Origin of the sequence: Mycobacterium sp. PSTR-4-N, from assembly GCF_022348085.1 — a bacterium.
Taxonomy (GTDB): domain Bacteria; phylum Actinomycetota; class Actinomycetes; order Mycobacteriales; family Mycobacteriaceae; genus Mycobacterium.
On record NZ_JAKRFN010000023.1, the window covers coordinates 1 to 56,010 of the forward strand.

Genomic DNA, 56,010 nt, shown 5'->3' on the forward strand with positions numbered 1-56,010 from the left:
TCGACAACGTCGCCGCCGAACTCAACGGCCGACCCCGCAAAACCCTCGACTGGAAAACCCCAGCCGAAGCCCTTAACCAACTACTGTCCAAACCGCCAACTGTTGCATCGACCCCTTGAACTCAAGCCGGGTCAGGCGTATCGGGTCGCACACTCGACGAGTTTCTCGGCAGGACCCGTCGCGGACTAGGCTCGACGGCATGACTGCCACCTCCGCCACGGGTCAGGGCATCGAATACGCCGACACCGCCAGCGAGGCCTACCGCGCCGCGCTGCGGGTGATCGAGAGTGTGGAGCCGCGCATCGCCGAGGCCACCCGCAAAGAGCTCGACGATCAACGGCATTCGCTGAAGCTGATCGCCAGCGAGAACTACGCCTCGCCGGCGGTGCTGCTGACGATGGGGACGTGGTTCTCCGACAAGTACGCCGAGGGCACCGTCGGGCACCGGTTCTACGCGGCATGCCAGAACGTCGACACCGTCGAGGCGCTGGCCGCCGAGCACGCCCGGGAGTTGTTCGGGGCGTCCTACGCCTACGCCCAGCCGCACTCGGGCATCGACGCGAACCTGGTGGCCTACTGGGCGATCCTGGCCACCCGCGTCGAGACGCCGGGCCTGGCGGAGTTCGGCGCCAAGCACATCAACGACCTGTCCGAGGCCGACTGGGAGGCGCTGCGCGCCAAGCTGGGCAACCAGAAGCTGATGGGGATGTCGCTGGACACCGGCGGGCACCTCACCCACGGATTCCGGCCCAACATCTCGGGCAAGATGTTCCACCAGCGCCAGTACGGCACCAACCCCGAGACGGGGTTCATCGACTACGACGCCGTCGCCGCCGCGGTGCGCGAGTTCAAGCCGCTGATCCTGGTCGCCGGCTACTCGGCCTACCCCCGCCGGGTGAACTTCGCAAAGATGCGCGAGATCGCCGACGAGGTGGGCGCGACGTTCATGGTGGACATGGCCCACTTCGCCGGTCTGGTGGCGGGCAAGGTGTTCACCGGTGACGAGGATCCCGTGCCGCACGCGCACGTGGTGACGACGACGACGCACAAGTCGCTGCGCGGGCCGCGTGGCGGCCTGGTGCTGGCCACCGAGGAGTACGCGCCGGCGGTCGACAAGGGCTGCCCGATGGTCCTCGGCGGCCCGCTCTCGCACGTGATGGCCGCCAAGGCCGTGGCGCTCGCCGAGGCCCGCCAGCCCGAGTTCCGCACCTACGCCCAGGCCGTCGCGGACAACGCGCAGTCACTCGCCGACGGCTTCGTCAAGCGCGACGCCTCGCTGGTCACCGGCGGCACCGACAACCACCTGGTGCTGCTCGACGTGACGTCGTTCGGGCTGACCGGCCGGCAGGCCGAGTCGGCGCTGCTGGACTCCGGCATCGTCACCAACCGCAACGCGATCCCGGCCGACCCCAACGGCGCCTGGTACACCAGCGGCATCCGGTTCGGCACGCCCGCATTGACGACGCGCGGGTTCGGCGCCGACGACTTCGACCGGGTGGCCGAGCTGGTCGTCGAGGTGCTGTCCAACACCACGCCCGCCGCGGGGCCGAATGGCCCCTCCAAGGCCAAGTACACGCTGGCCGACGGCACCGCGGACCGGGTGCGCGCGGCCGCCGCGGAGCTGCTCGAGGCCAATCCGCTCTACCCGGGTCTGACCCTCTAGACACAGGCCCGCGACACGGCCGGGGAATTTTACGATTCCCACAGAATTGGGTTACTGTAACCGCATGGCACAGAAACCTGTCGCTAACGCGCTGACCCTCGAGCTCGAGCCCGTCGTCGAGGAGCAGCTGAGGCGTCATCTCGACACCGAGGACGCCTGGTTCGCTCATGACTATGTGCCCTTCGACCAGGGCGAGAACTTCGCGTTCCTCGGCGGCCGCGATTGGGAGCCTTCGGACGTCACGCTGCCCAAAAAGGTCACCGACGCCGTCGAGATCCTGCTCATCACCAAGGACAACCTCGCCGGCTACCACCGCGAGCTGGTCGAGCACTTCATCCTCGAGGACAAGTGGGGCCGCTGGCTCGGCCGCTGGACCGCCGAGGAGCACCTGCACGCCGTCGCGCTGCGCAACTACCTCGTCGTCACCCGCGAGGTCGACCCGTCGGCCAACGAGGACGTGCGTGTCGAGCACGTGATGAAGGGCTATCGCGCCGACAGCTACAGCCAGATCGAGACGCTGGCCTTCATGGCGATGTGGGAGCGCGCCCACGCGGTGTTCTGCCGCAACCTGGCCGCTCAGACCGAGGAGCCGGTGCTGCGGGGCCTGACCGAGAAGATCGCCCGCGACGAGGAACGGCATGCCGAGTTCTTCTCCAACCTGGCGGCCCACTGCCTGACCTCCATGCGTGACGAGACCGTCGACGCGATCGCGACGCGGGCCGCGGCTCTCGACGTGGTCGGCGGTGACATCGACGCCTACGCCGACAAGGTGGCCACGGTCGCCGACGCCGGCATCTTCGACCGGGCCGCGCTGCGGCAGGTCGTCGCCGACTTGATCACGGCGTGGGGTCTGGCCGACGAGCCGCGTCTCGCGGAGTTCATCAGCTCGTAACGGGGCAGCCGTTTCGGCACGGCGCGCCTGCGCGGCGCGGATGCCCGGGCGGGAGTAGCGTCGTTTCCGATGGCTAGCGACATGCTCTGCTATCCGGGCGGTCCGAATCGTTTCGACGAGAGGACCGGCCCCGGTCCTTTCGGCCGCGCCCGCGTCCACCGAGATGTTCGCGTCGGGGCTCCGCGAACTCGCGCAGCCTCGAGGAGCGCTACGTGATCGATTCTCCCGTCCGGACCTACGTTCTCGACACCTCCGTCCTGCTGTCCGACCCCTGGGCCATCACGAGGTTCGCCGAGCACGAGGTCGTGGTTCCGCTGGTGGTGATCAGCGAACTCGAGGCCAAACGCCATCACCACGAACTGGGTTGGTTCGCCCGCCAGGCGCTGCGGATGTTCGACGATCTGCGCCTGGAACACGGACGGCTCGATCAGCCGATTCCCGTTGGTACACAAGGCGGTACGCTGCACGTCGAGCTCAACCACAGCGATCCCACCGTGCTGCCGTCGGGCTTTCGCACCGAGAGCAACGACACCAGGATCCTGACCGTCGCCGCCAATCTGGCCGCCGAGGGCAAGCAGGTCACCCTGGTCAGCAAGGACATCCCGCTGCGGGTCAAGGCCGGCGCGGTGGGCCTGCTGGCCGACGAGTACCACGCCCAGGACGTCGTGACATCCGGCTGGACCGGGATGACCGAGCTCGACGTTGCCTCCGAGGATGTCGACGCGTTGTTCGCCGACGGGGAGATCGACCTCGAGGCGGCCCGAGATCTGCCGTGTCACACCGGAGTTCGCCTGCTGGGCAGCAACTCTCACGCGCTGGGCCGGGTGAACGCGGACAAGCGGGTTCAGCTGGTTCGCGGGGATCGCGAAGTGTTCGGCCTCCGGGGAAGGTCGGCCGAACAACGCGTGGCCCTTGATCTGCTGCTCGACGAGTCCGTCGGCATCGTGTCGCTCGGCGGCAAGGCAGGCACCGGCAAGTCCGCGCTGGCGTTGTGCGCCGGTCTGGAAGCGGTGCTCGAACGGCGCACCCAGCGCAAGGTCGTGGTGTTCCGTCCGCTGTACGCCGTCGGTGGCCAGGATCTGGGCTACCTGCCCGGCAGCGAGAGCGACAAGATGGGGCCCTGGGCGCAGGCCGTCTTCGACACCCTCGAGGGGTTGGCGTCCCCGGCGGTGCTCGACGAGGTGCTCTCCCGAGGCATGCTCGAGGTGTTGCCCCTGACCCACATCCGTGGGCGGTCGCTGCACGACTCGTTCGTGATCGTCGACGAGGCACAGTCGCTCGAGCGCAATGTGCTGCTCACGGTGCTGTCACGGCTGGGCAGCGGGTCGCGGGTGGTACTCACCCACGACGTCGCCCAGCGCGACAACCTGCGGGTCGGCCGGCACGACGGTGTCGCCGCGGTGATCGAGAAGCTCAAGGGACACCCGCTGTTCGCCCACATCACGCTGCTGCGCAGCGAGCGCTCGCCGATCGCGGCGCTCGTCACCGAGATGCTCGAGGAGATCAGCCCCGGCGCCCTGCCGTGACGCGGTGAGTCTGGCACGCCGCGTTGGGCGGCGTGCCAGACTCACGCGGTAGGCTGCCCGACGTGCGAAGGCGTCCCGACAGCGTGACCTGGCGTTATGGCCGGACCGTGTTCGGCACCGCCGCCGCGGTGGCCGTCCTGGTGATCGGCCACCTGACCGGGCACGTGCGCCCCGCCAACGCCGACGACGTGGACTGCGCCCAGGTCAAATGCGTGGCCCTGACATTCGACGACGGGCCGACGCCGTTCACCGACCGGTTGCTGTCGATCCTGCGCGCCAACAACGCCGAGGCCACCTTCTTCTTGATCGGCAACAAGGTCGCGGCCAACCCCGCCGGCGCCAAACGCATCGCGGACGCCGGCATGGAGATCGGCACGCACACCTGGGAACACCCGAACATGACGACGATTCCGCCCCAGGACATCGCCGCACAGTTGAGCAAGGGCATTGACGCGATCGTGGCCGCGACGGGGCAGCGGCCGACGTTGTCGCGTACCGCGGGCGGCCTGGTCGACGACGCGGTGCTCGCCGAAGCCGGCCGGCAGGGTCTGGCTGACATCAACTGGGACGTCATCCCGTTCGACTGGGCCAATGACAGCAACACGGCCGCGACCCGGGCGCTGCTGATGAGTCAGATCCAGCCGAATTCGGTTGTGCTGCTGCACGACACCTACTCCTCGACCGTGGACCTCGTCGAGCAGTTCCTCCCGGTGCTCAAAGCCAACGGCTATCACATGGTGACGGTCAGCCGGATGCTCGGGCCGCGTCAGCCCGGCACCGTCTACGGCAGCCGCGAGAACGGCCCACCGGTCAACGGGCTCGTCGACCTACCGCCCGACCAGATCCCGGCGTTGCCGGCGACGCCGTCGCCCGCCCCGATGCCGAATTTTCCGATCACCGACATCCCGGGCCAGAACTCGGGCGGCCCCACCAACGGCGCCTAGGCCCGGGTAGGCCCGGCGAGAAGACATGAACTCGAGCGGACACTCCGCGAAAAAGCTCGAGTTCGCGTCTGTCCCCTACTTCGTGGGGGCCCCACGCGGGAGAAGAAAGCCCTACTCGCCGTCGCGAACCTTGGCCATCTTCAGAACGTCGAGACGCCGGTCGAGTTCCTCTTCGGAGAGCTTGTCCCCGATCAGCCCGCGGTCGATGACGGTCTGGCGGATCGTCTTCTTCTCCGCCAGCGCCTGCTTGGCCACCTTGGCCGCCTCCTCGTAGCCGATCGCCGAGTTCAGCGGCGTCACGATCGACGGGGACGACTCCGCCTGCTCACGCAGGTGTTCTTCGTGGGCGATCAGGCCGTCGATGCACTTCTCGGCGAACAGCTTCGACACGTTCGACAGCAGCGTGAACGACTCGAGGACGTTGCGCGCCATCATCGGGATGTAGACGTTCAGCTCGAAGGCGCCGGAGAGGCCACCGACGGTGACGGCGGCGTCGTTGCCGATGACCTGCGCGGCCACCTGCGTGACCGCTTCGGGCAGAACGGGATTGACCTTCCCGGGCATGATGGAGCTGCCGGGCTGCAGATCGGGCAGCTGGATCTCGCCGAGGCCGGTCAGCGGGCCCGAACCCATCCACCGGATGTCATTGGCGATCTTGGTCAGTGACACGGCGATGGTCTTCAACGCGCCCGACGCCTCGACCAGCCCGTCGCGGGCCGCCTGCGCCTCGAAATGGTCGACGGCAGGCCGCAATTCGGCGATGCCCGTCTGGTCGACCAGCACCTGAACAACCTTCTCCCCGAACCCGTCGGGGGCGTTGAGACCGGTGCCGACGGCGGTGCCGCCGATCGCCAGCTCACCCAGGCGGGGCAGCGTCGCCTTCACCCGCTCGATGCCGGCCTCGATCTGGCGGGCGTAGCCACCGAACTCCTGGCCCAGCGTGACCGGGACCGCGTCCATCAGGTGGGTGCGACCCGACTTGACCGTGGTCCGCCACTGCCGGGCCTTGCCCTGGAGCGACTCGTGTAGCACCTCGAGCGCCGGAATGAGATGCCGCACAGCGGCTTCGGTGGCCGCGATGTGGGTCGCGGTGGGGAAGGTGTCGTTGGAGCTCTGCGACATGTTGACGTCGTCGTTGGGATGCACGGTGACACCGGCCGCGGCTGCGATCGACGCGATGACCTCGTTGGTGTTCATGTTCGAGCTCGTGCCGGAGCCGGTCTGGAACACGTCGATCGGGAACTGGTCGTCGTGCTGTCCGTCGGCGATCTCGGCCGCGGCGGCGATGATCGCGTCGGCCTTTTCCCCGTCGAGCAGGCCGAGGTCCTTGTTGACCTGCGCGCAGGCGCCCTTGAGCAGTCCGAGAGCGCGAATCTGGGTGCGCTCCAACGGCCGGAACGAAATCGGGAAATTCTCCACCGCACGCTGGGTCTGGGCCCGCCACAGCGCGTTCTTGGGCACCTTGACCTCGCCCATCGTGTCGTGCTCGATGCGGTATTCGACCTCGTTGTCGCTCATTCGCTTCCTGTTCGTCTGATGTCTGGATGGGTCGGTGATGGGTGGGTCAGGGCAGAGGATGGGCGGCCGAGGTGTCTCCGGTGAAATCGACCGCCGAGTATTCGTTCAATTTGGACAGCCGGTGGTAGGCCTCGATCATCCGGACCGTGCCGGACTTCGACCGCATCACGATCGACTGCGTGGTGCAGCCGCCGCTGTAGTACTGCACCCCCTTGAGGAGATCGCCGTCGGTGACGCCGGTCGCGCAGAAGAAGACGTTCTCGCCGGACACCAGGTCCTCGGTCGTGAGCACCCGGTCCAGGTCATAGCCGCGGTCGACGGCCTTCTGCCGTTCCTCGTCGTCCTTGGGTGCCAACTTCGCCTGGATCGCGCCGCCCATGCAGCGGATGGCGGCCGCGGCGATGATGCCCTCGGGGGTGCCGCCGATACCGACGAGCATGTCGGTGCCCGACCCGGGCCGGCACGCAGCGATCGCGCCGGCGACGTCGCCGTCGGAGATCAGCCGGATACGCGCGCCCGCCTCGCGCACGTCGTCCATCAGCTGCTGGTGGCGGGGACGATCCAGGATGCACACCGTCAGGTCGCGCACGCTGGACTTCTTGACCTGCGCGACGCGCTTGATGTTCTCCGCGATCGGCGCGGTGATGTCGATGACGTCGGCGGCGTCCGGCCCGACGGCGATCTTGTGCATGTAGAACACCGCCGACGGATCGAACATCGCGCCGCGTTCGGCCACGGCCAGCACCGAGATCGCATTGGGCATGCCCTTGCTCATCAGCGTGGTGCCGTCGACGGGATCTACGGCGAAGTCGCACTCCGGCCCGTCGCCGTTGCCGACCTCTTCACCGTTGTAGAGCATCGGGGCGTTGTCCTTCTCGCCCTCGCCGATGACGACCACGCCACGCATCGACACCGAGTTCACCAACTCGCGCATCGCGTCGACGGCGGCACCGTCGCCACCCTCTTTGTCACCGCGACCGACCCAGCGACCCGCCGCCATCGCGCCGGCCTCGGTGACTCGCACGAGTTCCAGGGCCAGGTTGCGGTCGGGGGCTTCCCGCCTCGATTCCGTCATGGGCGAGATTGTCCCATTAGCGGGCCACCGATCGGGAGCTGGGATACTGGCTGACATGACCACGCCGCCCGACCCCGGTCAGCCCGCAGTCAGTGAGGGCGCCGAGCCCCCCGCGGCCGGGTACGCGGTGCCCGTCGCCAAGCCTGCCAAGTCCCGTCTCCTGCAGGACGGCCGCGACATGTTCTGGTCGATCGGTCCGTTGATCATCGCCTGCGTCGTGCTGGCGGGCGTGCTCGGCAGGTGTTCGTTCGCGCCGACGGGCCCCGGCCAGGGCCCGCCCCCCGATTACGACGCGCGCGCCGCGCTGCAGGCTGATGCGGAGGCGTTGAAGATCCCGATCCGGATGCCCCAGCTGCCGCGCGACTGGCAGGCCAACTCGGGCAGCCGCAAGGGCATCGAGGGCGGCCGCACCGACCCGCAGACCGGTCAGCAGCTGCGCGCGGTGGCGTCGACCATCGGTTATCTGACCCCGAGCGGCATGTACCTGAGCCTCACGCAGAGCAACGCCGACGAGGACAAGCTGATCGCCTCGTTCGGCCCTGACCTGGTGCCCACGGGTATCGAGGACGTCGACGGCGTGCGTTGGGTGGTCTACCGGGGTGGCGAGCAGGACGGCCGGGCCGCCGAGCCGGTGTGGACCGCCCAGCTCCGCGGTCCGTCCGGACCTGCTCAACTCGCGCTGCGCGGGGCCGCAGGTACCGACGAGTACCGTACGCTGGCCGCTGCGACGCAGTCGCAACAGCCGCTGACCGTGACCTGACCGACGACCTGACCCACGGAGACGTTATGACCTTTCCTGTCGCAGACCTGTCCGGGTGGGTCGCCGAGCCATTCACCGCAGCCGGCTACACCCACGACGTGTACCGCAAGGGCGAGGGACCTGGCGTCGTACTGATCCCGGAGATGCCCGGCCTGCACCCCGGCGTGCTCGCCCTCGGTAACCATCTGGTGGACAACGGTTTCACGGTGGCCGCCCCGTCGCTGTTCGGTACTCCCGGTGCGCCGGCGCTGCGCCCCAGCGCCGTGCCGGTGCTGCTGAAAGGCTGTGTCGCCAAGGAGTTCGCGGCACTGGCGACGAACGCCGACCGGCCGGTCGCACACTATCTGCGGGCGCTGGCCCGCGACCTGAACGAGAAGACGCCCGGCAAGGGCGTGGGCGTGATCGGACAGTGCTTCACCGGCGGCTTCGCGCTGGCGGCAGCTGTCGACGACAGCGTGCTGGCCCCGGTGATGAGCCAGCCGTCGGTGCCGCTTCCGTTGACGCTCAAGCACAAACGCGATCCCGGCGTGTCCGAGTCGGAGATGGCGACGATCGAGCAGCGGGCCCGGACCGAGGGGCTGTGCGTGATGGGTCTGCGGTTCAGCGAGGACGCGATGTCGCCGGGGGAGCGCTTCGCCACGTTGAAGAGCCGCCTCGGTGACGCCTTCGAGTGCATCGAGATCAACTCGAAGAAGGGCAACCCCGACGGGTTCGGCCGCATGGCGCACTCGGTGCTCACCGATCAGGTGCGCGAGGTCGACGGGCAGCCGGCCTACGAAGCGCGCAAACGGGTCGTCGAATTCCTCAAGGCCCGCCTGACCTGAGCGCACGTGTCGGCAGCAGGCGCCGCCACCAGGGCGGTTGCCTGTCGTCGTCGGCCGGATCGCCACGGGTGCCCGCGACCGAATCCAGCGGCGCGCCTTTGTCCACCGCGAGGTAGACGCTGATCGTCGTGACGATGACGATCATCAGCACCGGTCCGAGCACGATGCCCCAGAACCCGAACATCTTCAGCCCGGCGAACACCGCGAGCAGCATCAGCGCAGGATGCAGGTGAGCACTTCTGGGCACCAGGAACGGGCGCAGCAGGTTGTCGATGCTCGTGGTCACCACGATGTGGAACACCACGATGAACACGCCGCCGGCCACGTTGCCGAAGATCGCCAGTCCGATGCCCAGCGGGATCGTGACGATGCCGCTGCCCAAGGGGATGAACGACAGGGCGGTCAAGAAGATCAGGAACATGAAGAACCCGTCGTGCAGCCCGGCCACGTAGATCGAGACCGCCCCCGCCACCCCCTGGCACACCGCGATGATGAACTGGCCCTTGACCGTCGCGGACACCATCGCACCGATCTTGGCCAGGTAGATGTCGGACACTTCCCGGCCGAGCGGGTTGAGGTCGCGGAACAGATCGACCACCTTGCCGCCGTTGGTGAGCAGCGCGAGGAACACGTACAGGAAGATCACGACGGCGGTGACCGTCGCCGCGATGCCGCCCACCGAGTCGCGCGCGAAGTCGAGCGCGAGCTGGCCCGCGCCCTGCCCGACACGGGTGGCGGCCTCCCGCACCGAGTCCTGCGTCAGCGTGACGTTCACGAAAGGTAGGCGAGCCAGCACCTCGTTCGCGGAATCGAGCAGGCGCTGCGCCAGCGCGGTGAAGTCGGTCTGTTCGGCCCACCGGCCGATGCTGGTCACCAACTCGTTGATCTGCAGGACGGCCAGCGCGATCACCCCGGACAACGGGATCAGCACCGTGGCGATCGCAGCCAGCAGCGTCACCGTCGCCGACAACCCGGTGTTCATCCTGGCCCGCAGCCGCCGGTACAGCGGGCCGAACAGGAAAGCCAACACGGCCGCCACCGCGATCAGCAGCAGGTAGGTGCGCAGGAAGTATGCGCCGAACCCGAGGGCGGTCACCGTCGCGACGGCCAGCGCGCGCTTCTGGGTGAGGGTGAAGCCAGCGGGGCCGGTGACGTTCACGGTGACCGTTCTACCAGTCACCGGGGCGCCGGAAACGCGATAGCGCCGTCGGATTGCCGGCTGGCAGACTCACGATCGTGACCGAACTGCAGAGATCTGAGTCCATCTCGGTGGCGGTGCCACCCGATCAGCTCTACGCCCTGGTGTCCGACGTGACGAACATGGGGTCGTGGAGCCCGATCTGCAAGGCCTGCTGGTGGGACGACGGCGACGGCCCCCGCGTCGGGGCGTGGTTCACGGGCCGCAACGTTCTGTCTGAACGGACATGGGAGACGCGCAGCCAGGTGGTGGCGGCCGACCCCGGCCGCGAATTCGCCTGGGAGGTCAACAACGGCTGGGTGCGGTGGGGGTACTCGTTCGAGCCCGACGGTGACGGCACCCGGCTCACCGAGCACTGGCAGTTCCTGCCGGCCGGGCTCGAGGGCTTCAAGGAACGCTTCGGTGACGCCGCCGACGAAGAGATCGCCAAGCGCAGCGAGGCGGCCCGCACGGGTATCCCGGCCACCCTGGCGGCGATTAAGGAGACGGCCGAGCGCGGCTGAGGTCTACCAGTCATGTTTCTCCTTCACGTCGGACACAGCGAAAACCGATGTGGCTCATGCCCGTGTCCACGGCCTGTGGACGCCGCGCGGCGGGCCGGTAGCGCATGCAGTAGCTGTCGGCGCACAGAAAAGAGCCGCCTTTGATCACCCGGCGGGGCACCGCGACGCCGGGCTGGCGCGGGTCGTAGGTGTCGGCAGCGCAACAGGGTTGAGCGTCGCGGGTGGCGCCGTACCAGTCGACGGTCCACTCCCAGACGTTGCCGGCCATGTCGTAGAGCCCGTAGCCGTTCGGCGGGAACGATCCCACCCGGGTGGTCTGTCCGTACCCCGTGTCGGGTAGGTACGGGAACTCACCGTGCCAGTAGTTGGCCAGCCGCTGACCTCGGCGCTCCGGCTCGTCGCCCCACGTGTAGGTGGCACGCGCCAGCCCGCCGCGCGCCGCCGTCTCCCACTCGGACTCGGTCGGCAGCGCCAGGCCGGCCCAGTCGGCGTAGGCCTGCGCATCCTCGAAGGCGACGTGCACGACGGGGTGCTCGTCTTTGGTACGTAGGGACGAGCGGGGCCCGCGCGGGTGGTTCCAGCAGGCGCCCGGTGTCCATGTCCACCACTGGCTCAGGTGACGAAGATCGACGGGTCCGACGGTGCGCTGGAACACCATCGACCCCGGCTGCAGATTCTCGCGCGGCGCGCCGGGGTAATCGGCGGGGTTCAGCGGACGCTCGGCCACCGTGACATAGCCCGTTGCTGCAACGAATTCCGCGAACTGCGCGTTGGTGACGGCATGCCGCTGCATCCAGAAGCCCTCGACGAGGACCTCCCGCGCCGGAGCCTCCTCGGGATAATGCTCGTCTGACCCCACGATCGTGGTCTGATGCGGGATCCACACCAGGCAGTCAGTCACCGAACACGGTCGCCCAGTCATTGCGCATGCTTGCCACCAGCCAACCGTGGGTCGCCGCCGATTCCAGCGACTTCTCGGCGCCGACGAGGTAGTCGAACTCTCGTTCCCCATCGTCGTGGCGCAGCAGCAACGCCAAGGAGGGCCCGGATCCGGCGGTGGCGTATTGGAGCATCGCGATGTCGCCGTTCGAGTTGCCTGCAGCCATGATCGGGCGTCGACCCACCCGGCCCCAGATGCGCACCGGCTTCACCGGCCCGTCGTCGAGGAACTCGGGCGTCGACGTCGTCTTCAGATGACCGTCGGCGAAGTCGAGGCCCACCGAGCTGCCGATGACCCGCTCGGGCGGGATGCCGTACATCTGTGTGGTCACCGGCCGCATGAAGTCCCGGCCACCCCCGGAGGCGATGTAGTTGGTGAATCCGTTGTGCTTCAGGTAGCGCAGCAAGTCCACCATCGGTGCATAGCCGCAGGAGGTGTACGGGCGGCCGAGGGTGGGATGGACCGCTTCAGCGAAGAAGGCCGCAACGCGCTCGGCGTGCTCTTCGACGGTCAGCCCGGCGTAGGCCGAGAGAATGGCTCTCGCAAGGACTTTCATCGCGGAGTCGTCACCGGTGTAATGACGGGTGACGGCGTCGCCGAACCAGGAGAGGTCGCCAGACGCAGCAGCCCGATACGGCGGATCGTCGGCCAGCGCCGGGTCGGCCGCGGCCTGCTCGGCCAGCCGCCGGACCAGGAAGTCGAGCTGGACGTACGCCGGCTTCTCACACCACAGCGTTCCGTCGTTGTCGAACACCGCGATCCGCTCCTCGGGTGCGACATCGCGCACCGCGCGGTCGACGAACTCGATGATCGACGTCTTCGTGGGACCGTCGTGCCAGGAGTCCAGAACCGCCAACTCAGCCGCCCACGGATTCGAGAAAGTGGGCGAGCTTCTGCACGGCGTTGGTCACCGTGAACGAGGCCGGTTCGCGCCGGGGCGGGAAATCCTTGAAGGTCTCCAGGAAATCCATGACCACCGCGTTGGCCATGAACGCGATGTAGTCGTGGTCGAGGAACCAGTCCCAGTAGGTGTTCGAGGTGACATCGGCGTGCTCGAACGGATCCGTGCGCAGGTTGAAGATCTTGGGCGCCCGCAACTCGGTGAAGGGTTCGAACCAGATCTGCAGCGTGCCTTGGCAGCGCTGCTCCATGAACACGATTTTCCAGTTGTCGATGCGAATTCCCAGAACGTCGCAGTCGTCGGAGAAGTAGATCAGGCCGCGGCGAGGACTCTCCTCGACCTCGCCGGTCAGGTAGGGCAGCACGTTGTAACCGTCGATGTGGACGCGGTAGGTCTTGTCGTCGATCGTGTGGCCCGCCTTGAGCTTGTCCACGATGTCGGGGGTTCCGGCGGCCGCTGCGAGGGTCGGCAACCAGTCGTGGTGCTGAATGATCTCGTTCGACACCACGCCCGCGGGGATCTTGCCGGGCCAGCGCACCATCTCGGGAACCCGGAATGCGCCCTCCCACCCGGTGTTCTTCTCGCTGCGGAACGGAGTGGTCGCCCCGTCTGGCCAGGTGTTGGCATGCGGCCCGTTGTCGGTGGAGTAGACGACGATGGTGTCCTCGGCGATGCCCAACTCGTCGAGGCAGTCCAGCAGCAGCCCGACGTGCTTGTCGTGGTCGACCATCGTGTCGTGGTACGGAGACTGCCACCGGCCGGCCTGCCCGAGGCTCTCGGGCTTGGTGTGGGTCCGGAAGTGCATGTGGGTGGTGTTCATCCAGACGAAGAACGGGGTGTCGGCTTCGTGCTGACGCGTGATGAAGTCGATTGCCGCCGCGGTGGTTTCGTCGTCGATGGTCTCCATCCGCTTCTTGGTCAGCGGGCCGGTGTCCTCGACGCGCTGCTTGCCCAGCGGGCCGAACCGCTCGTCCACCTCGTCGGACGCCTCATCGGTGGCCCACGCTCGGATGACTCCGCGCGGCAGCATGGCTTTGCGTAGCCGGGGCGCTTCCTTCTCGGTGGGGTAGTCCGGGTGCTCGGGCTCCTCCTCGGCGTTGAGGTGGTAGAGGTTGCCGAAGAATTCGTCGAAACCGTGCGCGGTCGGCAGGTATTTGTTCAGGTCGCCGAGATGGTTCTTGCCGAACTGACCGGTGGCGTAGCCCAGCGGCTTGAGCACGGTCGCGATGGTCGGGTCCTCGGGTGACATGCCGACGTCGACACCGGGCATGCCCACCTTGGACAGACCCGTCCGGTACACGCTCTGACCGGTGATGAACGACGAGCGGCCCGCGGTGCAGCTCTGCTCGCCATAGGAATCGGTGAAGCGCATGCCTTCAGCGGCGATCCGGTCGATGTTGGGGGTGCGATAGCCCATGAGGCCATCGCTGTAACAACTCAGATTCGTGATCCCGATGTCGTCGCCCCAGATCACGAGAATATTCGGCTTCCCGTTCGGCATGGCGTGCCCCGCTTCCGGCCTCATCGTCTGACATGTCGTGCGTTCGAGCGTAGACACCGGACCACGGTCCCGGCAGGTGATCGGGGTGCGCTGTTTTGTCTTCTTTGACCGTGAGGTTGTCAACGACGATGCCCGTCGTTCAGTCGTCCATGACGTCATCGCTGACATCCACACCGGCGCCGGACGCGGCGAAACCGATGTGGTCTGTCCTGCAACGATATTCGGCTACACGACCCACGGCAAGCCGGCTCAACATCCCGCTGCGATACATGGCGGTGCTGCACCAGGCATCAACGGATCGCTTCGCGGAGTTCGGGGTCGAACCGGGGCGTGAAGCGCGGCTGCGCGATGGTCGTTGGCCTACCCAGCACCGAAGGCAGGTCTGCCACAGCGAGCCGCGGCCGCTCGACGTTGGCGACCGTGGTGCGCGCGACTTTATGCTGCGCACATGGGACGGCCCGCCAAGTTCGACCGCGCGCAGGCCCTGCACGCCGCGATGCTGTTGTTCTGGGAGCGGGGATACGCCGCGACGTCGATCAGCGACCTGACGCGCGTCATGGGGATCTCCCCACCGAGCCTGTACAACTCCTTCGGCGACAAACGCACCCTGCACGAGGCGTGCGTGGAACTCTACGAGCAGACCGCGGTGGTACCTCCAGCGCTCGAGGCCCCCACGGCACGCGAGGTGTTCGACGCGATCCTTGATCGGGCGGTGGACCTCTACACCCGACCCGACCGGCCGAGTGGGTGTTTCGTCATCTCCGATCCCATACTGATCGAGCGCCGCGCCGCCGGCCGGGCCGCTATCGTCGAGCGGCTCCGCCGCGGGCAACGCAGCGGTGACCTCGGTCCGAGCGTCGACGTCGAGGCTCTGGCCGACTTCATCGACACCGTCCTGCGGGGATTGTCGAACAGCGCGCGCGACGGGGTGAGCCGCCAACAGCTCCAGGCCGTCGCCGATACCGCACGGCGGGCATGGCCTGGCCCGGACGGAGGCTAGCCGGGCTACTGGTGACGACCGTGGAGCGCGCGACCTCGTTCGGCGGACGACGCAGCCCCCAGCGGATCGTGGTGGAGACGCAGCGGGTCGGTCGGACAGATCTATGGTGAGCACGCAACTTCGATCGATGCCGGCCGACGCCAGCGCGCTGGCAGGACCCTGGGAAAGGGCGACCATGACCGCACGTGAAGACCTCGAGTCGCTCTATGGTCGGTACCTGCGGGCATGCAATGAACACGACGTGCCCGCGATGGCCGAGTTCTACCACCCCGACATCACCGTCAACGACGCACCGATGCCCCCCGACGCGGTAGCCGCCCAGTTTCCGCCCCTGTTTGCCGCGTTTCCGGACTGGCGCTGGGCGATACGCCACGTGTGGACGGGTGCAGACACCATCGCGCTGCACTTCACCGTCACCGGCACCCATCGCGGCACGTTCATGGATGTGCCGGCCACCGGCCGCCGGGTCAGCATCACCGAGTTCACCGTCTACCAGGTGATGGAGTCAAAATTCGTTGCCGTGTGGGATCTCTCGGACACCATGGAGCTCTTGCGTCAACTCCGTAGCAGCTGATCGGATCGGCCGACCGGTTCGACGATGTGTGACGTCGGGTCATCGTCGCGGTCGATCCGACGCGATACCGCCGTGGAAACAGCCGTCGCAGTTTCGGGGAATACGATCGGTGGTATGGCCCGACCCAGAGAGTTCGATCGCGATGACGCGTTGAACAAGGCCATGCGGTTGTTCTGGGAGCAAGGTTTCCATCAGACGACGATCAGTCAACTCACCGAAGCCATGGGCATCTCGCCGCCAAGCCTTTACGCCGCATTCGGCGACAAGAGGCGCCTGTTCAGCGATGCGGTCGAGTGTTACGAGTCTGGTCCCAACGCCGTTGCCCGGCGAGCGGTGACGGCGGCAACGGTGAACGAGGTCATCGATGCGATGATGGATCTCGCGGTCACCGAGTATTGCCGACCCGGCAACCCCAGGGGATGCATGGTTCTCTCTGACGTGGCGTGCGCGCCGCAGCGTGCGCAGTGCCGTGACACCATTGCGGTTCGGCTCCGAAAAGCGTTGAGGGAGGGCGACCTGCCGCAGGGGTCGGACCCGCGCGCGTTGGCAAACTACATCGTTGCGGTGTTGACCGGCCTGTCCGCTTTAGCGCGTGACGGCGCCAACCGTCGCCAGCTGAGGGCCGTTGCGGATGTCGCGCGTCACGGTTGGTCAGCTCAATTGGCCGTGGCGGGGCAAACCACTGTTATGTAGCGAACGATAATTAACTGCTGCGGGCGGCACAACAGCCGCACTCTCCGTTGGCCGACCAGGTGTGCGTCGGGCGCTCGAATGGTTGGATATCAATCGCTACATATCACGCAAACCACCAGCGCCCCATCGTGATTCGAACGCGGGCCCTGGCGTCTCAGCCCTTGGGTGTCACCGGCGCCGCGACGTGCACCAGCGGCTCGCCGGCGGCGGCCTTCATCCGTTCGAACAACTCGACGTAGTAGGGGAGGCATTGCTGCAGCGCCTCCTCGGTGGTGAACAGCGGCTGATAGCCCAGATCGCGCTGCGCCTTGTCGATCGAGAAGTAGTTGTCGAGGTAAAGCCGTTCCACCGCAAGCGGTTCCAGCAGCGGCTTGGGTGCGCCGAAGCGGAAATGCAGGAACTGCCACACCGTCATCGCGAACCACACGAGACGGCCCGGCACGCGCAGCCGGGGGTACGGCTGACCGCACGCCTCGACGACCGGTCGGGAGAACTCGAACATGTTGATCGGTTCGCCGTCATTGATGAAGTACGCCTGTCCGGGTGCGGTGCCGCCGGGGACCAGGTGCTCGGCGGCGAGGATGAACCCGTGCACCAGGTTGGCGATGTAGGAGTTATCGAGCTTGACGTTCTTGCTCCCGACCAGGACCTTCACGTGGCCGGCCAGCACGCTCTCGAAGACGCGCCGGAACATCGTCTGATCGCCGCGGCCCCAGATGCCGCTGGGCCGGATCGAGCACGTGAGCATGCCGTGGTCCCCGTTGGCGGCCAGCACGAACTTCTCGGCCGTCACCTTGGTCTCGGTGTAGAGGTCGTTGAACCGCGCGGTGTAGGGCAGCGTCTCGTCGCCGCCGGAGATGCGCTGGCCGCCCATCACCACGCTGTTGGACGCGGTGTAGACGAAGCGCTGGGTGCCGGCTTGTTGAGCCGCGCGCACCAGGTTCTGCGTGCCGGTGACGTTGACCGCGAAGCTGCGCTGCCGAAACTGCTCGCTCACCGCCCCGCCGCCCGTCAGATCGATGATCGCCGCGGTGTGGAACACCGTGTCGATGCCCTCGACCGCGCGGGCGACGTCGGCGGTGTCGGTGATGTCGCCCTCGAGGACCTCGAGCTGTGGGTGCTTAGGCAGGGAAGAGGGCACCCGGTCGAAGCTGCGCACCCGAAGTCCGCGGTCGAGCAGTTCGCTCACCAGGTTGGCCCCCACGAAGCCGGAGCCGCCGGTGACCAGGACCCGGCCCAGCTCGGTCGTCAACGATGCATCACCCATGGGGGCAGGGTAACTGAAACGTGTTCCAATTTTCTAGCATGGACCGCAGTGCGGTCCCGCGGTCACTCGCCGGAATCCTCGCTCGCGGCCAACGCGTCGGCCACTCTCTTGCGTGCGCCAGCTAAGTGCTCCTCGCAGCATTTCGCCAGCGCTTCGCCCCGTTCCCATAGTTTCAGCGATGCATCGAGATCGAGACCCCCATGCTCGAGCTGCTGCACGACCTCGATCAGCTCGTCGCGCGCCTCCTCGTAGCCGAGTTTGCTAATAGGCTTCATAACAGGTCCTCCGCCCCACCCTCGCCCTCGCTGATCGCCGTCACCGCGCCGTCGGCCACCCGCACGCGCAACCGTGTGCCCGCCGGAGCGTCGGCCGCCGACTGCAGCACGTGCGGTGCGCCGCTCGCCGGGACAGCCTGGACCACGGCGTAGCCTCGCGCCAGCGTGGCTGCCGGACCCAGTGTGCTCAGCCGTGCCGACAGGTGACCGATCCGGTCGGATTCGATGTCGAGCAGCCGGGCGATGTCGCGCCGGCCCGCTCGGCGCGCCCGGTGGATCTCGTCGGCGCGGGCGGCGATGGCATCCAGCGGCCGGGCCAGCACGGGACGGCTACGCAGTTGGCTCACCGTGTGCTGTTCGCGATTGACCCAGTTCCGCAGTGCCCGCGCGCTGCGCCGGCGCAGATCGGCCACCAACGCCAGCTCGGCCGTCGTGTCGGGCACGATGCGCTTGGCCGCATCGGTCGGCGTCGCGGCCCGCAGATCGGCCACGAGATCGCACAGCGGATTGTCGGGCTCGTGACCGATGGCGCTCACCACCGGCGTCGTGCACTTGGCGATCTCGCGGCACAGCGTCTCGTCGGAGAAGGGCAGCAGGTCCTCCACGCTGCCACCCCCGCGCGCGAGCACGATCACGTCGACCTCGGGGTGTGCGTCGAGCGCGCGCAGCGCTTCCACGATCTGGGGCACCGCGTTGGGGCCTTGCACCACGGTGTTGCGCACCTCGAAGCACACCGCCGGCCACCGAGCCGAGGCAACGGCCATGATGTCGTGCTCGGCCGCCGACGCCCGGCCGGTGATCAAGCCGATCGTGCCCGGCAGGAACGGGATCGGCCGCTTCAGCCGGGCGTCGAACAGGCCCTCGGCGTCGAGCAAGCGCCGCAGCCGATCGATGCGGGCCAGCAGCTCGCCGATCCCGACGGCACGGATCTCACTGACCCGCAGCGAGAACGTCCCGCGGCCGGTGTAGAAATTCGGCTTGCCGTAGACGATCACCTGAGTGCCGTCGGTCATCTTCACCGGCGCGTTGGTGACCAGGTCTCGCGGGCAGGTCAGCGACAGCGACATGTCGGCGGCGGGGTCCCGCAGCGTGATGAACGCGGTGTTCGAGTTCGGTCGCAGCGTCAGCTGGGCGATCTGTCCCTCGACCCAGACCGCGCCGAGCTTGTCGATCCAGCCCGCGACGCGGATCGCGACACCGCGGACGGGAAAGGGGTTCTCCGGTGACTGCCCGGGACTGGTCACTTCGCCGACGCGCGCGTGATCCTGTTGGCCAGCAGGGTCTGGAACGGGGCGCGCGCCTTCGTCGTCTCCTCATAGGCGAGCAGCGCTTCCAGGTCCGTGATCCGCAGCGAGGTCAGGCGCGCGCGCAGCTGAGCCAGCGTCAGATTCTGATAGTCGATCTCGGTGACGATCTCCGGTGCGTCGGTCGACGACGCTGACGAGGCAGGTGCCGTGGTGTTCGGGGTCTCCGGTTCCTCGCTGAACAGCGCGAAGCGACCCTCGGTGAGTCGTTCGCCGTCGCGCACCGGCAACGTGACCACATCGGCGTCCGACTCCTCGGCGGCCGGAATGTCCTCGTCGAAGGTCGCCCACTCGGGCTGCTCGTCCTTGGGCGGGAACATCGTGTCGAGCGTCTCGTCGCCCTTGATCACCAGAACTGCGACGTCCTGCTGCACCTTCATCACGATCTGGGCGATCTGACTCGCGATCGTCATCGGGTACATCAGGATGGTCTGCGGGAGCTTGCGGGTTTCCTCGATCGCGGTCACCGCTGCACCCACCAGCAGACGGACCCCGTACGGTGCAGTTGCCATGGCGACAGCCTACGGCTGGGCAGCGCGGGGAGCCGATCAGTACCCTGGACTCATGCCGTCGACTGTCAACATGGGGATTCCTGGCGCCAGCCGATCCGCGCTGGGCACCGCTGCGGGCGACGACGCGGGCAAGCGGGTCCTGCTGGCCGAGCCGCGCGGCTACTGCGCCGGCGTGGACCGCGCGGTCGAGACCGTCGAGCGCGCCCTCGAGAAGCACGGCGCACCGGTCTACGTCCGGCACGAGATCGTGCACAACCGCTATGTCGTCGACACGCTGGCAAAAGCCGGCGCGGTGTTCGTCGAGCAGACCGACGAGGTGCCCGAAGGCGCCATCGTGGTGTTCTCCGCCCACGGCGTCGCGCCCACGGTGCACGAGGAGGCGAAGGCCCGGAAACTGCAGACCATCGACGCCACGTGCCCGCTGGTCACCAAGGTGCACAACGAGGCCAAGCGGTTCGCCCGCGATGACTACGACATCCTGCTCGTCGGCCATGTCGGCCACGAGGAGGTCGTCGGCACCGCCGGAGAGGCCCCCGACCACGTCCAGGTCGTCGACAACCCCGATGCGGTCGAGGGCGTCACCGTCCGCGACCCCGACAAGGTGGTCTGGCTCTCCCAGACGACCCTGTCGGTCGACGAGACCATGGAGACCGTGCGTCGGCTGCGCGAGAAGTTCCCGACGCTGCAGGACCCGCCCAGCGACGACATCTGCTACGCCACCCAGAACCGCCAGGTCGCCGTCAAGGCGATGGCCCCTGAGTGCGACCTCGTCATCGTCGTCGGGTCGAAGAACTCGTCGAACTCGGTGCGCCTGGTCGAGGTCGCCCTGGGCGCCGGTGCAGCGGCCGCGCACCTGGTCGACTACGCCGAGGACATCGACCCGGCGTGGCTGGACGGGGTGACGACGGTGGGCGTGACGTCCGGTGCGTCGGTGCCCGAGATCCTCGTGCGCGGCGTGCTCGACAGGCTGGCCGAACACGGCTTCGGGACCGTGCAGCCGGTGACCACCGCGAACGAGACACTCGTGTTCGCTCTGCCCCGAGAGATCCGGCCGGCGCGCGCGTAGCGGGTACGTTCGGCACCCGTGGGTGTGCGCGGGAGATCATCGGCTGTCCTGTTCGTCGTCCTGCTCCTGCTGGCGGGTTGCAGCAGCGCTGAAGACCGGCTCCGGTCCACCGTCACGGCGTTCGCCGATGCCCTCAGCCGGGGTGACGCCGCCGCAGCAGCCGCGCTGACCACCGACCAGGCTGCGGCCACCACGACGCTGGACGCCCTGTTCGCGAGCCTGGGCAAGGACGTCCACGTCGGTGTCGCCCAGACGGCCGAGGACGACGGTGCAGGCACCTTCACGCTCGACACGACGTGGAAGTTCGGCCCGGACAAGAAGATCGAGTGGAAATACAGCGCCGACGGCCGGGCCGCGAGCGCGGGCGACGACTGGAAGATCCAGTGGGATGCCACCACGGTCGCGCCCGGTCTGGACAAGGGGCCGCTGTCGTTCAGCACGCTCGTCCCGCAACCCGCCGCTCGCGTCCTCGACCGCACCGGCGCCGAACTGCTCACCCAGCACGTCGTCACGCTGATCGATCTCGCGCCCGGAGCGGACGTCAATGCCGTTGCCGCACTGCTCAATCCGATCGCGCCGACGATCACCCCAGAATCGCTGGCCGGTGAGCTCGCCGGCGGCAAGCCCGTCACCGCGATCACGTTGCGCGAGGAGGATCTGGCGCCCATCGAGGCGCAGCTGACCGCGCTGCCGAACGTCACGCTGCGGCCGCAGACCCGGCTGCTCGCGACCGATCGCACGCTGACCTCACCCACGCTGTCGGGGCTCTCGGACCTCTGGCAGCAGCGCATGGATGCCGCGGACGGCTGGGCGGTGACGGCCCAGACCGCGGCGGGCGCGCAGCGCGTCGGCGGGCAGGACGCCAAACCCGTCGGCGACATTTCCGCCACCGTGGACATCGGGATGCAGCGCGCGGCAGAAGACGCGCTGGCACCGCTGCCGACACCCGCTGCACTGGTCGCGATCCAACCGTCGACCGGCAGTCTGCTCGCCGTCGCACAGAACGCTCCCGCCGACGCCCGGGGCCCGATCGCGCTCACCGGTTTGTATCCGCCCGGGTCCACGTTCAAGACCGTCACCGTGTCGGCCGCGTTGCAGGCCGGCCAGGTCACTCCTGACAGCGTCGTCGGCTGCCCGGGCACCGAGAACATCGAGGGCAGGCAGATCCCCAACGACGACGAATTCGATCTCGGCGAGGTGCCTCTGCACACCGCGTTCGCCAAGTCGTGCAACACCACGATGGGTCGCCTCGCGGTGAACCTGCCGCCCGATGCGCTCACCGACGCGGCCGCACAACTGGGCCTGGGTATCGACTTCACCGCGCCCGGGATGACCACCGTGACGGGTTCGGTACCGGTCGCCGACACCTCGGCGCTGCGTGTCGAGGAGGGCATCGGCCAGGGCGAGGTCACCGCGTCGCCGTTCGGGATGGCCCTGGTCGCCGCGACGCTGGCGCGGGGCTCGGTGCCGATGCCGAGCATCGTCGCCGGTCAACCGGCCACCGCCGACCGCATCCCGCAACCACTGCCCGCCGGCGTCGACGAGCAGGTCAAGGCCATGATGGCCGAGACCATCAGCGGGGGCACCGCCACCCAGCTGCAGGACATCCCCGGCATGCTCGGCAAGACGGGCACCGCCGAGTACGTCGGTGCCGACGGGGTGCAACGTGCGCACGGGTGGTTCGTCGGCATCCACGACGACCTCGCGCTCGCGGTGTTCGTCAGCGACGCAGAATCCTCGACACCTGCGGTCGACGCCGCGGGCCGGTTCCTCCGGACCACGATGTCCTAGATGTCGTACTCCCAGCGATCGGCCCCGACGTCGCGGGACGGCCGCCGCCGCGGCCGGTACTCCTGGTCGTCGGCATGAGTATCGGAGTCGCTGCCGCGGTACCGCACCCGGGACACCGGGTGGTGGGTGCTGCTCTCACGTGGCTCGTAGTCGTCATAGCGCGGCCGTCGGGTCGGGCGGTCGTAGCCGCCGAGGCGCTCGCCGGGCGGCATGCGCGATTCGCGCGTCGACGACGGGCGGGGCCGACGCCTCGGTTCGGCCGGGGGCACCTCGTCCGGGCGGGGGCGGCGGCGGCGCGGCCGGTCGAGATCGACGACCGGTTCGATGATCTCGGTGGGCGCCGGGGGCCGGGCGTGCCGTGAACGCGACGGGGCGGCACGCCTGGTGGGCCGTTCGGCGCGCGCACGAGCCTTCGCGGCGTCTCTCGGCCGCTCGGTGCGCTTGGCCGCGGTGTGGCGCCGGCGGGGCTCCTTCGGCTTCTTGTCCGCGGGCTCGGCGTCGTCGGTCCCGGTGCCTCGGGTGACGAAGCCGGACAGCTTGGCCGACACCGAGCTGCTGTGGCCGTTCGGTGCGGCGCCGAGGTAGCGGCGCGCGATCCCGACGACGAGAACGGCCGCAGAGGTGAAGAACATCAGCGGGAAACGTTCGATGAGCGGGTAACCGCAGTTGATCAGGAGGTCCTTGATGCCCTTGATCTCACTGGAGTGCATCAGGAAGTAGGCGCCCGGCACCGTGACGAACAGCAGCAGCGGCGGCTGGATGACGGCGGTGAACAGGCCCTGACGGCGGACGGCCAGCACCGCTGTGAGACAGCCCATGACGTAGAGCACCGAGAACACGGTCGTCAACGCGCCACCGCCGGAGCCAGCGTCGATGGCGAAGCCGGCCGTGCAGGCGGCCACGGCGATCAGAATGGCGCCCCACCAGGGCACTCCCGCGATACCGGGGTGCGCGGAGCGGAGGTCGGCTGGTATCGCCGCGCGCGCACTTTGTCCTGACACACGTCGACCGTACCGGCTGGGGTGACCGCACGCCGCCAGCGGACGCCTGCGTGGCGGTGACATCTGGCAGACTGTGGACTCCGTGGGCTTGAATCTGGGAATCGTCGGACTGCCGAACGTGGGCAAATCGACCTTGTTCAACGCGCTGACGCGCAACGACGTGCTTGCCGCCAACTATCCGTTCGCGACGATCGAACCGAACGAGGGTGTGGTGGCGCTTCCGGACCCCCGTCTGGACAAGCTCGCCGAGATGTTCGGTTCGGAGAAGACCGTGCCGGCGCCGGTGACGTTCGTCGACATCGCCGGCATCGTCAAGGGCGCCTCCGAGGGCGCGGGACTGGGCAACAAATTCTTGGCCAACATCCGGGAGAGCGACGCAATCTGCCAGGTGGTCCGCGTGTTCGCCGACGACGACGTCGTACACGTCGACGGTCGCGTCGACCCGAAGTCCGACATCGAGATCATCGAGACCGAGTTGATCCTGGCCGACATGCAGACGTTGGAGCGCGCACTGCCGCGGCTGGAGAAGGAAGCGCGCACGAACAAGGATCGGCGGCCGGTGCACGAGGCGGCGCTGGCTGCCCAAGAAGTGCTCAACGGCGGCACGACGCTGTTCGCCGCCGGTGCCGACGTGTCGCTGCTGCGCGAGCTGAACCTGATGACGTCGAAGCCCTTCTTGTACGTGTTCAACGCCGACGAGTCGGTGCTGACCGACGCCGCACGCGTGGCGGAGCTGCGTGAGCTGGTGGCTCCGGCGGACGCGGTGTTCCTCGACGCCAAGATCGAGGCGGAACTGCAGGAGCTCGACGAGGAGTCGGCCGCCGAGCTGCTCGAGTCGATCGGCCAGACCGAGCGCGGCCTGGATGCGTTGGCGCGCGCCGGGTTTCACACCCTGAAATTGCAGACCTACCTGACCGCGGGGCCGAAAGAGGCGCGCGCGTGGACGATTCATCAAGGCGACACCGCGCCGAAGGCGGCCGGGGTGATCCACTCCGACTTCGAGAAGGGCTTCATCAAGGCCGAGATCGTGTCCTTCGACGATCTGGTGGCCGCTGGTTCGATGGCCGCGGCGAAGGCCGCGGGCAAGGTCCGCATGGAGGGCAAGGATTACGTGATGGCCGATGGCGACGTGGTGGAGTTCCGCTTCAACGTGTGAGAAGTGATGTGATGGCTGAGGGCGACTTGCTCACGACATACCGTGCCTACCTGGGGTGCTTGAACGCCCGACGGTGGGACGAACTCGGACGATTCGTCTCGGAGGCCGTCGTGCACAACGGGATTCGGCTAGGGCTCAGCGGCTATCGCGCGATGTTGGACAGTGACACCCGAGCGGCGCCGGACCTGCAGTTCGTGCCGGAGATCTTGATTGCCGACGGTCAGGTCGTATCCTGCCGGCTGTTCTTCCAGTGCACCCCACGCGACGTCTTCTTGGGTTTCGAACCGTCGGGTGGGCGAGTGTCGTTCGCCGAGCACGCCTTCTACAGGTTCGACAACGGTCGGATAGCCGAGGTGTGGTCGGTGATCGACAAGGAAGCCGTCCGCGGGCAGATCGCTCGAGAGCAGTAGCGCTCACGGCGAGTTGGTGACGTGCTTCATCCTGGGCAGCGAAAGCAGTTCCTAGGCTGACCGTATGCGCTTGCAGTTGTCGTCCTTCATCGATCCGAGCCTGCTCGCATTGGTCGACGAGTCTCGTGCGTTCTACGCTCGCCGGCCGCCCGGGCGCGGTCCGGCGACGTTCGACGAGCTTCATGCCGTCCGCGCCGCCGTGCCGATGTCGGTCGAAAGTGAACCCACCCCCGCCGTCGAGAGCGTGAGCGCCGGTGGGCGACGCGTGCCCGTCCGAATTCACACTCCGGTGAATCGGGCTGTCGCGGGCGTGCTGCTGGAGATCCACGCCGGCGGCTTCTATCTCGGCTCGGCCGCGGCCAGTGACATTCGGAATCGCCGTCTCGTCGACGCTTTGGGAGTTGCGGTGATCAGCGTCGACTATCGGCTGGCACCTGAACATCCCTGGCCTGCAGCGCCAGACGATTGCGAGACCGCTGCGATGTGGCTGGCGGAGAACGCCGAAGCGCGGTTCGGGACGACGCGGCTCGCCATGACGGGACTCTCCGCGGGGGCCACACTCGTGGCGGCGGTACTCGTGCGCCTCCGCGATCGCGGGGTTCACGCATTCGGCGCCGCTGTGGTGCAATGCGGCACCTACGATCTCTCCGCGCACACACCGGCAGGTCGTCTCATCGCTGATGAGTACTTCATCAGGGCATTCGCAGGTGATGCGCCGGATCGAACGGTGCCCGACATCTCGCCTGTCTTCGCGAATCTCGAGAGGCTTCCGCCGTTCCTGATCGTCATCGGCGCGGAGGACGTGCTGCTGGAGGACAATTTCGCCATGGCGGCGCGACTCCTGGCGGCGGGCGTCGAAGTCGATCTGCGGGTGTATCCCGCATCGCCGCATGCGTTCACAGCGCACGCGACCTCGATGGCACGTGCGGCTGGGGCCGGAATCGAAGGATGGCTTCGAGACCGCATCCGGATCGGGGTATGACCCGGCATCGCCACGGCGCGACGACTACGTGTGATTCGCCGGCGACGTGACGGGCGACACCGCCCGATCCAACTGGTTGATGGGCATCATGTCGGTCGCGCAGCGCGCGCTCGCGGGGCTGGCTCACCACTCGGCGAACCGAGCGGATCCGCAGGCCGGGTCGTGAGTTGCCTCCTCGATCGCGAGAAACGCGCGCACGTGGCAGCGACGGTGTCGGTGGCCCGGTCTACCGTCACCCTCTGTGAAGCTCCTGTCCATTCGTCTCATCACCGCTGACGTGCCGCGCCTCGTCTCGTTCTATGAGCTGGTCACCACCGCATCGGCGATCTGGGGCAACGAACTGTTCGCCGAGATCCCCACACCGGTCGGCACGCTGGCGATCGGCAGTGACAAGACCGTGCCGTTGTTCGGTGAAGGCTCTGCCGAGCCTGCGGCCAACCGCAGCGCGATCATCGAGTTCCTCGTGGCCGACGTCGATGCCGAATATGCCCGTCTCCGAGAACAACTGGACGATGTGGTGACCGAACCGACGACGATGCCGTGGGGCAACCGGGCGCTGCTGTTCCGCGACCCGGACGACAACCTGGTGAACCTGTTCACGCCGGTGACGGACGACGCACGCGCCAAGTTCGGGGTGTGAGTCAGTCGTACACCACGTCCAGCCCGCGGGCCTTCAAGTCGGCCAGCCCATCGAGCATGCTCTGGACTTGATCGGCCGAATGCCCGACCCAGTCGATGATCTCGCCGATGACGCGCACCGGTGCGCGGGTGCGGTAGGACAGCGTCGGATTGCCCGGCATGCGCTTGTCGGTCACGTTGGGGTCGTCCTCGAGGGGGCCTGTCGGCTCGACGACGTAGATGCGGCCCCTGCCGTCACCGGCAGCCAACTCCGCCCCCCACGTCGCCGCGTCCAGCGTGCGGGTCACGTAGATGTGGTTCGCCCGTCGGTTGGGGTCATGATTCATCGATCGACCCGGCACCAGCAGATCGCCCACCGCGAGGTCGGCCTTCGTGCCGTGGAGAAGCGCGCCAGAGTCGTGTGGCACAAAGGGTTTGGGTGATTCAGGCATCGCAGTCTCCGTTCGCGGGGTGATCCGGTTCGGAGCAGTCTGCGGCATCACAGGGGTCTTGCGGCAAGCCCCCTGCCGTGCGACAGTCTGAGAAGGGAACGCGTGATTCAGCGCGGGGTGAGCCTCATGATCGGGATCTGACGTCCGCTGTCGGCAGTCCGCTCCCGGTAGTCGTCGTAGCCCGCGTACACCTTCTCGGCCAACGCGAACAGCCGGGCGTATTCGTCCGGGTCGGTGACCTCGGTCGCGGTGAACGGCTCGTCGCCGAACTCGCAGTCCGGATGCGCCGTCAGGTTGAAATACCAGGACGGATGGCGCCGCTTCCCGTAGTTGGAGGCGACCAGGATGACGTCGGAACCGTCGTGGAAGTACGTGAGCTGCGTCTGCCGCCGCTGACCGGATTTCGCCCCGGTGGAGACCAGCGGAGCATTGATGATGGGCCCCATGTTCACCCGCCCGCCGGTCAGACGGAACAGGTAGGGATCGGTGCGCCGCGCGACATGGCGGGCGAAGAACTGGCCGACCGGAGAGCGTCCGAACCGCACCCCGCGCTGGTAGGAGCGCCCCCGCTTGCGGTGCGGGTCGACATAGCGAAGCGGCATACCGGGAAAGCTACCTCAGCGCCGTGACGGCACTCGACCGCGCCGGGGCGTGACTCGCCCCCGTACGCTGCGCTGCAACTGGCTGACGGCCACCAGCGTGACAAGGGAGACGGCCTGACGGGCGAGCGCAGGACGCCGTGTGCGCTGGCGCCAGCTCGGCCGCGGCGATGCCGCGCGGCGGCCCAGGTAGAAGCCCAACAGACCCGTGGCCGCCATCATCGACAACACGACAACGGCGGCCACGGTGTTCAGCTTTCCCGACCGCGATCGCAGTCAGGTCACAGCGGGGCTACGGCTGAGAAATCAGCCCGCGTAGCCGATGAACAGTCCGTTCCACCAGATGCCCCACGAGTTGCTGCCGGGATTCCACACCAGTGGCTGGGGGTCGCGGATGCCGAGGTCGATCCAGTTCGCGGGCCGCCACACCGGCGGAAGGCCGACACGCACGGGATCGCCCCAGTGTCCGGGCGGGCCGGCGAGCGGACCCGGGCCCTTGGCCACCAGCCCCGGCGGGCCGAACGGGTTGTGGCCCGGCGGGTCGCCCGGGAGCCAGATGTCGTCGTGACCGTGGCCCGGCTTGGCCTGGGCAACTCCAGCTCCGATGCCGAATGCGGCCGAACTGAGCGCTGCAGCCGCCACAGCACCGGCGGCGATCTTCTTGAACTGCATGAACCCTCCTCAGAGTCGCTGTCAGGAACGCAACGACCCCCCGATCGATTTCTCAGCGTAGCCACAGAATTCTTTCGATAAACCGGGGCGCGGCCGCAACGAGTTCCGACGTTCCGTCAGGGTTCAGCGTCGAGCAGGCCAAGGCTGTTTCCCGCCTTGTTTGTGAACCACAACACATGTGGGTCGGGTCCCGGCTTGATGTCGAACGGTCCGCGGATGTCCGGCGAACCGAGGAACGACCAGGCGCGGGGATCCGAGGCCCGGTCCGGTGCGACGCTCGCGATGCGGTCCGCGGCGGTGTCCACGAGCCACAGCCGGCCATCTGTCCCGGTGCAGATTCCGTCCGGCTCGACGAGCTCACCGTGGGTCAAGAGGCGCATGGTGCCGATGGGGTTCGTCGGTTCGAACGAGATCAGTCCGGCCGGCCCGCGGGTGGTCAACCACAGTGTGCCGTCGTCACCCTGCGTCCACGCCCGCGGTGTCGCCGGAAGCGGTGCGACCGTCGTCACCTTTTCGGTGCGCGGGTCGCAGGTGCCCAGCGATCTCGCATTGACCCACCACGGCTGTCCCGCGGTCGTCACGAACAGCGCAGCCGGGGCCGCGATGCCGTTGCCGGTGACGAGGCGCACCGTCGCCGCGGGGTCGTCCGCGCAGGGATCGACCGAACCGATGGCGTCGATGCCGCGCAGTGAGAACCACAGCCGACCGTCGGGGGCTGACTTCAGCGCCACCGGGCGACTGCCCGCCGGCAGGGGATAGGGCGTGATCGTTTGTGCCGGATCGGAGCTGCGGGGGTCGATGGCCACCAGCGCGTCGGAGCCGAGGCTGGTGAACCACACACGGCCGTCGGCGGCCGGGAAGATGTTGGCGGGGAAGCGGATGACGCCCGGCTCGGCGCCGAACAGCTCGACCTGCCCGTCGCGCACGCGACCGATCCGGTCGTCGCCGATGTTGGTGAACCAGACCTCGCCGTGGGCGGCGATGATGCCCGAAGGTGCGTTGAGCCCCGGGTGGTGCACGGCGGTGATCGGGGACATGCCGATCGGGTCAGCCGGCCCGGTATTCGACGACGCGGTCCCGGCTCTGCAGTGCCTCACCCTCGATGACGACGAGTTCGGTGTCGGTGAGCCGGTAGGTGGTGGTGTCGTTGCGTGCTTCGAACCCGGCCGGAATCAGCCGGACGTCGTCGAGGCGCAGTGACGCCCCGTCACGCAGCCGCACGCCGCGGTAGAGATATCTGTTCCCCTCGCGGCAGACCGCGACGGCTGCGCGTTCGGTGCGGGCGACGGCGACAGCGCGTTGGTCGGAGTCGCACCGGGCCGCCGAGTCGACGAAACCCTGACTGTCCATCGGCATCGTCGCGGGCGCGTCCGCCGGCGCGGCCGGCGCCGCCGGTGCCACCGGTGCCACCGGCGAAGACTGGGGCGCCGGTGCAGGCGCGACGGGTGCGGCCAGCCGCGCCGAGCTCGTATCCGACTGCGCCGGTATGGAGTGCACCTCCAGCGTGGACGGGGCGCGGGAGGTCAGCAGAAGCGCGACGACGATCGCGAGCGTGCCGAGTGAGGCGACGACGATGGACACTGCCCGACCGCGCGAGCGTGCGCGCGGCGCGTCGTCAGCGTCGTGGGACGGCTGGGTGGTGACGGTCATGCCTGACACTCCCTTGTCTCGCGGTGCCTGCGAACAGCAAAGCACCGCAGGCGCGCGCACGCCCGTAGCCGCTCCGGCGTTTCACCGACGTGTTCAGGGCAGAACCGCGATCTCGTCACCGAGTCGGTACCCGTGGGCGAGCGGTAGAACGTCGCCGCTCCAGAACGATCCCGGATCGAACCAGTTCGCATGTTTCTCGGTGACGAGTAGGCCCATCTCCTCATAGGTGATCGCCACGGTCTCCGCGCAGTAGGCGGTCTCCAAACCCGTCTGCGTGCGCTGCGCCTTGCGCTTCTCGGCCGCTCGGCGAACAGCGCTGTGCAACAACGGGATTCCACGGGTGAAATCGCTGACGGTGGGAACCCGCCCGCGGAGCCAGCGCCCCGTGAGGCGCGCCGTCGAGGGAAACGGGGTGCCGTCCATGCGGGCGATCACGGTGAGCATGCGGTCCTCTTGCGCCCGGTCGGCGTGCGGCGTGAGCTGACGCAGCCAGCAGCGCTGACCGTAGGCGGTCGTCCAGCGATGCACCGCTGCCCGCAGATCGTTGAGTTGCACCCCGCGATGGTGCGTGCCCGTCCACAGGTCGAGGAGCTTGTCACCGAGCTCTGCATGCCAGATCAGCGGCGGCAGATCGTCGAGCGCCACGGTCATCCCGACGTGATTGACGGGACTGTTGGTCATCGACTGGATCGCCCGGTCGGGGCCGGACTGGCCGCGGAACAACCAGATGTCGCCGGTGCGCGTCTCCTCGAGTGCGCGCTCCAGGGACACCGTGCTTGGAAACATCCCCGCAGCTTAGGCAGACTGACGGGTATGCGGGGACTCTGGAAGTGGGTCGGGCTGGCCGGGGCGGCCGGTGTGGTCGCCGGTGGTGTGCTGGTCGCTCGCGACCAGCGACGGCGAAACTCCTACACCCCCGACGATATTCGCGCGCGGCTGCATCAGCGCCTGGCGCAGGCGGGACAACCCGACGTCACGCCGTGACCTCGTACAGCGTGTGGGTGCCGGAGAAGCCTTTCAACTCGGTCTCGTGGCTCGCGTCGATGACCAGGTCGTCGCAGTCGTCGAGCGCGTCGCGCACCGCCGAACTGACCAGTATCTGACCACCGTCGGCCTGCGCGGCGACCCGCGCCGCCATCGCCACGTTACGGCCGAACACGTCGTCGCCGCGTAGCACGGACTTCCCCGTGTGGATACCGATGCGTACCCGAATACCGTTGCGCCGCTTGGACAGTGCGTCTTGAATGTCCACAGCGCAGCGAACCGCCTGTTCGGCACGGGCGAACGCGACCATGAACCCGTCGCCCTGGCTCTTCACCACGTGGCCGTCATGGTGCTCGACGTGGCGGCGCACGGCACGGTCGTGTCTGCCGATCAACCGCACGAAGGCCCGGTCGCCGATGCGTTCGTTGAGCGCGGTCGACTCCTCGATGTCGGAGAACATGATCGCGAGTCGTCCGTTGCGGGACAGGCGGGCGAGGTCGGGTCGTTCCACTTCGGCCCAGTCCGCGAGGTCCTCGATGGAGGAGCGCACCGCCGCGCCGAGCCCGTCGCGGCGCAGGATGTTCGCCGTCTGCCACACCGTTTTGACGGCCCGGGTGCCGCCCGAGACCAGCAATTGCCGGGTGTCGAGACGGCCCCGCAATTCGTCTGCTTCGGCTTCAGCGGCCCGCACCCGCCGCCACAGCACCGCGATGCCGACCGCCTCGCCCACGGCGACGACGGCGAGGGCCAGCGCGAGGATCTGCATCCCGGTCACCGGTCCAGTATTGGATGCTGGGAGCGTGAACTGCTCGCAGGCCCCCTGTTACGAGAGTCGCTGGCTGCGCGCCACCAGCGGGGACGGCGCCCGCGCGATCTGGCTGCGGGAGACGCTGCTGCGGGCGTCGACAGGTGCAGCGAGCGCCGATGTGTGGGTGATGGTGTTCGACCCCGCCGGACATCGGGCTCATCGAGAGTCGTTTCCGATCGACAGCGCTGTCTTCGCGGATGACCCGTGGACCGCGCGGATCGGGCCGAACAGTCTCACCGACACGGCCGCCGTCGGTGGTGTTCCGGGGCGCGCGCGCTGGGATCTGACGGTCCGGCCCGGCGGGGAACCCGCGGTGCGGGTGCTCTCCGACCGGGCCTATCAGGCGCGGTTCCCGCCGGCCAAGACTCTCGTGCGGCATCCCCGGGCGCAGGTGGACGGGCGACTCGAGATCGACGGTCTGACCGTCGAGGTCGACGGGTGGGTGGGCAGCGTCAACCACAATTGGGGCAGCCGGCACACCGCTGCCTACGCATACGGGCAGGTGTGCGCGTTCGACGACTCGCCCGGCACCACCCTCGAGATCGTCACGGCGCGGGCCGCGGTGGGTCCGGTGCTCCTGCCCGCCGTCACCCTCTTCGTGCTGCGCCACGCCGGCATGGAGTTCGCTGTGCGCACGGTCGTGGGCAGCCTGCAGACTCACGGCCGCTATGAGCCGTTCACGTGGAGCTTCGGGGCGCGAGTGGGCGAGCAGACGATCGAAGGGGAGATCGCCGCCGCCACCCATGACGTGATCGGCCTGACCTACACCGACACCGGTGGCGCCGAGAAGTACTGCTACAACTCCGCGCTGGCCACGTGTCGACTCCAGGTGGCCGGCATCTCGGTTCCGCGGACCGAATTGACCAGTTCTGCAGCGATGTTCGAGATCCTCGGCGCCGACCGGGTGGCGGGTGTGCCGCTGCTGGTGTGAGAGTCAGCGCAGCACGAACGAGACCACGGCGTCGGTGAAGGCGTCGTTGTCGTCGCCGGCAGCCGTATGCCCCGCGCCGGAGAGTTCGACGAACTCGGCGCCGGGCACCTTCTGCAGGAAATCGGCGACCGCCTCCTCGCTGACCACGTCGGACAGCTTGCCGCGGATCAACAGGATGGGGATCGTCAGCTCGACGGCGGCCTGCTCGAGCTGCTCGACCCGCAGGAACGGATCGTCATGCGGCGCAGTGAGAAACGCCGGATCCCAGTGCCAGTACCAGCGCCCGTTGCGGTGCCGGAGGTTCTTCTTCAGCCCCTCGGGGTTCTGCGGACGGGTCCGGTGCGGCAGATAGGCGGCGACCGCGTCGGCCGCGTCGGAGAGGGAGTCGAACCCGTGGACATGGCTGAACATGAAGTCGCGGATGCGGGCGCTACCGTCCTTCTCGTAGCGCGGCACCACGTCGACGAGCACCAGACCGGTGACCCGCTGCGGTCCGGCGTCCCGTGCGGCCTGGATTCCGGTCAGGCCGCCCATGCTCGCGCCGATGAGCACCGTCGGCCGCCCGATCTGGTCCAGCACGGCCACGGTGTCGGCGGACAGCGCGTCGACGCTGTAGCGGGCATCCGGGGAGCGGTCGCTGTCGCCGTGGCCGCGGCTGTCCAGCGCCACCACGTGCAACCCGCGGGAGGCCAGGATCTGTCCGGTGTTCTTCCAGGACCAGCGGTTCTGCCCACCGCCGTGCAGCATCAGCACCGACGGACGCTCGCTGTCGGCGTCGCCGGTGACCGGCGGCCGGTTCCACTCGTCGGCGACCAACCTCAGGCCGTCAGCGCCGATGAAGGTCGCGATCGTCGCATCGCTGCTGGTCATCGTCCACCGCGTCCTCTCGCCGGTCCCCGCCAGCTGAGGTTACCCAGCACACCGATTGCGCCGATCTCGGGTCCCGACAGACCACGTTCCCTAATATTTTCGCTTGTGCAAATTGAGGCGGGCTCCGACGACGAACGGCGGTGCATCATCGAGGCCGCCCACCACTGCCTGTCCGATCCGCACCGAGAGCCGGTCACGATGTCGGCGATCCTGCATTCCGCCGGCCTCTCGAGCCGGGCCTTCTACCGCCATTTCCGGTCGAAAGACGATCTCTTCCTCGCCCTGTTGCAGCAGGGCGCCGACGAGATCGCAGCCCGGGTGGACCGGGTGGCCGCCGCAGGAACCGGCAGCCCCGCCGACCAGTTGGCAGCGTGGATCGGAGAGATCTTCGATCTCCTGGTGGACCCACGCCGGCGAAGGCAGATGGCGGTCATCGACTCCGAGGAGGTCCGGTCCGCGGTCGGGTACCGGGAGCTGCGGGAGCGGTCGCACGCCATCAGAGAGGGCTCTCTGGCCCAGATCCTGCGTCGCGGGCGTGCCACCGGAGCCTTCCCGCTGACCGACCCCGACCACGACGCGGTCGCGATCAGCGCGTTGGTGAGCCGGGTCCTGTCAAACGTCGCGCCGCAGGACGTGCAGGCGGTCAAGCTGGCCGAGTCCCGGCTCCTCGACTTCGCCCTGCGCGCCGTCGGCGCGGTGCCCCGTGAGTGAGCACGGCCGCCGGTGGCGGACTCGTGTTGGCGCACCACATTTTGGTGATATACGGTCTCCCAGCGTCCTCACAGATGTACCGTCACCCACACACCGGGGGTTGGTCAGTCGGAGGCTGTGGCGGTGAACTGTTCGCGAGGAAGGACCGGTTGAATGGTCGCTTCCGACGTCATCGGCAAGCCCGTACGCGCGTTCGGCGGGTTCTTCTCGATGGCCCTCGACACGTTCGTCGCGCTGTTCCAGCCACCGTTCGCCTGGCGCGAGTTCATCGCCCAGTCATGGTTTGTCGCGCGGGTGTCGATCCTGCCGACGCTGCTGCTCACCATCCCCTACACCGTGCTGCTGACGTTCATCACGACGATCCTGCTGACCGAGATCGGTGCCGCGGACTTCTCCGGAACCGGTGCCGCACTGGGCACGGTGCGCCAGATCGGGCCGATCGTCACGGTTCTGGTGGTCGCCGGCGCAGGCGCCACCGCGATGTGCGCCGACCTGGGGGCCCGCACCATTCGTGAGGAACTCGACGCGCTACGGGTGATGGGTATCAATCCCATTCAGGCCCTTGTGGTTCCCCGCGTGCTGGCCGCGATGGTCGTCTCGCTGGCGCTGTCGGCGACGGTGATCCTCGTCGGCCTCTCGGGCGCATACTTCTTCGTCGTCTACATCCAGCACGTCTCGCCCGGCGCATTCGCGGCGGGCCTGACACTGCTCATCGGCACCACCGACGTGATCATCGCGTTGACCAAGGCGGCGCTGTTCGGGCTCTCCGCCGGTCTGATCGCTTGCTACAAAGGCATTTCCGTGCGTGGCGGCCCCGCCGGGGTCGGCAACGCCGTCAACGAGACCGTCGTGTTCACCTTCATGGCGCTGTTCGCGATCAACATCGTCGCGACGGCTGTAGCGATCAAGATCACCGCATGACCGTCTCGCGGCCCCATTCCCAGTTCCCGTGGCTCAAGGCCCGGTTCCGCAGCGTGGCCGGACCGTGGAACGACATCGGTACGCAGACCAAGTTCTACGGTCGCACCCTGCGCTCGGTCGGGTACGTCTTCACTCACTACAGCGTCGAACTGATCCGCATCATCGCCGCGATGGGCCTGGGCGCAGGAGCGCTCATCGTCATCGGCGGCACCGTGGCGATCGTCGGGTTCCTGACGGTGACCACCGGCGCGCTGGTGGCGGTGCAGGGCTACAGCGACTTCTCCACCATCGGTGTCGAGGCGCTGACAGGTTTCGTCTCGGCCTACTTCAACGTCCGCCTCATCGCGCCCGCCACCACCGCGATCGCGCTGTCGGCCACCATCGGCGCCGGCGCCACCGCCCAGCTGGGCGCGATGCGGATCAACGAGGAGATCGACGCGCTGGAGGTGATGGGCATCCGCAGCATCGCCTTCCTCGCCTCGAGCAGGGTGATCGCAGGATTGCTCGTCGTGATCCCGCTGTACTGCGTGGGCGTGCTGATGGCGTTCTGGGCGGCGCGATTCGGCACCACCGTGATCTACGGCCAGTCCACCGGCGTCTACGACCACTACTTCAAGACTTTCCTCAACCCCACCGACCTGATGTGGTCATTCGGCCAGTGCATCGTGCTGTCGGTGATCATCATGCTCGTGCACACCTACTACGGCTACACCGCGCGCGGCGGACCGGCCGGGGTGGGGGAGGCCGTCGGGCGAGCGGTGCGGACGTCGCTGATCGTGTCGGCATCGGTGTTGGTCCTCCTCTCGCTCGCCGTCTACGGCCAGTCCGGCAACTTCAATCTGGCGGGCTGACATGGATTCACACGACGAGGGCCTGCATCCGGCGTGGTACACGCTGATCCTGCTCGTGGTGGTGGCCGTCGTTCTCTGGCTGACGTATTCGTTGTTCTTCGGCACCTTCACCTCCCACGAGACGGTCACGGTCACATCGGACCGCGCCGGGCTGGTGATGGAGACCAACTCGAAGGTCAAGCTGCGCGGGGTGCAGGTCGGCCGCGTCTCGGCGATCGAAGGCGGCAGTGAGCCGGTGGCGCTGCAGCTCGAGATCGACAAGGACAAGATCGGGTTCATCCCCGGCAACGTCGAGGCGCAGATCCGGGCCACCACGGTGTTCGGCGCCAAGTACGTCGACCTGATCTATCCCAGTGACCCGCAGGGAAAGCTGGAGGCCGGCCAGGTGATCCGGTCACGCAACGTCACCGTCGAGGCCAACACCGTCTTCCAGAACGTCGTCGCGATCATCGACCGGGTCGACGTGGCGAAGCTCAACAGCACGTTGTCCGCGCTCGCCGACGGGGTGCGCGGGCTGGGCCCGCAGATCGGCGAAGCCACCACCGCCGCCAACGAGGTTCTGCTGCAACTGAATCCGCGCAACGAGACGATCGCCGAGGACTGGCGCACGTTGCGCCGGTTCAACGACACCTACGGCGCAGCGGCGGGTGACATCGTGACCACGCTCGACGCGCTCAGCACCACCAGCACGACGATCGCCAACCGTGCCACGCAGCTCGACACGCTGCTGATGTCCACGATCGGGCTGTCCAACAGCGGCATCAGTCTCCTGGCGCCCAACCAGGCCAACCTGGTCAAGGCCATCAACGTGCTGCGGCCCACCACCGACCTGCTCTTCAAATACAGCCCGGAATACACCTGCCTGCTCACGGGCGCCAAGACGCTGCTCGACACCGGCGGGTACGAGGCACCGGGCGGTAACGGCCGCAGCCTTATTCTCGACGTCGGCCTGTCCCTGGGCGACGATCCGTACCACTACCCGGACAACCTTCCGATCATCGGCGCCAAGGGCGGCCCGGGCGGCAAACCCTCCTGCGGCTCGCTGCCCGACGTCGCCAAGAACTGGCCGGTGCGAAACCTGGTGACCAACACCGGCTTCGGTACCGGGATCGACTGGCGGCCCAACCCCGGGATCGGGTTCCCGGGCTATGCCAACTATCTGCCGACCACCCGCGCCGTGCCCGAACCGCCGAGCATCCGCAACCTGTTCGGTGGACCGGCCATCGGACCCGTCCCGTATCCCGGCGCCCCCGCCTACGGTGCGGATCTGTACGCCCCTGACGGCAGCCCGCTGTGGCCGGGACTGCCGCCGGCCCCACCGCCGGGTGCGCCGCGGGAACCGGGACCCACGCCCGGGTCCGAACCGTTCATCGTCGCCAATCCTGCGCAGATGCAACCCACCCCGCTGCCGCCGGTGCCGCTGCCGCGTGAGGCCGCCCCGTCACCATGATCACCATCGAGACGCCGACCACCAACGAACCGACACGAAGAGGTGTACCGCCATGGCAGGCCTGACGACGAGGATCCGGCATGACGCATGGCGTCTTGCCGTGTTCCTGGCCGTATGCCTGCTGGGTGTGTTCGGGTTGTTCGCGGTCTTCGGCCAGATGCGCTTCGGTGAGAAGACGCACACCTACCGTGCGGAGTTCATCAACGTCAGCGGGCTCGAGGAGGGTGACTTCGTCCGCATCGCCGGAGTGGAGGTCGGACGCGTCGACAAGGTCGCCATCGAACCGGACACGACCGCGATGGTGGAATTCACGGCCGACGATTCGGTCGTGCTCACCGAGGGCAGCCGCGCGGTGATCCGGTACGACGACCTGATCGGCGGACGCTTCCTGTCCCTGCAGGAAGGCGCCGGGAGCACCGCCACGCTGAAGCCGGGTGACACGATCCCGATGGCCCGCACGGCTCCGGCGCTCGACCTCGACGCCTTGATCGGCGGTTTCCGGCCGCTGTTCCGGGCGCTCGATCCCGAACAGGTGAATGCGCTGTCCGGGCAACTGATCTCGGCGCTGCAGGGCCAGGGCGGCACCATCAACTCGTTCCTGGGTCAGACCGCCGCACTGACGTCCACCCTGGCCGACCGGGATCAGCTGATCGGGCAGGTGATCACGAACCTCGACGTGGTGCTCGGGTCGCTGGGGGATCAGAGCGACCAGTTCGCCAAGGCGGTCGACGGGTTGTCCGGACTGGTGGAAACACTCAAAGATCGTCGACAGGACATCACCACCGGGTTGGCCTACACGAACGCGGCGGCGTCGAGCATCGCCGACCTGCTGGCGCAGTCCCGGGAGCCGTTCAGCAAGACCGTGCGCGAAACCGACCGTGCCGCAGGCATCGTCGTGGCCGACAACGAGTACTTCGACAATCTGCTCAACACGCTGCCCGACGCCTATCAGGCGCTGGCACGGCAGGGCATCTACGGTGACTTCTTCAGCTTCTACCTCTGCGACATCGTGCTCAAGCTCAACGGCAACGGCGGCCAACCCGTGTACGTCAAGGTGGCCGGCCAGTCCACGGGGAGGTGCGCGCCGAGGTGAAATCGTTCAGTGAACGCAATCAGTTGATCATCGGCTCGGTCGGGCTGCTGGTGACCATCGGCGTGGTCCTGGGCTCGCTGAACTACACCAAATTGCCGTTCTTCCACGGCAACGAGTACTCGGCCTTCTTCGCCGACGCCGGCGGGCTGACCACCGGCCAGGACGTGTTGGTGTCGGGCTTCAAGGTCGGCACCGTCACCGCGATCGATCTGGACCAGTCGCGCGCACGCATCGCGTTCACCGTCGACAAGAACATCCGGCTCGGGGACCGCACCGAGGCGGCGATCAAGACCAAGGGACTCCTCGGCACCAAACTGCTCGAGGTCACCTCCCGCGGCGACGGCCGGCTCGACAGCCCGATTCCCTTGGAGCGCACCACCTCCCCGTACCAGCTGCCCGACGCGCTCGGCGACCTGGCGTCGACGATCAGCGGCCTGAACACCGACCAACTGTCCGAGTCCCTGCGGGTGCTGTCCGCCACGTTCGCCGACACCCCGCCGCAGCTGCGTGTGGCCATCGACGGCGTCGCCCGGTTCTCCCAGACCCTCGACGAGCGGGACGCCCAGTTGCGCAACCTTCTCGGGAACGCGGACAAGGCGACGACGGTGCTGGCGCAGCGCAGCGATCAGATCGTCGGTCTGGTCAACAACAGCAACGCGCTGCTGACCGAACTACGCACCCAGAGCGCGGCGCTGGATCAGATCTCCGGCAGCATCTCTACGCTGAGCGAGCAGCTGCTCGGCTTCATCAACGACAACCGCGCGATCCTCAAACCGTCGCTGGACAAACTCAACGGCGTGCTGACGATGATCGACAACCGCAAGGAGCGACTGCAGAAGTCGCTACACCTGCTCCAGCAGTACTCGATGTCGCTGGGCGAGTCGGTGTCGTCGGGCCCGTTCTTCAAAACCTATGTGGCCAACCTGTTGCCGGGTCAGTTCGTGCAACCGTTCGTCGACGCCGCGTTCTCCGACCTGGGCTTGGACCCGAACGTGCTGCTGCCGTCGGAGCGCACCGATCCGCAGGTCGGTCAGCCGGGCACGCCGGCGCTCCCGGTGCCCTACCCGCGGACCGGCCAGGGTGGTGAACCGCGCCTGACCATCCCGGACGCCATCACCGGCAACCCCGGCGACCAGGGCTGCGGACCGCCCGGCCTGCCCCTGCCCGGACCCACCGGCTGCTACCCCTACCGTGAGCCGCTGCCGGCGCCGCCGCCCGGCGGTCCGCCGCCCGGCCCGCCGGCCGAGGCGCCGCCGAACCTGCAGTCGGTCCCCGGACCCACGCCGCTGCCGCAGTACGTGCCCGCGCCGGGCGAGATCCCGCCCGCCGCACCCACGGACGGAGGAGGTCAGTGACGCGCATGCCGAGGTCCTTCCTCATCGCCGCACTGGTGGTGATCCTCGCCGGCGGTGTCGTCGTGCTGCTGCGCACCACCGACCGGGTCGACCGCACCCACGCGGTGGCCTATTTCGAGAACACCAACGGCATCTACGCCGGCGACTACGTCAGCATCGTCGGGGTGCCCGTCGGCAGGATCGAATCGATCGAGCCGCAGCCCGAGTCGGTCAAGGTCAGCTTCTGGTACGACAGCAAGTACAAGGTGCCGGCCGACGTCAAGGCGGCGATCCTGTCGCCGACGCTGGTGACGGCCCGCAGCATCCAACTCACACCGCCCTACACCGACGGGCCTGTCCTGCGGGATGACGCGGTGATCCCGCGGGAACGCACCGCGGTGCCGGTGGAGTGGGACCAGGTCCGCGAACAACTGGCGAAGCTGGCCGAGAGCCTGCAGCCGACCGAGCCCGGCGGGGTGAGCCCGCTGGGCTCGGCGATCAACACCACCGCGGACAACCTGCGGGGCCAGGGCGCCGACATCCGCGACGCCGTCATCAAACTGTCGCAAGCCATCTCGGCGCTGGGAGACAAGAGCACCAACGTGTTCTCCACTGTCAAGAACCTCGCCATCCTGGTGTCGGCGCTGCAGGACAGCACCGATGTCATGCGCCAGCTCAACCAGAACCTCGCGAGCGTGACCGGACTGCTGGCCGACGACCCCGACGAGGTGGCCAACGCGGTCCGCGACCTCGACACCGTCGTCGGTGAGGTCCAGACGTTCGTGGCCGAGAACCGCGAATCGCTGGGCACCACCTCGGACAAGCTCGCCGGGGTCACCCAGGCGCTCACCGACAGCCTCGGTGATCTCAAACAGTTCCTGCACGTAGGCCCCAACACTCTGCAGAACTACGTGAACATCTGGCAGCCGGCCCAGGGCGCGGTCAGCAGCGTCCCGATGATCAACAACTTCTCCGACCCGATCTCGTTCCTGTGCGGCGCCATCCAGGCGGCCTCCCGCCTCGGCGCCGAGGAATCGGCCAAGCTTTGCGTCCAGTACCTGGCGCCCATCGTCAAGAACCGCCAGTACAACTTCCTGCCGGTCGCGCAGAACGTCTTCGTCGGCGCCAGCACCCGGCCCAACGAACTGACCTACAGCGAGGACTGGCTGCGGCCCGATTACATTCCGCCGCAAGGTCCCTCGGCACCGGCACCTGCTTCGGCACCTGCTTCGGCGCCGTCGCCGGGCCCGGGACCCGGACCCGCCGAGGGCGCGCCGCTGCCGCCGTCGATGGGTCCGCTGCTGCCCGCAGAAGCGATCCCCACCACACCCGACCCGGCCGCCGGCCTGCAGGGCATGATGGTGCCCCCGGGAGCGACGCCGTGAGGCCCGCCGTGCGTGCCGCCGCGGTGGCGGCCGTCGGGGTCGGACTGCTGTCGGGCTGCTCGGATTGGCGTGGCCTGAACTCACTTCCGCTGCCCGGCGTAGAAGGCACCGGGCCGGGGGCGTTCACCATCGAGGCGCAGATGCCCGACGTCAACGCCATCGAGCCGAACTCCCGCGTCCGCGTCGCCGATGTCAACGTCGGTCACGTCCGCAAGATCGAGCGCCAGGGCTGGCATGCCCTGGTCACGATGGAACTCAACGGCAATGTCGTGCTCCCAGCCAACGCCACCGCCACGCTCGGCCAGACCAGCCTTCTGGGCTCCCAGCACATCGAGCTCGCCCCGCCCACCGATGTCGCGCCCGCCGGCCGGCTCCATCAGGGCTCGCTGATCCCCCTGTCGTCGTCGAAGGCGTTCCCGACCACCGAGCAGGCGCTGGCCGCGGTGGCGATGCTGCTCAACGGCGGCGGCATCGGCGACATCCAGGACATCACCGAGGCGTTGAGCGTCGCGTTCGCCGGGCGTGAAGGTGACCTGCGCAGCCTGATCGAGCAACTGGACCTCGCGATCGGTTACCTGGACGACCAGAAGCAGGACATCATCGACGCCTCCGACAGCCTGAACAACCTGGTCGGGCAGTTCGCCGACCAGAAGCCGGTCGTGGACAAGGCACTCAGGACCATCCCGGACGCTCTCGCGGTGCTCAAGGACCAGCGCAAGAACCTCGCCGAGGCGCTGACGCAGCTGGGCAGGTTCAGCGCGCTGGCCGCCGATTCGGTCAATCAGACCAAGGAGGCGCTCGTCGCCGAGCTGCGCGACCTCGGGCCGACGGTGGAACAGCTGGCCAACGCCGGGCCGGCGCTGACCCGCGCGCTCAGCTTCCTGCCCACGTTCCCGTTCCCGAAAGAGACGCTGACCAACTGGATTCGCGGTGACTACGCCAACCTGACCCTGGTCCTCGACCTGACGCTGAGCCGCATCGATCAGGGCATCTTCACCGGTTCGCGGTGGGAGTGCGACCTGACATGGCTGGAGCTGCAATGGGGCCGCACCATCGGTCAGTTCCCCAGCCCGTGCAACGCGGGGGGCCCCGGCACCGCCGGCAATCCGCTCGTCGCCCCGTACCGATTCGACCAGGGGCGTTGACATGCGGCTGACTCGTCGGATTCTCATCCAGATGGCGATCTTCGCGCTCATCGCGACGGTCGCCTTGACGATCATGGTCTTCGGATACATGCGGCTGCCTGCGTTCTTCGGGATCGGGCAGTACCAGGTCACGATGAAGCTGGCCGAAAGCGGCGGTCTGTACCCGCGCGGCAACGTCACCTACCGCGGCGTCGAAGTCGGCGAGGTCAAGAGCATCGCGCTGACCGACACCGGCGTGTCCGCGGTGTTGTCGCTGAACTCCGACGTCCCGATCCCCGCCGACGTCGAGGCCGAGGTGCACAGCGTGTCCGCGGTGGGCGAGCAGTTCGTCCAGCTGCTGCCGCGCAGCGCGGGCGGCCCGATGCTGCGCAACGGCGACGTCATTCCCGAGGACCGCACCACGGTGCCGACCGACATCAACACCGTCCTCGACGCCACCAACCGAGGGTTGGCGGCTATTCCGCAGGAGAACCTGCAGACCGTGGTCGACGAGGCGTACACCGCCGTCGGCGGTCTCGGTCCGGAGTTGCGGCGTCTGGTCAGCGGCAGTTCGACGCTGGCCATCGACGCCCGCAAGAACCTCGACTCGCTGATCACCGTGGTGGATCAGTCGAAACCGGTGCTGGACAGCCAGATCGACAGCGCAGACTCGATCCGGGCCTGGGCGTCGAACCTCGCGACCGTCACCGGTCAACTGCAACGGCAGGACCAAGCGGTCAACGGCATCCTCGACAAGGGCCCGGGTGCCGCCGAAGACGTGCGGGCGCTGTTCGACCGGCTGCGGCCGACGCTGCCGATCGTGCTGGCCAACCTCGCCAGCGTGGGCGAGGTGCTGGTCACCTATCAGCCCAGTCTCGAACAGCTGCTGGTGCTGCTGCCGCAGGGCACTGCGGTCACCCAGGCCGTCGGCGTGCACAAACGCAACACCAAGCAGGACTACATGGGTGATGCGCTGAACTTCAACCTGAACCTGGCGATCCCCGCCTTCCCGGCGCCGATCCCGCTGCCCCCGCAGGCGCTGCCGCCGCCGTGTACGACGGGCTTCCTGCCGGCGCAGCAGCGGCGCGTGCCGACCTTCGAGGATTATCCCGACCGGCCGCCGGGCAACGTCTACTGCCGGGTGCCGCAGGACGCGCCGTTCAACGTGCGCGGCGCCCGCAACCTGCCCTGCATCGAGAGGCCGGGCAAGCGCGCGCCGACGTGGCAGGAATGCGAGAGCGACGAGGTCTACGTGCCGCTCAACGACGGGTACAACTGGAAGGGCGATCCCAACGCGACGGCGTCCGGGCAGGCCGTTCCCGACATCCCGCCGGACATCCCACCCACCGGTGCTTCTCCGGCGCAACCCGCGCCGCCGCCGATCGCGGCCGCCGAATACGATCCGGCAAGCGGCACGTACGTCGGACCGGACGGACGTGTCTACACACAGTCCAATCTGGCCAACGGTGCCGCAGAGGAGAAGACATGGCAGACGATGCTCCTCCCCCCGAAGGGGAAGTGACGGAGACAGCGCCGGACACCAGCGTCGAACCGACCGACACCGACGACCTCGATGGGCCCGATGGCACCGACGAGGAGTCATTCGACGCGCAGCCGGCGCGTGAACCATGGTCTTCGGTCAAGATCGCCGTCGTGGCGGGGTCGGCCGTCGTCGTGGCGCTGGCGGTTCTGACCGGCTGGCTGGGTTACCGCACCTGGGAGTCGCAGCGCGCCGAGCAGGCGCGCGAGGTGTTCTTGCAGGTGGGCCGTCAGGGTGCGTTGAACCTGACCACGATCGACTGGCAGGAGGCCGACGCCGACGTGCAGCGCATCCTGGACTCCGCGACGGGGACCTTCTACGACGACTTCCAGCAGCGGGCGCAGGCGTTCGCCGATGTCGTGAAGCAGGCCAAGTCGACATCCGAGGGCACCATCGCCGAAGCGGGTCTGGAGTCCTCGACCGACGACGAGGCACGGGTCCTGGTCGCGGTGAACGTCAAGACGTCGAATGCCGGTGCGCCGGAACAGCAGCCGCGCGCCTGGCGGATGCGGATCTCGGTGGAGAAGATCGGCGACGAGGCCAAGGTGTCCAACGTGGAGTTCGTGCCGTGACAGAGGAGCGCAACGCCGAGGTGACCACCGAAGCGACCGAGGAGACCGCCGAGACCACCGAGACCGTCGGGGCGACCGTCGACGAGACGTCGACGGCGCAGGAGGCCCCGCCGCTCGAGGACGAGGGCGGCGCTGCGGCCCCGACGACGCGGCGGCAGCCGACCTGGTCGCGGATCGTCGCCTTCGCGCTACTGCCGGCACTGGCGCTGATCCTCGCCCTGGGCGCGGGCTACCTGAAGTGGCAGGACAACGGCGTCCGCAACGGTGAGATCGCCGCGGCGACGTCGATGCAGGCGGCTCGGGACGGCACGGTCGCGCTGCTGTCCTACACGCCGGACAAGGTCGAACAGCAGCTCGGCGCCGCCCGCGATCTGCTCACCGGCCAGTTCCGCGACTCCTACACCTCGCTGACCAACGACGTCGTGATCCCGGGCGCCAAGCAGAAGCAGATCGCCGCCGTCGCGACCGTCCCCGCCGCGGCGTCGGTGTCGGCCACGCCCGAGAAGGCCGTCGTGCTGGTCTTCGTCAATCAGACGGTGACCGTCGGCAACGACGCGCCGACCGACACGAACTCGAGCGTGCGCGTCACCCTGGAGAAGGTCGGGACCCGCTGGCTGATCTCGGAGTTCGACCCGGTCTGATCACGTCCTGCGGCCGGGGTGGCTGCGGCCCAGCAGCGGCAGCAGCAGCCGGTGCGGTGCATGGCGATACAGCAGCGCGGCCGCCCGGTTGGGCGCACCGGGAACGATCACCCCGCGGCCCCGGTCGAGGCCGTCGATCGCGGTGCGCGCCACCGCATCGGCCTGCTCCCACAGAAACGGCGGCAACATCTTCTCTGCTTCCTCATCCGGAATGCCTGCGGTGGCACCGAATTCGGTGCGCACGGGGCCGGGGCACACCACGGCCGCGGTCACGCCGCTGTCGCGCAACTCCTCACGCAGAGCTTCGGTGTAGGACAGCACGAAGGCCTTGGCCGCCCCGTAGGAGGCCTGGAACGGCACCGGTCCGAACGCGCCGACCGAGGCCACGTTCAGCACCGCGCCACGGCCGCGCGCCACCATCGCGGGCACGAACCGTGCGCTCAGATCCACCACCGCCGCGACGTCGAGCTCGATCAGTCGCAATTCGTCGGACACGCTCACCCGTGCCACCGGCCCCAGGTTCGACATGCCTGCGTTGTTGACGAGGATCTCGACCGTCACCCCGAGCGCGGCCACCTGATCGGGCAGCGTGGCACGTTGAGCCGGATCGGCCAGGTCGACGGGAAGCACGTAGGCGCGGGTGTCGAGGGACTGCGCCAGCGCGGTCAGTTTGTCGGCGCGCCGGGCCACCAGCACCACCGGGTAGCCGCGCCCGGCGAACTCGCGGGCGATCTGCTCGCCGATTCCCGACGATGCGCCTGTCACCAAGACCGCTCCGGTTTCCGAGACGGGTGGCAGCAGCGACATGGCGCAAGCCTAGCCTTGGCAACATGACGGCGCGTCGACTCACCGCGGTCGACGCACAGATGTTGTGGCTGTCGGCGGCGACCCCGAACGACCAGTTCCTGCTCTACGCTTTCGGCGCGCCGGTCGACTCCGGAGCCGCGGTGGCTGCCGTGCGTGACAACGCTGCCCGCTGTGCTGCGCTGACGGTCCGGGTCCGTGACCGAGGCCCCTGGCGCTATCCGGTGTGGGAGCCATGCGACGTGGCTACCGACCAGTTCGCGGTGCACGACGCGACGACGTGGCCGCAGGTGTTGGCGGCGGTGGCCGCGCTGGGGCACGATCAGGTCGACGCTCATGTCCATCCGTGGCGCCTGCACGTGTTCCCCGGCGTCGATGGAATTCCCCGATTCGACGTCGGATCGGTTGCGGTGCTGCAGATCTCGCACGCGCTGGCGGACGGGCAGCGGGCCTCGGCGCTGGCGGCCCGGTTGTTCGGGCGCGCCGGCTCCCTGGAGCGGGTGCGACCCCGGCCGACCCGTGGCTTCGTGCGTCGGTCGGCGGCAGCGGCCCGCGCGCACCGCCGTCTGGTCCGCGACACCGACGCGGGTCTCGTTCCGCCACCGGCAGTGTCGTGTCCGGTGCTGCGCAGCAACACTCGGCCGGCCGGCCCGGTGCACCTCCGTACCGTCGTCCGGCACCGCGATCAGCTCTCCGGCCCGACCGTCACCGTCGCTGCGCTGACGGCGATCTCGGCGGCGCTGTCCACGCATCTGCGGGAGCGCGGCGATGATCCGGCGCGGCTCGGTGCAGAGATCCCGATGGCCAAACCCGGTGTGCGTCAGGCCAACAACCACTTCGGCAATGTCGGGGTCGGGCTCTACCCGGACCTGCCGTCCGAGCGGCGTGCGCAGGCGATCGCCCAGGATCTGCACCGGCGCCGCCGTCGCGTAGCGCATCCGGCGGTGGCCGCGCAGGACGCGGCGTTCGCCGCGGTCCCGGCTGCGCTGTTGCGGTGGGGGATGGGGCGATTCGATCCGGATCAGCGCTCGTCGACGGTCGCCGGCAACACCGTCGTCTCCAGCGTGAACAGGGGCCGGGCGGATCTGTCCTTCGGTGGCGCCCCCGTCGAGCTCACGGCCGGCTTCCCTGCGCTGTCGCCGATGATGGGCGTCACACACGGGGTGCACGGCATCGGCGACACCGTCGCGATCAGCGTGCACGCCGCCGAATCGGCGATCGACGACGTCGACGCCTACGTGGAGCGGCTGGCCGGCGAGCTCGGCTGAGCAACCGTCCCGGTGCGCGCGACGACCGCCTGCAGCGACCGCTGTGCGGCCTCGCGGTCGTCGCCCATGCCGACGAGGGCGTCGATGATGAGCGGGCCCAGGATGAGCGACAATCCGTGCCCGTCGTGGCCGAAGAACCCGGCGGTCTCGAGCATCACGACGCCGTGAACGACACTCCACAACCGGGCCGCCGCCGCGAGCTCGTCGTCCGGGCGGATGCGCCCGGCGGCCATCATGCGGTGCACGGCCTGGCGCAGGGCGCCGAAGGATGCGGCCCATTCCCTGCGGTCGGTGCCGCTGCCTGTCGACGTCAGGTCGACCCGGTGCGCGGCGATCGACGCGGGCGCCGAGGTGCCGAACATCAGCTGGTAGCGCTGCGGATTGGCCATCGCGAACCGGTGGTAGGCCAGACCCATCGCGAGGAAGTCGGCCACCGGGTCCTCGGTCGGCGGCATCTCGGTGAGGGCGGCGGTGAACCGGTCGAAGACCTCGCGGGCGATCGCGTCGAGGAGTCCCGTCATCCCGCCGAAGTGGGTGTACACCGCCATCGTCGACGTGCCCGCCTCGGCAGCGACGGCACGCGCCCGCAATGCGGCGACACCATCGCGCTCGAGGAGGCGGACTCCTGCGTCGATCACGGCTTCCGGCATGGAATTCACGGTTGCCATCGTGCCATAACGGTGTTATACAAGACCCACGATAACGCTGTTATAGGAGACGGACATGGCCAATCGCTATCTCGAGGGCGTCTACGCGCCGCTGTCGGAGGAAGTCACGCTCACCGATCTGGAGGTGACCGGATCGATTCCCGAGCATCTCGACGGCCGGTACCTGCGCAACGGCCCGAATCCGATCGGCGAGATCGACCCGCAGCTCTACCACTGGTTCGTCGGCGATGGCATGGTTCACGGCATCCGGCTGCGCGACGGCCGCGCCGAGTGGTACCGCAATCGCTGGGTTCGCGGCCCCGGCACGGCGCGCGCGCTGGGGGAGGCGGTGCCCGACCAGCGAGCCACGGTGTCGCCGATCGGCGCGAACACCAACGTCATCGGCCACGCCGGCAAGACGCTGGCGCTCATCGAGGCGGGTGTGCCCGCCTACGAGCTCACCGATGAGCTGGACACCGTGGGGCTGTGCGACTTCGACGGCACCCTGCCCGGCGGCTACACCGCCCACCCCAAACGCGACCCCGACACCGGCGAGCTCCACGCGGTGTCCTACCGCCTGGCGCAGAAGAACACCGTGCAGTACTCGGTGATCGGAGCCGACGGGCGTGCGCGTCGCACCGTCGACATCGACGTCACGGGGAGCCCGATGATGCACGACTTCTCGCTGACCGAGCGGTATGTGGTGTTCTACGACCTGCCCGTCACCTTCGACGTCGAGCAGGCCGTCGAGATGACGGTGCCCCGGGCGCTGCGGCTGCCCGCCCGCCTGATGCTCTCGGCGTTGATCGGCCGCGTGCGCATCCCCGACCCGATCGCGGCGCGCATGCCGGCCGCGCCGTCGGCCGACCGTCGCTTCCCGTATTCGTGGAATCCGCGCTATCCCGCACGCATCGGGGTCATGCCACGCGACGGCGGCAACGCCGACGTCCGCTGGTTCGACGTCGAGCCCTGCTACGTGTTCCACCCGATGAACGCCTACGACTCCGGTGACACCATCGTGCTCGACGTGATCCGCCACCCGAAAATGTTCGACACCGACCACCTCGGCCCCGCAGAAGGCCCGCCCACGCTGGAGCGCTGGACCGTGGATCTGGCCGACGGCAAGGTGCGCGAGTCCCGCATCGACGACCGCCCGCAGGAGTTCCCCCGCGTCGACGAGCGGCTCGTCGGCAAGCGGCACCGCTACGGCTACGCGGCCGGGTTCACTGCCGGCGGTGACGAGACGCTGTTCAAACACGATCTCGTGGGACACAATTCGGCCGCCCGCTCGTTCGGGCCGGGGAAGGCCGTCGGCGAGTTCGTGTTCGAACCCACTGCCGCCGACGCCGACGAGGACGACGGCGTGCTGATGGGATACGTGTACGACCGGGCCACCGACAGCAGCGAGCTGATGATCCTCGACGCGCAGACCCTCGACGACGTCGCCGCGGTCAAGCTGCCGCACCGCGTGCCCGCCGGGTTCCACGGCAACTGGGTGCCCGCGTAGCCGAGTGCGCGAGTGTGAATCCTGATACGCCCGCAGCGGCGTGTCGGGGATGAAACCGCACATTCGCGTTCACCGGAACTGGAACACGTTCTAGTCTGGGGAGCCATGGGGTTTCTCAAGCAAGACGCACCCGTCGTCGACTACGCCGAATGGAGCAAGGGAACCCGCGCGGAGCGGATCGTCCCGATGGCCAGACACTGGGCCGAGGTGGGCTTCGGCACGCCGGTGGTGATGCACCTGTTCTACGTCGTCAAGATCTTGCTCTACGTACTGTTCGCGTGGCTGGTGGTGCTGACGACCACGGGTGTTGACGGTTTCACGAACGTCGCGGCCTGGTATCACGAGCCGATCGTGTACCAGAAGGTCGTCTTCTACACGATGCTGTTCGAGATCGTCGGGCTGGGCTGCGGCTTCGGCCCGCTGAACAACCGCTTCTTCCCGCCGATGGGCTCGATCCTGTACTGGTTGCGGCCCAGCACCATTCGGCTGCCCCCGTGGCCCAACCGGATCCCACTGACCACGGGTGACTCCCGCACGCCCGTCGATGTGGTGCTCTACGCCGCTCTGCTGGTGATGCTGCTGGTCGCCTTGTTCTCCGACGGCACCGGACCCATCCCGGAGCTCGGGTCCGAGATCGGTGTGCTGCCGGTGTGGCAGACCGCGACGATCCTCGTGCTGCTCGGGCTCGCCGGGCTGCGCGACAAGGTGCTGTTCCTGGCTGCGCGCGGCGAGGTGTACGGCGCGCTGGCGGTGTGCTTCCTGTTCAGCGGCGCCGACATCGTGATCGCGGCGAAGCTGGTGTGTCTGGTGATCTGGATGGGTGCGGCGACCTCGAAGCTGAACAAGCACTTCCCGTTCGTCATCTCGACGATGATGAGCAACAACCCCGTGATCCGCCCGCGCTGGATCAAACGCAAGTTCTTCGAGCACTTCCCCGATGATCTGCGGCCCGGCCGGGCGTCGCGCTGGCTCGCCCACATCTCGACGGCGATCGAGATGCTCGTGCCGCTGGCACTGTTTTTCTCCCACGGCGGCTGGGTGACCGCGATCGCGGCGTTCGTGATGCTGTGCTTCCACTTCGGCATCCTCTCGGCCATCCCGATGGGGGTGCCGCTGGAGTGGAACGTCTTCATGATGTTCTCCGTGCTGGCGCTGTTCGTCGGCAACGCCGGCATCGGGCTGAGCGATCTGCAGAGCCCGTGGCCGCTGGTGCTCTTCGCGGTCTCCGCGGGCACCGTCGCGATCGGAAACCTGTTCCCGCGCAAGGTGTCTTTCCTGCCCGGCATGCGGTACTACGCGGGTAACTGGGACACGTCGCTGTGGTGCATCAAGCCCTCGGCCGACGCCAAGATCGCGGCCGGCATCGTCGCGATCGCGAGCATGCCCGCGGCGCAGATGGAGAAGTTCTACGGCAGCCGCGAGACCGCCGAGATGTACCAGTACATGGGATATGCCTTCCGCTCGTTCAACACTCACGGCCGCGCGATGTTCACGCTCGCGCACCGGCTGATGGCGGGTCACGACGAAGCCGACTATGTGCTGACCGACGGAGAACGCATCTGCAGCACCGCGATCGGATGGAATTTCGGCGACGGCCACATGCACAACGAGCAGCTGATCGCCGCGCTGCAGAAGCGCTGTCATTTCGAACCGGGGGAGGTGCGGGTGTTGCTGCTCGACGCGCAACCCATCCACCGGCAGCGTCAGCAGTACCGTCTCGTCGACGCGGCGACGGGGGAGTTCGAGCGCGGCTACATCCTGGTCGCGGACATGGTGACCCGCCAACCATGGGACGACACGGTGCCGGTGCACGTGACGTGGCAGCGCGACGGGGCGGACGCTCCGTGACTCAGCCCATCACGTCGCGGATCGGCACGCTCTCCAGGCCGGTGAGCAGGAGCTCTCGCGACACGTCGAGGTGCTTGCGCCAATGCTGCTCGGCACCGGCGGCGTCACCGGCCCGCAGGTAGGTCATCAACTTGCGGTAGGACCGGATCAGCTTGTCATAGTCGGCTTTCGAGACGGGCCTGCGTTCGTTGAACACGAAGGCGGTGTGCCGCACCGTGATCTCGTGCAGCATGCCGGCGACGATGGACAGCGTCGCGTTTCCCGACAGCTGCACCACGCGCAGATGGAACGCGCCGGTGTTCTCGGCCAGCCGGTCGGACTCGCAGCCCTGGGCCACCAGATCCTCGAGCAGCGTGTCGAGTTCGGCGAACGACTCTTCCGAACCGGACTCGGCGAGCAGCCGCGCCGCCAAGGGTTCGATGCCTGCCTTGGCGGTCAGCAGATCGGCGATCGTGGCGCCGGACAGTTCCAGTAGCAATCCCGCGGGCCGCGCAACCACCTCGGGGCCCGGTACCCGCACCCGCGCTCCGGTGCGAGATCCGCGCCGCACCTCGACCAGCCGCTCGGACTCCAGCACGCGGACGGCTTCGCGCAGCGTCGGTCGGCTCACGCCGAAGTGGGCCATCAGTTCGGCCTCGTTGGGCAGGAAGTCACCGTCGGTCAGCTGACCATCGACCACCATGCGCCGCAGCGTGCCCGCGACCAGTTCGGCGGTCTTGGGTGACCGCACACCTGACCGCGAACCGGCAGCGTCGATCATCGGCGCCAACCGGGTACTCCGCGTCACGATGTCTCCACGTCAACTGGGTCGGGCCACCGCGGGTGCGGTGAGCTGTGCAACTCAGTAAACCATGTCGGCCGGCCGGAATCCTTCCGCGTTTGTCCGTCGGGCGCAGTGATCTGCGTGGCAGGGTATCGGCATGCCGGAGGAAGTGACGGTCGAGCGAGCCGCCGAGCGGTTGCAGCCCGTCGACACGCTGGGAATTCCGCTCGGGCCCGGGCAGCCGCCGGCTTTCCTGCGCGCCCTCGGCGAGCGCACCGACTGGACGGACCTGCGGGTGTACGGCGCGCTGCTGGCGGTGGGGACCGAACTCTTCTCCCGCGCGGGGGTCCGTTACGTGTCGGGGTTCTACGGTCCCCTGGAGCGGGCCCTGCGCGACTCCGGCGCAGACGTCGATTTCATGCCCGCGGACTTCCGTCGCTTCGGGCCGCTGCTGGAACGTCAGCGACCCCGCGTGATGGCCACTGTCGCGACACCCCCTGATTCCGACGGGTGGTGCTCGCTGTCGTTGCATGCCGGTGCCACCGTCGCCGAACTGCACCGGGCCGGCGCCGATCCGGACCGGCTGCTGATCGTCGAAGCCTCCGAAGCGTTTCCGCGGACCGGCGGCTGGGGTGAGCAATACCGCCACGCGGTGCACGTCGACGAGATCGATGTGCTGATCCCGTCGGCCGAGCCGCCGCTCGCGCTCCCTGCTGCGGCGCCCACCGACACCGACGTCGCGATCGCCCGGCACGCGGTCGGGTTCATCGGCTCCGGGGCCACGCTGCAGACCGGGATCGGCGCCATCCCGAGCCAGATCGCGACGATGCTCGCCGACGGGGACGTCGGTGACTTCGGTGTACACAGCGAGATGTTCACCGACGGCTGCATGCGACTGCATCAGGCGGGCAAGGTCACCAACGCGCGCAAGGGTCAGTACGACGGCGTGAGTGTGACGACGTTCGCGTTGGGCTCCTCCGATCTCTACACCTGGCTCGACGGCAACCGTGACGTCGCGTTCCTTCCCGTCGAGGTGGTCAACGCCCCCGAGGTCATCGCGGCCAACACCGACATGATCTCGATCAACGGCGCGCTCGCGGTCGACGTGCACGGCCAGGTCGTGGCCGACACCATCGGCGACGAACAGTTCAGTGGGATCGGCGGGGCCGAGGACTTCGTGGCCGGAGTCGGCCTGGAGTTGAGCGACCGGTCGCTGATCTGCCTGCCGTCGACGTTCGAACGCGACGGCGTCACGCACTCGCGCATCGTGGCGCAATTCGCTCCCGGCACGCTCGTCACGACACCCCGCCACCACGTCGACGTCATCGTCACCGAATACGGCGCCGCGGAGCTCGAAGGGCTCACCGTGCGCGAGCGCGGGCACGCGTTGGCCGCGATCGCGCATCCGCTGTTCCGGGACGAGTTGATCGACGCGGCGGACCGTGCCGCGCGCCGCCAATGAGCAAGTTGACCTAGTAAACCTTGTTCGTTTAACTTCGAAGAATCCATCCAATGAAGGAGTGTCTTCCATGCCTGAAGCCGTCATCGTCGAGGCAGTGCGGTCACCCGTCGGCAAGCGCAACGGAGGCCTCTCCGGAGTGCATCCGGCCGAGCTGTCCGCACAGGTGCTCAACGGTCTGGTCGAGCGAGCCGGGGTCGACCCGGCACTGGTCGACGACGTCATCTGGGGGTGCGTCATGCAAGCGGGTGAGCAGGCGCTCGACATCGCCCGCACCGCGCTGCTGACGGCCCGCTGGCCGGAGTCGGTGCCCGGGGTGACCGTGGACCGGCAGTGCGGATCGAGCCAGCAGTCGGTGCACTTCGCCGCGGCCGGCGTGGTCGCCGGACACTACGACGTCGTCGTCGCCGGTGGCGTCGAGTCGATGTCGCGGACCCCGATGGGTTCATCGCTGGCCGGTGGCGGAAACCCGTACCCCGCCGGGTTCAAGGACCGCTACAGCAAGACGCCGAACCAGGGCATCGGTGCCGAGATGATCGCCGAGCAGTGGGGGTTCAGCCGCACCGATCTCGACCAGTACTCCCTCGACTCGCACGAAAAGGCCGCTGCGGCACAGGATGCCGGCGCGTTCGAGGGTCAGATCGTGGCGATCAAAGACCAGGACGGTAATCCGGTCCTCACCGACGAGGGCATCCGGCGCGGCACGACGCTGGAGAAGATGGGTCAGCTCAAGCCCGCGTTCCGTGAGGACGGGGTGATCCACGCCGGCAACAGCTCTCAGATCTCCGACGGCTCGGCGGCGCTGCTGTTCATGTCGGCCGAGAAGGCCAAGGAGCTCGGCCTCAAGCCGCTGGCGAAGGTGCACACCGCGGTGCTGGCAGGCGCCGACCCGGTGATCATGCTGACCGCGCCGATCCCGGCGACACAGAAGGCGCTCAAGCGGTCCGGGCTGTCGATCGATCAGATCGGCGCCTTCGAGGTGAACGAGGCCTTCGCGCCCGTTCCGATGGCGTGGCTCAAGGACATCGGCGCCGACGAGAAGAAGCTCAACCCCAATGGCGGGGCGATCGCACTCGGCCACCCGCTCGGCGGCTCGGGCGCCCGGATCATGACCACGTTGCTCCATCACATGCGCGACAACGGGATTCAGTACGGACTGCAGACCATGTGCGAGGGCGGCGGACAGGCCAACGCGACCATCTTGGAGCTGCTGTGACCGAGGCGTCCCAGCCCCAGCCCGGCGCACTGGTCGAGCGGCGCGGCAACGTCATGGTCATCACGATCAACCGGCCCGAGGCCCGCAACGCCATCAACTCTGCGGTCTCGATCGCCCTCGGTGACGCCCTCGACGAAGCGCAGAACGATCCCGACGTGTGGGCCGTCGTGCTCACCGGGTCGGGGGACAAATCCTTCTGTGCCGGAGCCGATCTCAAGGCGCTCTCGCGCGGTGAGAACATCGGCCACCCCGACCGTCCCAAGTGGGGGTTCGCCGGCTACGTCCGGCACTTCATCGACAAGCCGACCATCGCGGCGGTCAACGGTACCGCGCTGGGCGGCGGCACCGAGCTGGCGCTGGCCAGTGACCTCGTCGTCGCGCAGGAGAGCGCGACATTCGGTCTGCCCGAGGTGAAGCGGGGCCTGATCGCCGGCGCGGGCGGAGTGTTCCGGATCGTCGAGCAGATCCCGCGCAAGGTCGCGATGCAGATGATGCTCACCGGAGAGCCGATCAGCGCGGCCGACGCGCAGCGCTGGGGACTGGTCAACGAGGTGGTGCCGGACGGGACGGCGCTCGACGCCGCACTCGCCCTGGCCGAACGCATCACCGTCAACGCTCCGCTGGCCGTGCAGGCCAGCAAGCGGGTCGCCCGCGGCGCCGATGACGGCGTCGTCGTCGACGAGGAAGCCGGCTGGACCCGCACGATGCGCGAAGCCATCGTGGTGTTCAGCTCCGAGGACGCGCAGGAAGGCCCGCTCGCGTTCGCGCAGAAGCGCCAGCCGGTCTGGAAAGCCAAGTAAGGGAGTCGATATGAAGCGCACCATCTACGAAGCCGAGCACGAGGCGTTCCGCGACACCGTACGCGGATACATCGAGAGCGAGCTGGTGCCCAACGCCGAGAAGTGGGAAGCCGATCGCATCGTCGACCGGTCGGCCTATGTCGCGGCGGGCAAGCACGGCCTGATCGGGTTCAACATGCCCGAGGAATACGGCGGCGGCGGTTCGGACGACTTCCG

The 56,010-nt window shown here is 68.1% G+C and carries 59 protein-coding genes (1 of these 59 only partly in view); 36 read left to right on the forward strand and 23 right to left on the reverse strand.

The features are described 5' to 3' along the window. The first annotated feature begins 199 nt into the window (after positions 1 to 199). From MHN84_RS23930 to MHN84_RS23945, 4 genes are all read left to right on the forward strand, one after another. Positions 200 to 1,663, forward strand: a complete 1,464-nt coding sequence (locus MHN84_RS23930) for a glycine hydroxymethyltransferase (protein WP_241207012.1) — start codon at positions 200 to 202, stop codon at positions 1,661 to 1,663. Between the two features lie 64 nt (positions 1,664 to 1,727). Further along, on the forward strand, positions 1,728 to 2,555 hold the full coding sequence (locus MHN84_RS23935; RefSeq protein WP_241207013.1) for an acyl-ACP desaturase: 828 nt from the start codon (positions 1,728 to 1,730) through the stop codon (positions 2,553 to 2,555). Positions 2,556 to 2,767: 212 nt separating this feature from the next. After that, positions 2,768 to 4,081 (forward strand): PhoH family protein, encoded by a 1,314-nt coding sequence (locus MHN84_RS23940; RefSeq protein ID WP_241207014.1) that lies wholly within the window; start codon positions 2,768 to 2,770, stop codon positions 4,079 to 4,081. A 62-nt stretch (positions 4,082 to 4,143) separates the two neighbouring features. Then, complete coding sequence (locus MHN84_RS23945; protein WP_241207015.1) at positions 4,144 to 5,025, forward strand: polysaccharide deacetylase family protein; 882 nt, start codon at positions 4,144 to 4,146, stop codon at positions 5,023 to 5,025. 111 nt (positions 5,026 to 5,136) lie between these two features. On the opposite strand, the gene MHN84_RS23950 is transcribed toward MHN84_RS23945, so the two are convergent. Together MHN84_RS23950 and glpX are read right to left on the reverse strand one after the other, a co-directional pair. Then, positions 5,137 to 6,543 (reverse strand): class II fumarate hydratase, encoded by a 1,407-nt coding sequence (locus MHN84_RS23950; RefSeq protein WP_241207016.1) that lies wholly within the window; start codon positions 6,541 to 6,543, stop codon positions 5,137 to 5,139. A gap of 46 nt (positions 6,544 to 6,589) precedes the next feature. Beyond that, the gene (gene glpX, locus MHN84_RS23955; RefSeq protein WP_241207017.1) at positions 6,590 to 7,618 is read right to left on the reverse strand and encodes a class II fructose-bisphosphatase; all 1,029 of its coding nucleotides are present in this window, start codon (positions 7,616 to 7,618) and stop codon (positions 6,590 to 6,592) included. 55 nt (positions 7,619 to 7,673) lie between these two features. On the opposite strand from glpX, the gene MHN84_RS23960 reads away from it, so the two are divergent. Together MHN84_RS23960 and MHN84_RS23965 are read left to right on the forward strand one after the other, a co-directional pair. Beyond that, positions 7,674 to 8,378, forward strand: coding sequence for a DUF4245 domain-containing protein (locus tag MHN84_RS23960; protein ID WP_241207018.1), 705 nt, complete (start codon positions 7,674 to 7,676; stop codon positions 8,376 to 8,378). Positions 8,379 to 8,404: 26 nt separating this feature from the next. Then, positions 8,405 to 9,202 (forward strand): dienelactone hydrolase family protein, encoded by a 798-nt coding sequence (locus MHN84_RS23965; RefSeq protein ID WP_241207019.1) that lies wholly within the window; start codon positions 8,405 to 8,407, stop codon positions 9,200 to 9,202. Here the strand turns inward: MHN84_RS23965 and MHN84_RS23970 are convergent. Further along, positions 9,183 to 10,361 (reverse strand): AI-2E family transporter, encoded by a 1,179-nt coding sequence (locus MHN84_RS23970; protein ID WP_241207020.1) that lies wholly within the window; start codon positions 10,359 to 10,361, stop codon positions 9,183 to 9,185. The genes MHN84_RS23965 and MHN84_RS23970 overlap by 20 nt on opposite strands. A gap of 77 nt (positions 10,362 to 10,438) precedes the next feature. Between MHN84_RS23970 and MHN84_RS23975 the strand changes: the two genes are divergently transcribed. Beyond that, positions 10,439 to 10,903, forward strand: a complete 465-nt coding sequence (locus MHN84_RS23975; RefSeq protein ID WP_241207021.1) for an SRPBCC family protein — start codon at positions 10,439 to 10,441, stop codon at positions 10,901 to 10,903. 10 nt (positions 10,904 to 10,913) lie between these two features. Here the strand turns inward: MHN84_RS23975 and MHN84_RS23980 are convergent, their stop codons facing one another. The 3 genes from MHN84_RS23980 to MHN84_RS23990 are packed head-to-tail and all read right to left on the reverse strand — an operon-like array spanning position 10,914 to position 14,245. After that, positions 10,914 to 11,804 carry a formylglycine-generating enzyme family protein gene (locus MHN84_RS23980; protein WP_241207022.1) on the reverse strand — a complete coding sequence of 297 codons (891 nt, stop codon included), beginning with the start codon at positions 11,802 to 11,804 and terminating at the stop codon, positions 10,914 to 10,916. Then, on the reverse strand, positions 11,797 to 12,699 hold the full coding sequence (locus tag MHN84_RS23985) for an HAD family phosphatase (protein ID WP_241207023.1): 903 nt from the start codon (positions 12,697 to 12,699) through the stop codon (positions 11,797 to 11,799). Before MHN84_RS23985 ends, MHN84_RS23980 begins: the two co-directional genes overlap by 8 nt. A gap of 1 nt (position 12,700) precedes the next feature. Further along, entirely contained in the window at positions 12,701 to 14,245 is a 1,545-nt protein-coding gene (locus MHN84_RS23990) for an arylsulfatase (protein ID WP_241207024.1), read from the reverse strand. Positions 14,246 to 14,693: 448 nt separating this feature from the next. Between MHN84_RS23990 and MHN84_RS23995 the strand changes: the two genes are divergently transcribed. The 3 genes from MHN84_RS23995 to MHN84_RS24005 all read left to right on the forward strand — a co-directional run bounded on the left by MHN84_RS23995 (position 14,694) and on the right by MHN84_RS24005 (position 16,512). Next, complete coding sequence (locus MHN84_RS23995) at positions 14,694 to 15,245, forward strand: TetR/AcrR family transcriptional regulator (RefSeq protein WP_241207025.1); 552 nt, start codon at positions 14,694 to 14,696, stop codon at positions 15,243 to 15,245. 127 nt (positions 15,246 to 15,372) lie between these two features. Then, entirely contained in the window at positions 15,373 to 15,819 is a 447-nt protein-coding gene (locus tag MHN84_RS24000) for an ester cyclase (protein WP_241207026.1), read from the forward strand. Between the two features lie 114 nt (positions 15,820 to 15,933). Beyond that, a complete protein-coding gene (locus MHN84_RS24005; protein WP_241207027.1) occupies positions 15,934 to 16,512 on the forward strand; it encodes a TetR/AcrR family transcriptional regulator in 579 nt (192 codons plus the stop codon). 154 nt (positions 16,513 to 16,666) lie between these two features. On the opposite strand, the gene MHN84_RS24010 is transcribed toward MHN84_RS24005, so the two are convergent. The 4 genes from MHN84_RS24010 to MHN84_RS24025 all read right to left on the reverse strand — a co-directional run bounded on the left by MHN84_RS24010 (position 16,667) and on the right by MHN84_RS24025 (position 19,870). Continuing rightward, a complete protein-coding gene (locus MHN84_RS24010) occupies positions 16,667 to 17,779 on the reverse strand; it encodes an NAD-dependent epimerase/dehydratase family protein (RefSeq protein ID WP_241207028.1) in 1,113 nt (370 codons plus the stop codon). Positions 17,780 to 17,841: 62 nt separating this feature from the next. Further along, entirely contained in the window at positions 17,842 to 18,054 is a 213-nt protein-coding gene (locus MHN84_RS24015) for an exodeoxyribonuclease VII small subunit (RefSeq protein WP_241207029.1), read from the reverse strand. Next, a complete protein-coding gene (xseA, locus tag MHN84_RS24020) occupies positions 18,051 to 19,298 on the reverse strand; it encodes an exodeoxyribonuclease VII large subunit (RefSeq protein ID WP_241207030.1) in 1,248 nt (415 codons plus the stop codon). The genes MHN84_RS24015 and xseA overlap by 4 nt, the downstream gene beginning before the upstream one ends. Beyond that, on the reverse strand, positions 19,295 to 19,870 hold the full coding sequence (locus tag MHN84_RS24025) for a lipid droplet-associated protein (protein ID WP_241207031.1): 576 nt from the start codon (positions 19,868 to 19,870) through the stop codon (positions 19,295 to 19,297). The genes xseA and MHN84_RS24025 overlap by 4 nt, the downstream gene beginning before the upstream one ends. 52 nt (positions 19,871 to 19,922) lie before the next feature. Here MHN84_RS24025 and MHN84_RS24030 point away from each other — a divergent pair, with 52 nt between their 5' ends. Both MHN84_RS24030 and MHN84_RS24035 read left to right on the forward strand, forming a co-directional pair. Then, positions 19,923 to 20,936, forward strand: a complete 1,014-nt coding sequence (locus tag MHN84_RS24030) for a 4-hydroxy-3-methylbut-2-enyl diphosphate reductase (protein ID WP_241207032.1) — start codon at positions 19,923 to 19,925, stop codon at positions 20,934 to 20,936. 18 nt (positions 20,937 to 20,954) lie between these two features. Then, positions 20,955 to 22,727, forward strand: a complete 1,773-nt coding sequence (locus tag MHN84_RS24035; RefSeq protein WP_374238415.1) for a penicillin-binding transpeptidase domain-containing protein — start codon at positions 20,955 to 20,957, stop codon at positions 22,725 to 22,727. On the opposite strand, the gene MHN84_RS24040 is transcribed toward MHN84_RS24035, so the two are convergent. Continuing rightward, on the reverse strand, positions 22,724 to 23,728 hold the full coding sequence (locus MHN84_RS24040; RefSeq protein ID WP_241207033.1) for a DUF6542 domain-containing protein: 1,005 nt from the start codon (positions 23,726 to 23,728) through the stop codon (positions 22,724 to 22,726). The genes MHN84_RS24035 and MHN84_RS24040 overlap by 4 nt on opposite strands. Positions 23,729 to 23,810: 82 nt before the next feature. On the opposite strand from MHN84_RS24040, the gene ychF reads away from it, so the two are divergent. The 4 genes from ychF (at position 23,811) to MHN84_RS24060 (ending at position 26,916) form a co-directional block, all read left to right on the forward strand. Further along, entirely contained in the window at positions 23,811 to 24,884 is a 1,074-nt protein-coding gene (gene ychF, locus MHN84_RS24045; protein ID WP_241207034.1) for a redox-regulated ATPase YchF, read from the forward strand. Positions 24,885 to 24,895: 11 nt separating this feature from the next. Then, positions 24,896 to 25,294: an ester cyclase gene (locus MHN84_RS24050; protein WP_241207035.1), complete on the forward strand. Its 399-nt coding sequence runs from the start codon at positions 24,896 to 24,898 to the stop codon at positions 25,292 to 25,294. Between the two features lie 64 nt (positions 25,295 to 25,358). Then, a complete protein-coding gene (locus MHN84_RS24055) occupies positions 25,359 to 26,276 on the forward strand; it encodes an alpha/beta hydrolase (RefSeq protein ID WP_241207036.1) in 918 nt (305 codons plus the stop codon). Positions 26,277 to 26,517: 241 nt separating this feature from the next. After that, on the forward strand, positions 26,518 to 26,916 hold the full coding sequence (locus tag MHN84_RS24060; protein ID WP_241207037.1) for a VOC family protein: 399 nt from the start codon (positions 26,518 to 26,520) through the stop codon (positions 26,914 to 26,916). A gap of 1 nt (position 26,917) precedes the next feature. On the opposite strand, the gene arr is transcribed toward MHN84_RS24060, so the two are convergent. From arr to MHN84_RS24095, 7 genes are all read right to left on the reverse strand, one after another. After that, positions 26,918 to 27,346: an NAD(+)--rifampin ADP-ribosyltransferase gene (arr, locus tag MHN84_RS24065; protein ID WP_241207038.1), complete on the reverse strand. Its 429-nt coding sequence runs from the start codon at positions 27,344 to 27,346 to the stop codon at positions 26,918 to 26,920. Positions 27,347 to 27,453: 107 nt separating this feature from the next. Next, positions 27,454 to 27,948: a nitroreductase/quinone reductase family protein gene (locus tag MHN84_RS24070; protein WP_241207039.1), complete on the reverse strand. Its 495-nt coding sequence runs from the start codon at positions 27,946 to 27,948 to the stop codon at positions 27,454 to 27,456. Positions 27,949 to 27,963: 15 nt separating this feature from the next. Then, the gene (locus MHN84_RS24075) at positions 27,964 to 28,191 is read right to left on the reverse strand and encodes a hypothetical protein (protein WP_241207040.1); all 228 of its coding nucleotides are present in this window, start codon (positions 28,189 to 28,191) and stop codon (positions 27,964 to 27,966) included. A 60-nt stretch (positions 28,192 to 28,251) separates the two neighbouring features. Then, complete coding sequence (locus MHN84_RS24080; protein ID WP_241207041.1) at positions 28,252 to 28,617, reverse strand: hypothetical protein; 366 nt, start codon at positions 28,615 to 28,617, stop codon at positions 28,252 to 28,254. A gap of 116 nt (positions 28,618 to 28,733) precedes the next feature. Continuing rightward, positions 28,734 to 29,654, reverse strand: coding sequence for a hypothetical protein (locus MHN84_RS24085; RefSeq protein ID WP_241207042.1), 921 nt, complete (start codon positions 29,652 to 29,654; stop codon positions 28,734 to 28,736). Positions 29,655 to 29,664: 10 nt separating this feature from the next. Beyond that, positions 29,665 to 30,267 carry a hypothetical protein gene (locus MHN84_RS24090; RefSeq protein ID WP_241207043.1) on the reverse strand — a complete coding sequence of 201 codons (603 nt, stop codon included), beginning with the start codon at positions 30,265 to 30,267 and terminating at the stop codon, positions 29,665 to 29,667. Between the two features lie 93 nt (positions 30,268 to 30,360). Beyond that, complete coding sequence (locus tag MHN84_RS24095) at positions 30,361 to 31,038, reverse strand: guanylate cyclase (protein ID WP_241207107.1); 678 nt, start codon at positions 31,036 to 31,038, stop codon at positions 30,361 to 30,363. Between the two features lie 42 nt (positions 31,039 to 31,080). On the opposite strand from MHN84_RS24095, the gene MHN84_RS24100 reads away from it, so the two are divergent. Beyond that, complete coding sequence (locus MHN84_RS24100) at positions 31,081 to 31,251, forward strand: hypothetical protein (RefSeq protein ID WP_221356581.1); 171 nt, start codon at positions 31,081 to 31,083, stop codon at positions 31,249 to 31,251. Here the strand turns inward: MHN84_RS24100 and MHN84_RS24105 are convergent. Continuing rightward, positions 31,241 to 32,017: an adenylate/guanylate cyclase domain-containing protein gene (locus tag MHN84_RS24105; RefSeq protein WP_241207108.1), complete on the reverse strand. Its 777-nt coding sequence runs from the start codon at positions 32,015 to 32,017 to the stop codon at positions 31,241 to 31,243. The genes MHN84_RS24100 and MHN84_RS24105 overlap by 11 nt on opposite strands. 34 nt (positions 32,018 to 32,051) lie before the next feature. On the opposite strand from MHN84_RS24105, the gene MHN84_RS24110 reads away from it, so the two are divergent. Beyond that, positions 32,052 to 32,990 (forward strand): hypothetical protein, encoded by a 939-nt coding sequence (locus MHN84_RS24110; RefSeq protein ID WP_241207044.1) that lies wholly within the window; start codon positions 32,052 to 32,054, stop codon positions 32,988 to 32,990. 3 nt (positions 32,991 to 32,993) lie between these two features. Here MHN84_RS24110 and MHN84_RS24115 read toward each other — a convergent pair whose 3' ends face one another. Beyond that, the gene (locus MHN84_RS24115) at positions 32,994 to 33,860 is read right to left on the reverse strand and encodes an alpha/beta fold hydrolase (protein ID WP_241207045.1); all 867 of its coding nucleotides are present in this window, start codon (positions 33,858 to 33,860) and stop codon (positions 32,994 to 32,996) included. 105 nt (positions 33,861 to 33,965) lie between these two features. On the opposite strand from MHN84_RS24115, the gene MHN84_RS24120 reads away from it, so the two are divergent. The 11 genes from MHN84_RS24120 (at position 33,966) to MHN84_RS24170 (ending at position 45,482) form a co-directional block, all read left to right on the forward strand. After that, positions 33,966 to 34,571: a TetR/AcrR family transcriptional regulator gene (locus MHN84_RS24120; protein WP_241207046.1), complete on the forward strand. Its 606-nt coding sequence runs from the start codon at positions 33,966 to 33,968 to the stop codon at positions 34,569 to 34,571. A gap of 153 nt (positions 34,572 to 34,724) precedes the next feature. Then, positions 34,725 to 35,492, forward strand: coding sequence for an ABC transporter permease (locus MHN84_RS24125; RefSeq protein ID WP_221356585.1), 768 nt, complete (start codon positions 34,725 to 34,727; stop codon positions 35,490 to 35,492). Next, complete coding sequence (locus MHN84_RS24130) at positions 35,489 to 36,343, forward strand: ABC transporter permease (RefSeq protein ID WP_241207047.1); 855 nt, start codon at positions 35,489 to 35,491, stop codon at positions 36,341 to 36,343. Before MHN84_RS24125 ends, MHN84_RS24130 begins: the two co-directional genes overlap by 4 nt. A 1-nt stretch (position 36,344) precedes the next feature. Continuing rightward, on the forward strand, positions 36,345 to 37,793 hold the full coding sequence (locus tag MHN84_RS24135) for an MCE family protein (RefSeq protein WP_241207048.1): 1,449 nt from the start codon (positions 36,345 to 36,347) through the stop codon (positions 37,791 to 37,793). Between the two features lie 52 nt (positions 37,794 to 37,845). Next, the gene (locus MHN84_RS24140; RefSeq protein WP_374238416.1) at positions 37,846 to 38,886 is read left to right on the forward strand and encodes a virulence factor Mce family protein; all 1,041 of its coding nucleotides are present in this window, start codon (positions 37,846 to 37,848) and stop codon (positions 38,884 to 38,886) included. Then, positions 38,883 to 40,241 (forward strand): MCE family protein, encoded by a 1,359-nt coding sequence (locus MHN84_RS24145; protein WP_241207049.1) that lies wholly within the window; start codon positions 38,883 to 38,885, stop codon positions 40,239 to 40,241. Before MHN84_RS24140 ends, MHN84_RS24145 begins: the two co-directional genes overlap by 4 nt. Positions 40,242 to 40,246: 5 nt before the next feature. Beyond that, positions 40,247 to 41,605, forward strand: coding sequence for a virulence factor Mce family protein (locus MHN84_RS24150; RefSeq protein ID WP_255730879.1), 1,359 nt, complete (start codon positions 40,247 to 40,249; stop codon positions 41,603 to 41,605). Then, the gene (locus MHN84_RS24155; protein WP_241207051.1) at positions 41,602 to 42,750 is read left to right on the forward strand and encodes a virulence factor Mce family protein; all 1,149 of its coding nucleotides are present in this window, start codon (positions 41,602 to 41,604) and stop codon (positions 42,748 to 42,750) included. The genes MHN84_RS24150 and MHN84_RS24155 overlap by 4 nt, the downstream gene beginning before the upstream one ends. Position 42,751: 1 nt before the next feature. Further along, positions 42,752 to 44,251, forward strand: coding sequence for an MCE family protein (locus MHN84_RS24160; RefSeq protein ID WP_241207052.1), 1,500 nt, complete (start codon positions 42,752 to 42,754; stop codon positions 44,249 to 44,251). Beyond that, a complete protein-coding gene (locus MHN84_RS24165; protein ID WP_241207053.1) occupies positions 44,215 to 44,841 on the forward strand; it encodes a tetratricopeptide repeat protein in 627 nt (208 codons plus the stop codon). Before MHN84_RS24160 ends, MHN84_RS24165 begins: the two co-directional genes overlap by 37 nt. Next, positions 44,838 to 45,482: a hypothetical protein gene (locus tag MHN84_RS24170; RefSeq protein WP_241207054.1), complete on the forward strand. Its 645-nt coding sequence runs from the start codon at positions 44,838 to 44,840 to the stop codon at positions 45,480 to 45,482. Before MHN84_RS24165 ends, MHN84_RS24170 begins: the two co-directional genes overlap by 4 nt. Here the strand turns inward: MHN84_RS24170 and MHN84_RS24175 are convergent, their stop codons facing one another. Next, positions 45,483 to 46,289, reverse strand: a complete 807-nt coding sequence (locus MHN84_RS24175; RefSeq protein ID WP_241207055.1) for an SDR family oxidoreductase — start codon at positions 46,287 to 46,289, stop codon at positions 45,483 to 45,485. Between the two features lie 23 nt (positions 46,290 to 46,312). Here MHN84_RS24175 and MHN84_RS24180 point away from each other — a divergent pair, with 23 nt between their 5' ends. After that, the gene (locus MHN84_RS24180; RefSeq protein WP_241207056.1) at positions 46,313 to 47,554 is read left to right on the forward strand and encodes a WS/DGAT domain-containing protein; all 1,242 of its coding nucleotides are present in this window, start codon (positions 46,313 to 46,315) and stop codon (positions 47,552 to 47,554) included. Here the strand turns inward: MHN84_RS24180 and MHN84_RS24185 are convergent. Then, positions 47,521 to 48,204: a TetR-like C-terminal domain-containing protein gene (locus MHN84_RS24185; RefSeq protein WP_374238420.1), complete on the reverse strand. Its 684-nt coding sequence runs from the start codon at positions 48,202 to 48,204 to the stop codon at positions 47,521 to 47,523. The two genes, MHN84_RS24180 and MHN84_RS24185, sit on opposite strands and share 34 nt — an antisense overlap. Before the next feature lie 73 nt (positions 48,205 to 48,277). Between MHN84_RS24185 and MHN84_RS24190 the strand changes: the two genes are divergently transcribed. Both MHN84_RS24190 and MHN84_RS24195 read left to right on the forward strand, forming a co-directional pair. Further along, complete coding sequence (locus MHN84_RS24190) at positions 48,278 to 49,708, forward strand: carotenoid oxygenase family protein (RefSeq protein ID WP_241207058.1); 1,431 nt, start codon at positions 48,278 to 48,280, stop codon at positions 49,706 to 49,708. 105 nt (positions 49,709 to 49,813) lie between these two features. Further along, positions 49,814 to 51,556 carry a DUF3556 domain-containing protein gene (locus MHN84_RS24195; protein WP_241207059.1) on the forward strand — a complete coding sequence of 581 codons (1,743 nt, stop codon included), beginning with the start codon at positions 49,814 to 49,816 and terminating at the stop codon, positions 51,554 to 51,556. Between the two features lies 1 nt (position 51,557). On the opposite strand, the gene MHN84_RS24200 is transcribed toward MHN84_RS24195, so the two are convergent. Further along, positions 51,558 to 52,343, reverse strand: coding sequence for a FadR/GntR family transcriptional regulator (locus MHN84_RS24200; protein WP_241207060.1), 786 nt, complete (start codon positions 52,341 to 52,343; stop codon positions 51,558 to 51,560). 133 nt (positions 52,344 to 52,476) lie between these two features. Between MHN84_RS24200 and MHN84_RS24205 the strand changes: the two genes are divergently transcribed. The 4 genes from MHN84_RS24205 to MHN84_RS24220 form a co-directional block, all read left to right on the forward strand. Next, positions 52,477 to 53,781, forward strand: a complete 1,305-nt coding sequence (locus tag MHN84_RS24205; protein ID WP_241207061.1) for an acetyl-CoA hydrolase/transferase family protein — start codon at positions 52,477 to 52,479, stop codon at positions 53,779 to 53,781. A gap of 67 nt (positions 53,782 to 53,848) precedes the next feature. Beyond that, a complete protein-coding gene (locus tag MHN84_RS24210) occupies positions 53,849 to 54,994 on the forward strand; it encodes an acetyl-CoA C-acyltransferase (protein ID WP_241207062.1) in 1,146 nt (381 codons plus the stop codon). Beyond that, positions 54,991 to 55,794, forward strand: coding sequence for a crotonase/enoyl-CoA hydratase family protein (locus MHN84_RS24215; protein WP_374238417.1), 804 nt, complete (start codon positions 54,991 to 54,993; stop codon positions 55,792 to 55,794). Before MHN84_RS24210 ends, MHN84_RS24215 begins: the two co-directional genes overlap by 4 nt. Before the next feature lie 10 nt (positions 55,795 to 55,804). Continuing rightward, positions 55,805 to 56,010 carry the beginning of an acyl-CoA dehydrogenase family protein gene (locus MHN84_RS24220; protein WP_241207063.1) on the forward strand. The gene runs 937 nt beyond the window's last position, so 206 of the gene's 1,143 nt are visible here — the first part of the coding sequence; the start codon lies at positions 55,805 to 55,807; its stop codon lies off the right edge, out of view.

Bases quoted from the DNA above. Each gene is read 5' to 3' on its own strand.
- MHN84_RS24195 (WP_241207059.1), top strand. From the start codon at position 49,814: ATGGGGTTTCTCAAGCAAGACGCACCCGTCGTCGACTACGCCGAATGG.
- MHN84_RS24080 (WP_241207041.1), bottom strand. From the start codon at position 28,617: ATGCAGTTCAAGAAGATCGCCGCCGGTGCTGTGGCGGCTGCAGCGCTC.
- MHN84_RS24010 (WP_241207028.1), bottom strand. From the start codon at position 17,779: ATGGGTGATGCATCGTTGACGACCGAGCTGGGCCGGGTCCTGGTCACC.
- MHN84_RS24180 (WP_241207056.1), top strand. From the start codon at position 46,313: ATGACGGCGCGTCGACTCACCGCGGTCGACGCACAGATGTTGTGGCTG.
- MHN84_RS24090 (WP_241207043.1), bottom strand. From the start codon at position 30,267: ATGACCGTCACCACCCAGCCGTCCCACGACGCTGACGACGCGCCGCGC.
- glpX (WP_241207017.1), bottom strand. From the start codon at position 7,618: ATGACGGAATCGAGGCGGGAAGCCCCCGACCGCAACCTGGCCCTGGAA.
- MHN84_RS24100 (WP_221356581.1), top strand. From the start codon at position 31,081: ATGCGGGGACTCTGGAAGTGGGTCGGGCTGGCCGGGGCGGCCGGTGTG.
- MHN84_RS23965 (WP_241207019.1), top strand. From the start codon at position 8,405: ATGACCTTTCCTGTCGCAGACCTGTCCGGGTGGGTCGCCGAGCCATTC.
- MHN84_RS24175 (WP_241207055.1), bottom strand. From the start codon at position 46,289: ATGTCGCTGCTGCCACCCGTCTCGGAAACCGGAGCGGTCTTGGTGACA.
- MHN84_RS24105 (WP_241207108.1), bottom strand. From the start codon at position 32,017: ATGCAGATCCTCGCGCTGGCCCTCGCCGTCGTCGCCGTGGGCGAGGCG.
- MHN84_RS24050 (WP_241207035.1), top strand. From the start codon at position 24,896: ATGGCTGAGGGCGACTTGCTCACGACATACCGTGCCTACCTGGGGTGC.
- MHN84_RS23935 (WP_241207013.1), top strand. From the start codon at position 1,728: ATGGCACAGAAACCTGTCGCTAACGCGCTGACCCTCGAGCTCGAGCCC.
- MHN84_RS24125 (WP_221356585.1), top strand. From the start codon at position 34,725: ATGGTCGCTTCCGACGTCATCGGCAAGCCCGTACGCGCGTTCGGCGGG.
- MHN84_RS24205 (WP_241207061.1), top strand. From the start codon at position 52,477: ATGCCGGAGGAAGTGACGGTCGAGCGAGCCGCCGAGCGGTTGCAGCCC.
- MHN84_RS24165 (WP_241207053.1), top strand. From the start codon at position 44,215: ATGGCAGACGATGCTCCTCCCCCCGAAGGGGAAGTGACGGAGACAGCG.
- MHN84_RS24160 (WP_241207052.1), top strand. From the start codon at position 42,752: ATGCGGCTGACTCGTCGGATTCTCATCCAGATGGCGATCTTCGCGCTC.
- MHN84_RS24055 (WP_241207036.1), top strand. From the start codon at position 25,359: ATGCGCTTGCAGTTGTCGTCCTTCATCGATCCGAGCCTGCTCGCATTG.
- MHN84_RS24085 (WP_241207042.1), bottom strand. From the start codon at position 29,654: ATGTCCCCGATCACCGCCGTGCACCACCCGGGGCTCAACGCACCTTCG.
- MHN84_RS23995 (WP_241207025.1), top strand. From the start codon at position 14,694: ATGGGACGGCCCGCCAAGTTCGACCGCGCGCAGGCCCTGCACGCCGCG.
- MHN84_RS24135 (WP_241207048.1), top strand. From the start codon at position 36,345: ATGGATTCACACGACGAGGGCCTGCATCCGGCGTGGTACACGCTGATC.
- arr (WP_241207038.1), bottom strand. From the start codon at position 27,346: ATGCCTGAATCACCCAAACCCTTTGTGCCACACGACTCTGGCGCGCTT.
- MHN84_RS24210 (WP_241207062.1), top strand. From the start codon at position 53,849: ATGCCTGAAGCCGTCATCGTCGAGGCAGTGCGGTCACCCGTCGGCAAG.
- MHN84_RS24015 (WP_241207029.1), bottom strand. From the start codon at position 18,054: ATGAAGCCTATTAGCAAACTCGGCTACGAGGAGGCGCGCGACGAGCTG.
- MHN84_RS24185 (WP_374238420.1), bottom strand. From the start codon at position 48,204: ATGCCGGAAGCCGTGATCGACGCAGGAGTCCGCCTCCTCGAGCGCGAT.
- MHN84_RS24190 (WP_241207058.1), top strand. From the start codon at position 48,278: ATGGCCAATCGCTATCTCGAGGGCGTCTACGCGCCGCTGTCGGAGGAA.
- MHN84_RS24025 (WP_241207031.1), bottom strand. From the start codon at position 19,870: ATGGCAACTGCACCGTACGGGGTCCGTCTGCTGGTGGGTGCAGCGGTG.
- MHN84_RS24000 (WP_241207026.1), top strand. From the start codon at position 15,373: ATGCCGGCCGACGCCAGCGCGCTGGCAGGACCCTGGGAAAGGGCGACC.
- MHN84_RS23930 (WP_241207012.1), top strand. From the start codon at position 200: ATGACTGCCACCTCCGCCACGGGTCAGGGCATCGAATACGCCGACACC.
- MHN84_RS24140 (WP_374238416.1), top strand. From the start codon at position 37,846: ATGGCAGGCCTGACGACGAGGATCCGGCATGACGCATGGCGTCTTGCC.
- MHN84_RS24150 (WP_255730879.1), top strand. From the start codon at position 40,247: ATGCCGAGGTCCTTCCTCATCGCCGCACTGGTGGTGATCCTCGCCGGC.
- MHN84_RS24030 (WP_241207032.1), top strand. From the start codon at position 19,923: ATGCCGTCGACTGTCAACATGGGGATTCCTGGCGCCAGCCGATCCGCG.
- MHN84_RS23950 (WP_241207016.1), bottom strand. From the start codon at position 6,543: ATGAGCGACAACGAGGTCGAATACCGCATCGAGCACGACACGATGGGC.
- MHN84_RS24070 (WP_241207039.1), bottom strand. From the start codon at position 27,948: ATGCCGCTTCGCTATGTCGACCCGCACCGCAAGCGGGGGCGCTCCTAC.
- MHN84_RS23990 (WP_241207024.1), bottom strand. From the start codon at position 14,245: ATGCCGAACGGGAAGCCGAATATTCTCGTGATCTGGGGCGACGACATC.
- MHN84_RS23960 (WP_241207018.1), top strand. From the start codon at position 7,674: ATGACCACGCCGCCCGACCCCGGTCAGCCCGCAGTCAGTGAGGGCGCC.
- MHN84_RS24005 (WP_241207027.1), top strand. From the start codon at position 15,934: ATGGCCCGACCCAGAGAGTTCGATCGCGATGACGCGTTGAACAAGGCC.
- MHN84_RS24130 (WP_241207047.1), top strand. From the start codon at position 35,489: ATGACCGTCTCGCGGCCCCATTCCCAGTTCCCGTGGCTCAAGGCCCGG.
- MHN84_RS24115 (WP_241207045.1), bottom strand. From the start codon at position 33,860: ATGACCAGCAGCGATGCGACGATCGCGACCTTCATCGGCGCTGACGGC.